The 55935-nt window shown below is 70.5% G+C and carries 54 protein-coding genes, 1 pseudogene and 1 riboswitch (1 of these 56 only partly in view); of the genes and pseudogenes, 16 read left to right on the top strand and 39 right to left on the bottom strand.

Annotation, left to right across the window (positions count from 1 at the left end; genetic code table 11):
- The 6 genes from ADK57_RS03785 to ADK57_RS03760 all read right to left on the bottom strand — a co-directional run.
- Positions 1 to 2707 carry the 5' portion of a helix-turn-helix transcriptional regulator gene (locus ADK57_RS03785; RefSeq protein ID WP_053747892.1) on the bottom strand. It extends 341 nt beyond the left edge of the window, so only the first 2707 of its 3048 coding nucleotides appear in the window; its start codon is at positions 2705 to 2707; its stop codon lies off the left edge, out of view.
- Between the two features lie 62 nt (positions 2708 to 2769).
- On the bottom strand, positions 2770 to 2955 hold the full coding sequence (locus ADK57_RS03780) for a hypothetical protein (protein ID WP_053747891.1): 186 nt from the start codon (positions 2953 to 2955) through the stop codon (positions 2770 to 2772).
- Between the two features lie 207 nt (positions 2956 to 3162).
- Entirely contained in the window at positions 3163 to 3753 is a 591-nt protein-coding gene (locus ADK57_RS03775; protein WP_053747890.1) for a hypothetical protein, read from the bottom strand.
- 35 nt (positions 3754 to 3788) lie between these two features.
- A complete protein-coding gene (locus ADK57_RS03770) occupies positions 3789 to 4364 on the bottom strand; it encodes a GNAT family N-acetyltransferase (protein ID WP_053747889.1) in 576 nt (191 codons plus the stop codon).
- Positions 4342 to 6588: an MMPL family transporter gene (locus tag ADK57_RS03765; RefSeq protein WP_053747888.1), complete on the bottom strand. Its 2247-nt coding sequence runs from the start codon at positions 6586 to 6588 to the stop codon at positions 4342 to 4344. The genes ADK57_RS03770 and ADK57_RS03765 overlap by 23 nt, the downstream gene beginning before the upstream one ends.
- 212 nt (positions 6589 to 6800) lie before the next feature.
- On the bottom strand, positions 6801 to 7094 hold the full coding sequence (locus ADK57_RS03760; protein ID WP_053747887.1) for a hypothetical protein: 294 nt from the start codon (positions 7092 to 7094) through the stop codon (positions 6801 to 6803).
- A 187-nt stretch (positions 7095 to 7281) separates the two neighbouring features.
- On the opposite strand from ADK57_RS03760, the gene ADK57_RS03755 reads away from it, so the two are divergent.
- Complete coding sequence (locus ADK57_RS03755; protein ID WP_053747886.1) at positions 7282 to 8085, top strand: SAM-dependent methyltransferase; 804 nt, start codon at positions 7282 to 7284, stop codon at positions 8083 to 8085.
- Between the two features lie 82 nt (positions 8086 to 8167).
- On the opposite strand, the gene gatB is transcribed toward ADK57_RS03755, so the two are convergent.
- From gatB to ADK57_RS03705, 10 genes and pseudogenes are all read right to left on the bottom strand, one after another.
- Positions 8168 to 9682, bottom strand: coding sequence for an Asp-tRNA(Asn)/Glu-tRNA(Gln) amidotransferase subunit GatB (gatB, locus tag ADK57_RS03750; RefSeq protein WP_053747885.1), 1515 nt, complete (start codon positions 9680 to 9682; stop codon positions 8168 to 8170).
- 15 nt (positions 9683 to 9697) lie between these two features.
- The gene (locus tag ADK57_RS03745; RefSeq protein ID WP_053747884.1) at positions 9698 to 9937 is read right to left on the bottom strand and encodes a hypothetical protein; all 240 of its coding nucleotides are present in this window, start codon (positions 9935 to 9937) and stop codon (positions 9698 to 9700) included.
- Entirely contained in the window at positions 9934 to 11427 is a 1494-nt protein-coding gene (gene gatA / locus ADK57_RS03740) for an Asp-tRNA(Asn)/Glu-tRNA(Gln) amidotransferase subunit GatA (RefSeq protein ID WP_053747883.1), read from the bottom strand. Before gatA ends, ADK57_RS03745 begins: the two co-directional genes overlap by 4 nt.
- 5 nt (positions 11428 to 11432) lie before the next feature.
- Positions 11433 to 11729, bottom strand: coding sequence for an Asp-tRNA(Asn)/Glu-tRNA(Gln) amidotransferase subunit GatC (gatC, locus tag ADK57_RS03735; protein ID WP_007384860.1), 297 nt, complete (start codon positions 11727 to 11729; stop codon positions 11433 to 11435).
- A 196-nt stretch (positions 11730 to 11925) separates the two neighbouring features.
- Positions 11926 to 12069, bottom strand: a pseudogene (locus ADK57_RS50830) (cupin); the annotation flags it as partial.
- Between the two features lie 214 nt (positions 12070 to 12283).
- Positions 12284 to 14539 (bottom strand): putative bifunctional diguanylate cyclase/phosphodiesterase, encoded by a 2256-nt coding sequence (locus ADK57_RS03725; RefSeq protein ID WP_053747881.1) that lies wholly within the window; start codon positions 14537 to 14539, stop codon positions 12284 to 12286.
- A gap of 279 nt (positions 14540 to 14818) precedes the next feature.
- Positions 14819 to 17011, bottom strand: a complete 2193-nt coding sequence (gene ligA, locus ADK57_RS03720) for an NAD-dependent DNA ligase LigA (protein ID WP_053747880.1) — start codon at positions 17009 to 17011, stop codon at positions 14819 to 14821.
- Between the two features lie 15 nt (positions 17012 to 17026).
- Complete coding sequence (locus ADK57_RS03715) at positions 17027 to 18028, bottom strand: methionine synthase (protein WP_053747879.1); 1002 nt, start codon at positions 18026 to 18028, stop codon at positions 17027 to 17029.
- 199 nt (positions 18029 to 18227) lie between these two features.
- On the bottom strand, positions 18228 to 18926 hold the full coding sequence (locus ADK57_RS03710; RefSeq protein ID WP_053747878.1) for an SDR family oxidoreductase: 699 nt from the start codon (positions 18924 to 18926) through the stop codon (positions 18228 to 18230).
- 18 nt (positions 18927 to 18944) lie between these two features.
- Positions 18945 to 19484 (bottom strand): TIGR00730 family Rossman fold protein, encoded by a 540-nt coding sequence (locus ADK57_RS03705; protein WP_053747877.1) that lies wholly within the window; start codon positions 19482 to 19484, stop codon positions 18945 to 18947.
- Positions 19485 to 19535: 51 nt separating this feature from the next.
- Between ADK57_RS03705 and ADK57_RS03700 the strand changes: the two genes are divergently transcribed.
- On the top strand, positions 19536 to 19859 hold the full coding sequence (locus ADK57_RS03700) for a DUF427 domain-containing protein (RefSeq protein WP_053747876.1): 324 nt from the start codon (positions 19536 to 19538) through the stop codon (positions 19857 to 19859).
- 56 nt (positions 19860 to 19915) lie between these two features.
- Entirely contained in the window at positions 19916 to 20695 is a 780-nt protein-coding gene (locus tag ADK57_RS03695) for an alpha/beta fold hydrolase (protein ID WP_053747875.1), read from the top strand.
- 13 nt (positions 20696 to 20708) lie between these two features.
- On the opposite strand, the gene mnmA is transcribed toward ADK57_RS03695, so the two are convergent.
- A complete protein-coding gene (gene mnmA / locus ADK57_RS03690) occupies positions 20709 to 21839 on the bottom strand; it encodes a tRNA 2-thiouridine(34) synthase MnmA (protein WP_053747874.1) in 1131 nt (376 codons plus the stop codon).
- Between the two features lie 60 nt (positions 21840 to 21899).
- Between mnmA and ADK57_RS03685 the strand changes: the two genes are divergently transcribed.
- Positions 21900 to 22583, top strand: coding sequence for an N-acetylmuramoyl-L-alanine amidase (locus ADK57_RS03685; protein ID WP_053747873.1), 684 nt, complete (start codon positions 21900 to 21902; stop codon positions 22581 to 22583).
- Between the two features lie 261 nt (positions 22584 to 22844).
- Entirely contained in the window at positions 22845 to 24344 is a 1500-nt protein-coding gene (locus tag ADK57_RS03680; protein ID WP_078972931.1) for a multicopper oxidase family protein, read from the top strand.
- A 6-nt stretch (positions 24345 to 24350) separates the two neighbouring features.
- Here ADK57_RS03680 and ADK57_RS03675 read toward each other — a convergent pair whose 3' ends face one another.
- The 3 genes from ADK57_RS03675 to ADK57_RS50375 all read right to left on the bottom strand — a co-directional run bounded on the left by ADK57_RS03675 (position 24351) and on the right by ADK57_RS50375 (position 26076).
- Positions 24351 to 25520: a cysteine desulfurase family protein gene (locus ADK57_RS03675; protein ID WP_053747872.1), complete on the bottom strand. Its 1170-nt coding sequence runs from the start codon at positions 25518 to 25520 to the stop codon at positions 24351 to 24353.
- A 77-nt stretch (positions 25521 to 25597) separates the two neighbouring features.
- Positions 25598 to 25864 carry a hypothetical protein gene (locus ADK57_RS03670; RefSeq protein ID WP_053747871.1) on the bottom strand — a complete coding sequence of 89 codons (267 nt, stop codon included), beginning with the start codon at positions 25862 to 25864 and terminating at the stop codon, positions 25598 to 25600.
- A 44-nt stretch (positions 25865 to 25908) separates the two neighbouring features.
- Complete coding sequence (locus tag ADK57_RS50375; RefSeq protein ID WP_199830470.1) at positions 25909 to 26076, bottom strand: hypothetical protein; 168 nt, start codon at positions 26074 to 26076, stop codon at positions 25909 to 25911.
- Between the two features lie 146 nt (positions 26077 to 26222).
- Between ADK57_RS50375 and ADK57_RS03665 the strand changes: the two genes are divergently transcribed.
- Complete coding sequence (locus ADK57_RS03665; RefSeq protein WP_053747870.1) at positions 26223 to 26849, top strand: TetR family transcriptional regulator; 627 nt, start codon at positions 26223 to 26225, stop codon at positions 26847 to 26849.
- A gap of 96 nt (positions 26850 to 26945) precedes the next feature.
- On the opposite strand, the gene ADK57_RS49770 is transcribed toward ADK57_RS03665, so the two are convergent.
- From ADK57_RS49770 to ADK57_RS03650, 3 genes are all read right to left on the bottom strand, one after another.
- Positions 26946 to 27341 carry a hypothetical protein gene (locus tag ADK57_RS49770; protein ID WP_053747869.1) on the bottom strand — a complete coding sequence of 132 codons (396 nt, stop codon included), beginning with the start codon at positions 27339 to 27341 and terminating at the stop codon, positions 26946 to 26948.
- Between the two features lie 113 nt (positions 27342 to 27454).
- On the bottom strand, positions 27455 to 28459 hold the full coding sequence (locus ADK57_RS03655; RefSeq protein ID WP_053747868.1) for a helix-turn-helix transcriptional regulator: 1005 nt from the start codon (positions 28457 to 28459) through the stop codon (positions 27455 to 27457).
- A 58-nt stretch (positions 28460 to 28517) separates the two neighbouring features.
- On the bottom strand, positions 28518 to 29369 hold the full coding sequence (locus ADK57_RS03650; RefSeq protein ID WP_053747867.1) for a thioesterase family protein: 852 nt from the start codon (positions 29367 to 29369) through the stop codon (positions 28518 to 28520).
- A 176-nt stretch (positions 29370 to 29545) separates the two neighbouring features.
- Between ADK57_RS03650 and ADK57_RS03645 the strand changes: the two genes are divergently transcribed.
- Positions 29546 to 30754: an alpha/beta hydrolase gene (locus tag ADK57_RS03645; protein ID WP_053747866.1), complete on the top strand. Its 1209-nt coding sequence runs from the start codon at positions 29546 to 29548 to the stop codon at positions 30752 to 30754.
- On the opposite strand, the gene ADK57_RS03640 is transcribed toward ADK57_RS03645, so the two are convergent.
- The 9 genes from ADK57_RS03640 to ADK57_RS03600 all read right to left on the bottom strand — a co-directional run bounded on the left by ADK57_RS03640 (position 30663) and on the right by ADK57_RS03600 (position 40613).
- A complete protein-coding gene (locus ADK57_RS03640; protein ID WP_053747865.1) occupies positions 30663 to 31319 on the bottom strand; it encodes a trimeric intracellular cation channel family protein in 657 nt (218 codons plus the stop codon). The genes ADK57_RS03645 and ADK57_RS03640 overlap by 92 nt on opposite strands.
- Before the next feature lie 84 nt (positions 31320 to 31403).
- Positions 31404 to 32624, bottom strand: coding sequence for an ABC transporter ATP-binding protein (locus ADK57_RS03635; protein ID WP_053747940.1), 1221 nt, complete (start codon positions 32622 to 32624; stop codon positions 31404 to 31406).
- A gap of 17 nt (positions 32625 to 32641) precedes the next feature.
- Positions 32642 to 33739, bottom strand: a complete 1098-nt coding sequence (locus ADK57_RS03630; protein WP_053747864.1) for an ABC transporter ATP-binding protein — start codon at positions 33737 to 33739, stop codon at positions 32642 to 32644.
- Complete coding sequence (locus ADK57_RS03625) at positions 33736 to 34734, bottom strand: ABC transporter permease (RefSeq protein ID WP_053747863.1); 999 nt, start codon at positions 34732 to 34734, stop codon at positions 33736 to 33738. The genes ADK57_RS03630 and ADK57_RS03625 overlap by 4 nt, the downstream gene beginning before the upstream one ends.
- A 110-nt stretch (positions 34735 to 34844) precedes the next feature.
- Positions 34845 to 36641, bottom strand: a complete 1797-nt coding sequence (locus tag ADK57_RS03620; RefSeq protein WP_053747862.1) for an ABC transporter substrate-binding protein — start codon at positions 36639 to 36641, stop codon at positions 34845 to 34847.
- 109 nt (positions 36642 to 36750) lie between these two features.
- A complete protein-coding gene (locus tag ADK57_RS03615; RefSeq protein ID WP_053747861.1) occupies positions 36751 to 37758 on the bottom strand; it encodes an ABC transporter permease in 1008 nt (335 codons plus the stop codon).
- Positions 37759 to 38067: 309 nt separating this feature from the next.
- Complete coding sequence (locus tag ADK57_RS03610) at positions 38068 to 38880, bottom strand: enhanced serine sensitivity protein SseB C-terminal domain-containing protein (RefSeq protein WP_053747860.1); 813 nt, start codon at positions 38878 to 38880, stop codon at positions 38068 to 38070.
- Between the two features lie 191 nt (positions 38881 to 39071).
- Complete coding sequence (locus ADK57_RS03605; protein WP_053747859.1) at positions 39072 to 39875, bottom strand: enhanced serine sensitivity protein SseB; 804 nt, start codon at positions 39873 to 39875, stop codon at positions 39072 to 39074.
- 69 nt (positions 39876 to 39944) lie between these two features.
- Positions 39945 to 40613, bottom strand: a complete 669-nt coding sequence (locus ADK57_RS03600) for an AAA family ATPase (RefSeq protein WP_053747858.1) — start codon at positions 40611 to 40613, stop codon at positions 39945 to 39947.
- Positions 40614 to 40792: 179 nt separating this feature from the next.
- A riboswitch (glycine riboswitch) is annotated at positions 40793 to 40892 on the top strand.
- A 189-nt stretch (positions 40893 to 41081) separates the two neighbouring features.
- Between ADK57_RS03600 and gcvT the strand changes: the two genes are divergently transcribed.
- The 6 genes from gcvT to ADK57_RS03570 all read left to right on the top strand — a co-directional run bounded on the left by gcvT (position 41082) and on the right by ADK57_RS03570 (position 46698).
- On the top strand, positions 41082 to 42215 hold the full coding sequence (gene gcvT, locus ADK57_RS03595; protein ID WP_053747857.1) for a glycine cleavage system aminomethyltransferase GcvT: 1134 nt from the start codon (positions 41082 to 41084) through the stop codon (positions 42213 to 42215).
- A gap of 110 nt (positions 42216 to 42325) precedes the next feature.
- Positions 42326 to 42703: a glycine cleavage system protein GcvH gene (gcvH, locus tag ADK57_RS03590; protein WP_053747856.1), complete on the top strand. Its 378-nt coding sequence runs from the start codon at positions 42326 to 42328 to the stop codon at positions 42701 to 42703.
- A 15-nt stretch (positions 42704 to 42718) separates the two neighbouring features.
- Entirely contained in the window at positions 42719 to 43996 is a 1278-nt protein-coding gene (gene glyA / locus ADK57_RS03585) for a serine hydroxymethyltransferase (RefSeq protein WP_053747855.1), read from the top strand.
- Positions 43997 to 44075: 79 nt separating this feature from the next.
- Positions 44076 to 45458, top strand: a complete 1383-nt coding sequence (locus ADK57_RS03580) for an L-serine ammonia-lyase (RefSeq protein ID WP_053747854.1) — start codon at positions 44076 to 44078, stop codon at positions 45456 to 45458.
- Between the two features lie 118 nt (positions 45459 to 45576).
- A complete protein-coding gene (locus ADK57_RS03575; protein ID WP_053747853.1) occupies positions 45577 to 46134 on the top strand; it encodes a glycoside hydrolase family 25 protein in 558 nt (185 codons plus the stop codon).
- Between the two features lie 21 nt (positions 46135 to 46155).
- The gene (locus tag ADK57_RS03570; RefSeq protein WP_053747852.1) at positions 46156 to 46698 is read left to right on the top strand and encodes an MOSC domain-containing protein; all 543 of its coding nucleotides are present in this window, start codon (positions 46156 to 46158) and stop codon (positions 46696 to 46698) included.
- A 1-nt stretch (position 46699) separates the two neighbouring features.
- Here ADK57_RS03570 and ADK57_RS03565 read toward each other — a convergent pair whose 3' ends face one another.
- Complete coding sequence (locus tag ADK57_RS03565) at positions 46700 to 47452, bottom strand: NADPH-dependent F420 reductase (protein WP_420711837.1); 753 nt, start codon at positions 47450 to 47452, stop codon at positions 46700 to 46702.
- Between the two features lie 33 nt (positions 47453 to 47485).
- Complete coding sequence (locus ADK57_RS03560; RefSeq protein WP_053747850.1) at positions 47486 to 48493, bottom strand: zinc-dependent alcohol dehydrogenase family protein; 1008 nt, start codon at positions 48491 to 48493, stop codon at positions 47486 to 47488.
- Positions 48494 to 48594: 101 nt separating this feature from the next.
- Between ADK57_RS03560 and ADK57_RS03555 the strand changes: the two genes are divergently transcribed.
- Entirely contained in the window at positions 48595 to 49515 is a 921-nt protein-coding gene (locus ADK57_RS03555) for an AraC family transcriptional regulator (RefSeq protein ID WP_053747939.1), read from the top strand.
- Between the two features lie 15 nt (positions 49516 to 49530).
- On the opposite strand, the gene ADK57_RS03550 is transcribed toward ADK57_RS03555, so the two are convergent.
- Entirely contained in the window at positions 49531 to 50208 is a 678-nt protein-coding gene (locus ADK57_RS03550) for a FadR/GntR family transcriptional regulator (protein ID WP_053747849.1), read from the bottom strand.
- A 244-nt stretch (positions 50209 to 50452) separates the two neighbouring features.
- On the opposite strand from ADK57_RS03550, the gene ADK57_RS03545 reads away from it, so the two are divergent.
- A complete protein-coding gene (locus ADK57_RS03545) occupies positions 50453 to 52171 on the top strand; it encodes a 2-isopropylmalate synthase (protein ID WP_053747848.1) in 1719 nt (572 codons plus the stop codon).
- 61 nt (positions 52172 to 52232) lie between these two features.
- Here ADK57_RS03545 and ADK57_RS03540 read toward each other — a convergent pair whose 3' ends face one another.
- Together ADK57_RS03540 and ADK57_RS03535 are read right to left on the bottom strand one after the other, a co-directional pair.
- Positions 52233 to 52445, bottom strand: coding sequence for an EF-hand domain-containing protein (locus ADK57_RS03540; protein WP_053747847.1), 213 nt, complete (start codon positions 52443 to 52445; stop codon positions 52233 to 52235).
- A gap of 50 nt (positions 52446 to 52495) precedes the next feature.
- Positions 52496 to 53413, bottom strand: a complete 918-nt coding sequence (locus ADK57_RS03535) for a MerR family transcriptional regulator (RefSeq protein ID WP_053747846.1) — start codon at positions 53411 to 53413, stop codon at positions 52496 to 52498.
- 46 nt (positions 53414 to 53459) lie between these two features.
- Here ADK57_RS03535 and ADK57_RS03530 point away from each other — a divergent pair, with 46 nt between their 5' ends.
- The gene (locus tag ADK57_RS03530) at positions 53460 to 54119 is read left to right on the top strand and encodes a GNAT family N-acetyltransferase (protein WP_053747845.1); all 660 of its coding nucleotides are present in this window, start codon (positions 53460 to 53462) and stop codon (positions 54117 to 54119) included.
- A 22-nt stretch (positions 54120 to 54141) separates the two neighbouring features.
- Here the strand turns inward: ADK57_RS03530 and ADK57_RS03525 are convergent, their stop codons facing one another.
- Entirely contained in the window at positions 54142 to 55323 is a 1182-nt protein-coding gene (locus ADK57_RS03525; protein WP_053747844.1) for a YncE family protein, read from the bottom strand.
- On the bottom strand, positions 55323 to 55935 hold a 613-nt coding region (locus ADK57_RS03520), incomplete at its 5' end, for a polysaccharide deacetylase family protein (protein WP_053747843.1). The genes ADK57_RS03520 and ADK57_RS03525, both read right to left, overlap by 1 nt.

Raw genomic sequence — 55935 nt, 5'->3', positions numbered from 1 at the left:
AGGCGACGGCGTGGGCGAGACGGAGCAGTTCCGTGGCGCGGTCGCGGTCGTCGTCGCCCTCCCCCGACAGCAGCAGGGCCTCGGCCAGGCGGTGGCGGACGCGGGCGAGCTCGTAGGGGCGTTCCAGTGCCTCGAAGGCGGTGACCACTTGCGTCCAGGTGTCCGCTCGGGCGCCGCCCTCGGCTCGCAGCAGTTCGGCGCTGACCCAGTGTTCGTAGGCCTGCCAGACGGGGACGTGGGTGGGCAGGGGCTTGGCCGTGGCGCGGATGCGTTCGAGGATCTCGGGGCGGCCGGGGCCGGCGACGGACAGGTCGCGTGCGTCGGCCTCCGCTGCTGCCGCGGTGAGCAGCATCCGCCAGACGTAGCGCTGGGTGCCTGGTGGGAAGCCGGCGTCCAGGGCGCGTTCGAGTTCGGCGCGGGCGTCCAGGAGGCGGCCCTCGCTCGCCGCGATGCCGATCGCGATGCGCACGAGGGGCAGCTCGTGCTGGGGTGCGCGGTTGTGATTGCCGAAGTGCCCGCGGGCAGCGGCCAGATGGCTGGTGGCAGCGGCGAGGTCCCCTCGGGCGAGGGCGAGTTGGGCGCGGAGGGTGGCGTGGAAGCCGCGGGGCTTGGCGCTCTGGCCGACGCGTTCGGCCTTGGTGCCCGCTTCGGCGGCACGGTCCCAGCGGCCCAGGGAGTAGAGGGTTTCGGCGAGGTTCCCCCAGATCCAGGCCTCGGAGTCCAGCAGGCCGAACTTCTGGGTGTAGGCGAGACCCTCCTCCAGGATCGGCACGGCCTCCTGCAGGCGGCCGACGGATTCGAGGGCGGAGGGCAGGTTCACATAGGCGCGGCCCGCGATGGCGGAGATGCCGTACTCGACCGTCCGCTGCTTCACCTCGAACATCTCGGCGAGCCCCGCCTCGACGTCGCCGGCTTCCACCATGAGACCGCCGAGCGTGAGGCGGGCGTTCATCTCGGTCTCGCGGACGCCGACCATGCGCGCGTACTCCACGGCACGTTCGGCGGCCGTGAAGGCGTCGGGTCCTGGGGCGTGCACCATGGACCAGTTGGCGACGTTGGCGAGGACCTCGGCGTGCACCTCCGAGGGCGGCAGGCCGCGTACGAGTTCCTGGGCGGTGGCCAGTTCGGCCCAGCCGTCGCCGCGGGCCTGCGACTGGACCAGTCGGGAGCGCTGGGTCCAGAACCAGGCGGCGCGCAGGGGGTCGTCCTCGTCCTCCAACAGGCGCAACGCGCGCTTGGTGATCTTCAGGGCGCGTTCCCGTTCCGAGCACAGCCGCCCGGCGACCGCGGCCTCGGCCATCAGGTCGAGGTAGCGCAGCGGGGTGGTGGCCGGGTCGCAGCCGCAGGGCGGATAGACCTCGGTGTAGTCGGCGGGGCGCAGTTCGGCGCGGACGTCCTCCGGGGCGGAGTCCCACAGCTCCATCGCGCGTTCCAGGAGCCGCAGTTGTTCGGAGTAGGCGTGTCGGCGGCGGGCCGTGACGGAGGCGCCCAGGACGGCGGGCAGGGCCTTGGCGGCGTCGTGGGCGTGGTACCAGTAGCTGGCCAGACGCATCACGCGTTCGCCGGCGGGGACGAGTGCGGGGTCGGCTTCCAGGGCTTGCGCGTAGCGCCGGTTGAGGCGGGAGCGTTCGCCGGGCAGCAGGTCGTCGGCGACGGCCTCGCGGACCAGGGAGTGGCGGAAGCGGTAGCCGTCGCCGTCGGGCGCGGCGAGCAGGATGTTGGCGTTGACGGCGGCCCTGAGCGCCTCGATGAGGTCGTCCTCGGCGAGCCGGGCGACGGCGGCGAGCAGCCGGTACTCGACGGTGGAGCCGCCCTCGGCGACGATCCGGGCGACCCGCTGGGCGCTCTCGGGCAGTCCCTCGACGCGGACCAGGAGCAGGTCTCGCAGGGTGTCGGTGAGGCCGGTGCGGCAGCCCTCGTGGGCGGCGACGGCGAGTTCCTCGACGAAGAAGGCGTTGCCGTCGGAGCGTTCGAAGATGTCGTCGACCTGGGCGGGGGCTGGTTCGTGGGCGAGGATGCCGGCGATCTGGCGGCCGACCTCGGCGCGGTTGAAGCGGCCGAGTTCGATACGGCGGACCGTGCGCAGCCGGTCGAGTTCGGCGAGCAGGGGGCGCAGCGGGTGGCGGCGGTGGATGTCGTCGGAGCGGTAGGTGGCGAGGACGACGAGGCGGCCGGTGCGCAGGGTGCGTAAGAGGTAGGCGAGGAGGTGGCGGGTGGAGGCGTCGGCCCAGTGCAGGTCCTCCAGGGCGACGACCACCGTGCGGTCGGCGGCGACGCGCTCCAGAAGGCGGGCGGTGAGTTCGAAGAGGCGGGCCATGCCCTCCTCGTCGTGCCGGCCGGGGGCGACCTCGCCGAGTTCGGGCAGCAGCCGGGCGAGCTCCTCCTCCTGGCCGGCGGCCGCGGCGGCGAGCTCGTCGGGCAGTTCGCGGCGCAGGGCGCGCAGGGCGGTGGAGAACGGGGCGAACGGCAGCCCGTCGGCGCCGATCTCGACACAGCCGCCCAGCGCGACGACGGCACCGCTTCGGCAGGCGGCGGTGGCGAACTCCTCGACGAGGCGGGTCTTGCCGACGCCGGCCTCGCCCCCGAGCAGCAACGCCTGCGGCTCGCCCGCGGCAGCGCGGGCGAGCGCGTCGTTCAGCGTGTCCAGCTCATCGATGCGACCGACGAACACCGGACTGACGGACCTGGTCTCCACGCGCCCGAGCATCGCACGCGGGTCTGACAGTGCGGCACCGGTTTTCGCGGGGACACCCTCCCCCGCCCCGGCGCTCACGCCGCACGCGGGAACCGGTGCCGACGGGGGCGGCCGGTATGCACCTCACCCTCGGCGGCGCGTGCGGCGGCCTCGCGGCGCGCGGCGCGGAGGCCGCGGACCGCCTCGCGGGCCTGGCGCTCGTGCTCGGCCTGGCGGATCAGTTCGGCGGAACGGAGCTGGGCGAGCTCGTACTCGTACATGGTGTGTCCCCTGTGTCCCTGGTGAGAGGTCGGTTTCGGCTTCGCTTGCTGCGATGTCTCAACCTTCGTCTCCCAGGTGGGGCCGCCACATCGGGAGAGTTCCGCATCTTCGTGAGGCCCTGCGGGGCCTTAGACGCGCGGGAGGGGTCTTAGGGCGTCCGTAAGGTGCTTACGGACGCCCTAAGACCCCTCAGGACCCGCCGTGATTCAGGGGGCGGAGGGCAGGCTGACCAGAACGTCGGTGTACTTGAGGACGGCGAGCAGCAGGCCGATGACGCCGAGCGCGACACCCGCCCAGGAGACCGACTTGATCCAGGCGGCCTGCGGCTTGCCGGGCGCCCCGAAGGCGGGCCGGATCAGGACCACGACACCGACGATCAGCGCGGCCAGCGCGAACATCCCGCCGTACAGCGCGGTGACGTTCCAGACGTCGCCGTAGCCCTCCTTCAGCAGCGTGGCCACACTCGAATTCTGTGAGGAGTTCTCCATCTGGCTCAGGAGGTTTTCCTTCTGGGCGGCCAGGTTGCCGATCCAGCCACCGGTGAGCGACACGACGCCGAGCGCGGCGGAGACGACGGCACCGGCGCCCTGTCCGACGCCCGTCGGGCCTTCCGCCTCGACCGGCACGAGCTCCTCGTCCAGGTCGTCGGCTTCGGTGTCGACCTCGACCTCGGCGTCGGCCTCGGTCTTCGTCGCCTCGTCGGTCTTGGTCAGCCCGGTGGTGCCCGTCTTCTCCTCGTCGGTCGTGGCCTCGGCACCCGTCTCGGCGCCGGTCTCGTCAACTGTCTTGGTTCCCATGTCCGGCACCGTACGGATCCTGTCTGAGAGGTTTCTTAATGATCGCTGTGAGCGGTACGCGCGCGTGCGTCCCGCCACTCGGGCGCGAGAATGGACCACACCTCGAGGTCGTGCCGCACCCCACCATAGGGGTGGGTCTCGCGACGCACTCCCTCCAGGGTCATCCCCAGTCGCCGGGCCACGTTCAGGCTGGGTGTGTTCCCCGAGGCGGCGATCCACTCGACCCGGTGGATACCGCGCTGCTCGACCGCGAAGTCGATGAGCACCCGCATCGCCCGGGTGACCAGACCACGCCCGGTAGCGGCGGGCTCCAGCCAGCAGCCGACCTCGCAGTTGCCGGTGTCCGCACGGAAGTTGGGGAAGAGAACGCCGCCCACGAGCTTTCCGTTCAGCCACAGGCCGTGCATGGATCCGGTGTCGGCGGCGCGCTTGTCCGCGTACCGCTGGAGCAGGGCCCGCGCGGACTCCACGTCCGTCTCCTTCGAGCCGAAGGCGATGAACTGGCCGATGAACTCGCGCCCCCGGTCCAGGTGCGACAGGAACTCCTCGGCGTGCCATGGCTCCAAGGGACGCAGTTCGGCTCCGTCGTCACCCAGAGATATCGCGTACATCCTCTTCTTCCCGCCCCTTCGCCAGTACGTCCGCCGCTTCGGCGTCCGTTGCGGCGGCCAGCCTTTCATGGGCGGCACGGCACTCGGGCGGCTCGATGCTGATGCGCGGCATACGGCGGTCCAGCCAGCGCGGCAGCCACCAGTTGGCGCCGCCGAGCAGGTGCATCAGGGCCGGCACCAGCAGCGTACGGAGCACGAAGGCGTCGAGGGCTACGGCGGCGGCGAGCGCGATGCCGAACATGGCGATCACGCGGTCGCCGCTGAGGACGAAGGCGAGGAAGACGGAGATCATGATGACCGCCGCGGAGTTGATGACCCGGCTGGTCTCGGCGAGGCCGACGCGGACGGCCCGCCGGTTGTCGCCGGTCTCCAGCCACTCCTCGTACATCCGGCTGACCAGGAAGACCTGGTAGTCCATGGAGAGCCCGAAGAGTACGGACACCATGATCACGGGGAGGAAGGGCTCGATCGGGCCCGCGCGGCCGAGCCCGAGCAGTTCGCTCCCCCAGCCCCACTGGAAGATCGCGACGACCACGCCGAAGGCGGCGGCGACCGCGGCGACGTTCATCACGGCGGCCTTCAGCGGTATTCCGACGGAGCGGAAAGCGAGCAGGAGCAGCAGACAGCCGAGGCCGATGACGACGCCGACGAACACGGGCAGCTTGCCGACGATGACATCGGCGAAGTCGTCGTAGCCCGCCGTCACGCCGCCGACCTGGACGTCGAGGCCGGTGCCGGTCTCGGCGCGCGGCAGGACCTCGGTGCGCAGCCGGTCGACGAGGTCGCTGGTCCGCTGGGACTGCGGCGACGACTCGGGGACGATCGTGAAGTACGCCGTGTCGCCGCCGGTGTCGTACGTCACCGGTGTCACCGACGCGACGCCCTCGGTGGTTCGGATGGTCGCGTCGAGGTTGTCGAGGGCGAGCTTGTCCTCGGCGCCGCCGACGTGGGTGACGAGGGTGAGGGGGCCGTTCACGCCGGGCCCGAAGCCGTCCGCGAGCAGGTCGTACGCCTCACGTGTGGTCGACGCCTGCGGGTTGTTTCCCTGATCGGAGGTGCCCAGGCGGAGCCCCAGGGTGGGCAGGGCGAGGACCGCGATCACGGCCAGCGCGAGCGCGCCGAGCAGCTTGGGGTGGCGCTCCACGAACGCCGACCAGCGGGCGGCGAGCCCGGTCGGCAGCTCCGGCTGCGGCCCGTGCTCGGCGAGGTGACGCCGCTCACGTCGGCTGAGGGCGCGCATGCCGATGAGGGACAGCAGGGCGGGCAGCAGGGTCACGGAGGCCGCGACCGTCAGGACGACGGTCAGCGAGGCGGCGATCGCGACGCCGTTGAGGAAGCCGAGCCGGAGGATCAGCATGCCCAGCAGGGCGATGCAAACGGTGGCACCAGCGAAGACCACCGCGCGTCCGGTGGTGGCGACGGCGCTTGTGACCGCCTCCGCCACGGACAGGCCGCGTTTGAGGCCGCGGCGGTGTCTGGTGACGATGAACAGCGCGTAGTCGATGCCTACGCCGAGCCCGATCAGCATCCCGAGCATGGGCGCGAAGTCGGCGACGGTCATGGCGTGCCCGAGCAGCACGATCCCTGCGTACGCGGTGCCCACGCCGACCAGCGCGGTGGCGATGGGCAGCAGGGAGGCGGCGAGCGAGCCGAAGGCGAGGAACAGGACGACCGCGGCGACGGCCACGCCGACCACCTCGGCGACGTGTCCGCCGGACGACTCGGTGAGCCCGATCGCGCTGCCGCCCAGCTCCACACGGAGCCCGTCGGTCTCGGCGTCCTTGGCCACGCCGACGACGGCCTGTGCCTCGCCCCGGTCGACGTTCTCGGCCGAATCGTCGAAGGTCACCGTGGCGTAGGCGGTGTGTCCGTCCGCGCTGATCCGGCCGATGCCCTGGTCGCCGTACGGGCCGGAGACGGCGGCCACGCCGGGCAGCGCCTCGATCCGCTCCAGGGTGCGGGTCATGGCCTGTTCGACGTCGGCGGTCCGGACCGTGCCGGAGGCGGTGTGCCAGACGACGGTGTCGCTGTCACCGCCGAGGTCCGGGAAGCCGTCGCGCAACAGCTGGGTGGCGCGGCCGGACTCGGTGCCGGGGACCTCGTAGTCGTTCGAGTAGGCGGAGCCCGTGATGGCGGCGGCCGTGGTCACTCCGCCGAGGGCGAGGAGCCACAGGAGAACGACGACGAGGCGTCGTTGGACACACCAGCGTGCGAGGGCTGCCACGAACGTGCTCCCGGGGGGCTATATGTGGATCTTTGACCGGGAACAGTCGTTCATAAGACGTCTTGGAAGGACAAGATGTGAACGGCCCGCAAAGAACGCATGAGCAATGTGAGGACCACTCTTACAAACGAAAGTGATCGTTTGCCGCGATCGTGCGTTTATTCACAGGAGTGGGAGACAGATCACAGGACAGTAACGGTGACTCTGTCACGTCAGTCGAACTGGTCGCCCAGCGCCATCACCATCACACCGGCGATCAGCAGCCACAGGGCCCGCCGGGTGCGCCCGCGGGACCCGAGGACCGACGCCAGCGCGCACACGACCGCGCCGAAGGCGTAGGCGGCCGGGACGAGCGTGGGTGCGGAACCGGTCAGGCGGAGCGTCGACGCGGCCAGGCCGGCGAGCGCCAGCAGCGCCCCGGTCCCGGTCGCCGTCCAGCGGGCCCGCCGGGCGTCCTCGGCCGGATCTCCGACGTCGCGAATCTCGGAATCACCGCGTCCACTCATGGCGGGCGAGCGTAGCGCGTCTCGCTGAGAAACCGGATGCGGGGGCGGGGACCGACTGTTAGCTTCCGAAGGTCCCTCGTCCTCGCGGCCCCTCGCCGCCGGCCTGAGCAGGTGCATTGTTTGAGCGTCCGACCGAGCTCCTCCGTATCCCTTTCCGCTTCCCCGGACTCAAGGAGCCCGTTCACCGATGCCAGACAACACCCCGAGGACCTCGAATGAGGACCTCACCAAGCGGCTGACCCACGCCCGCTACCCGCGCAGCAACAGCTACGACGTCCGCTGGACCATCGAGAACCAGATGGGCCCGCACGCGCTGTGGCTGCTGGAGTGGCTCGCGCCCGCCCTCGGCCTTGACACCCTGCGCCCCGGCGCCCGGGTCCTCGACCTGGGCTGCGGCCGGGCGATGACCTCGGTCTTCCTGGCCAGGGAGTACGACGCCCAGGTCACCGCTGCCGACCTCTGGGTCAAGCCCGACGAGAACGCCCGGCGGATCGCCGAGGCCGGTTTCGCCGACCGTGTGCTGCCCGTGCACGTCGAGGCACACGACCTGCCGTTCGCCGAGGGCAGCTTCGACGCCATCGTCAGCATCGACGCGTACCAGTACTTCGGCACCGACGACCTCTATCTGCCCACCCTGACGCGGCTGTTGAAGCCGGGCGGGCGGATCGGTGTCGTCGCGCCCGCGCTGCGGGAGGAGCCGGCGGGCGCCGAGCCGCCGGAGCACCTCAAGCCGTGGTGGGAGCCCGACTTCTGGTGCTTCCACACCCCCGACTGGTGGCGGCGCCACTGGACGCGCAGCGGGGCCGTCGAGGTCGAGGCGGCCGACTGGCAGCCGGACGGCTGGCGTGACTGGCTGCTGTGGTGCGACGTGGTCGCCGAGGAGAGCCCCGAGGAGTTCCATGTGCGGATGGCCCGCCGGTGCGCGGAGATGCTGCGGGTGGACGAGGGGCGTGCGCTGGGCTTCGTGCGGCTCGTGGGACGCCGTCTGTGAGCTCGTAGGACGCCGCCTCTGAAACGCGCCCAGGGGGATGCATCGCAACCGATGCATCCCCCTGGGGACTACTGCTTGAGTCTCAGCCCTCGCTGACGCCCAGCTTCTCCAGGATCAGTTCCTTGACGCGGGCCGCGTCCGCCTGACCGCGCGTGGCCTTCATGACCGCGCCGACCAGGGCGCCGGCCGCGGCCACCTTGCCGCCGCGGATCTTGTCCGCGACGCCCGGGTTGCCGGCGATGGCCTCCTCGACGGCGGTGGTGAGGGCGCCCTCGTCGGAGACGACCTTCAGACCACGCTTGTCGACGACCTCGTCCGGGGTGCCTTCGCCCGCGAGGACGCCTTCGATGACCTGGCGGGCCAGCTTGTCGTTCAGATCGCCGGAGCTCACGAGCGCGGTGACCCGGGCGACCTGCTCCGGCGTGATCGCCAGCTCGTCCAGCGCCTTGCCCGACTCGTTGGCGCTGCGGGCGAGTTCGCCCATCCACCACTTGCGGGCGGAGGCGGCGTCGGCACCGGCGTCGATCGTGGCGACGATCGGCTCCAGCGCACCGGCGTTGAGGATCGCCTGCATCTCGGTGCCGCTGACGCCCCACTCCTCGCGCAGGCGGTTGCGGCGGACCAGCGGCAGCTCCGGCAGCGCGGAACGGATCTCCTCGACCCACTCGCGCGACGGGGCCACCGGCACCAGGTCCGGCTCCGGGAAGTACCGGTAGTCCTCGGCCTCTTCCTTCACGCGGCCCGAGGTCGTCGACCCGGTGTCCTCGTGGAAGTGCCGGGTCTCCTGGATGATCGTCCCGCCGCTGTTCAGTACGGCCGCGTGCCGCTGGATCTCGAAGCGGGCCGCACGCTCCACCGACCGCAGCGAGTTCACGTTCTTCGTCTCGGAACGCGTGCCGAACTTCTCCCGGCCGTGCGGGCGCAGCGACAGGTTCACGTCGCAGCGCATCTGGCCCATCTCCATACGGGCCTCGGAGACACCGAGCGCCTTGATGACCTCACGCAGCTCACGGACGTACGCCTTCGCCACCTCGGGAGCGCGCTCGCCCGCGCCTTCGATCGGCTTGGTGACGATCTCGATGAGCGGGATGCCGGCGCGGTTGTAGTCGAGGAGCGAGTGCGAGGCGCCGTGGATACGGCCCGTCGCGCCACCGACGTGCATGGACTTGCCGGTGTCCTCCTCCATGTGGGCGCGCTCGATCTCCACGCGGAAGGTCTCGCCGTCCTCCAACTGCACGTCGAGGTAGCCGTTGAAGGCGATCGGCTCGTCGTACTGGGAGGTCTGGAAGTTCTTCGGCATGTCCGGATAGAAGTAGTTCTTCCGGGCGAAACGGCACCACTCGGCGATCTCGCAGTTCAGCGCGAGACCGATCTTGATCGCGGACTCGACGCCGGTCGCGTTGACGACCGGGAGCGAGCCGGGCATGCCGAGGCAGGTCGGGCAGGTCTGGGAGTTGGGCTCGGCGCCCAGCTCGGTCGAACACCCGCAGAACATCTTGGTCTTGGTGCCGAGTTCGACATGGACCTCAAGGCCCATGACGGGGTCGTACGACGCCAGCGCGTCCTCGTACGACACCAGGTCGGTCGTGGTGGTCACGGTGAAACTTCCCTCTCAGCCCAGCAGGACGTCGTCGTCGCCCAGCCGCTTCAGCTCGCGGTAGAGGATGGCGAGGCCGGTGACGATGGCGACGGCGGACACGGTGGCGTCGATCAGGACCAGGGTGTCCTTGTCGGCGCGGGCCTTCTTGAGCCGCTTGGCGACGCCGATCGCGCCGAACGCGGTCCCGGCGATGGACAGGTACGTACCGGACTTGGACTTCTTGAAGCCCTTGGCCTTGGTCAGTGCACTCACAGCGACGGAGCCTCCTCGATCAACGGGTGACCCCACCTTTCCACGAAGGCGGCCTCGACGGCGGCGCCGACCTTGTAAAGACGGTCGTCCTTCAGCGCCGGAGCGATGATCTGCAGGCCGACCGGGAGGTTGTCCTCCGGGGCGAGACCGCAGGGCAGCGACATGGCCGCGTTGCCCGCCAGGTTGGTCGGGATGGTGCACAGGTCCGCGAGGTACATCGCCATCGGGTCGTCGGCACGCTCGCCGATCGGGAAGGCGGTGGTGGGCGTGGTCGGGGAGACGATCACATCCACCTGCTCGAACGACTTCTCGAAGTCGCGCGTGATGAGCGTACGGACCTTCTGGGCGCTGCCGTAGTACGCGTCGTAGTAGCCGCTCGACAGGGCATAGGTACCGAGCATGATGCGGCGCTTGACCTCGGGGCCGAAGCCCGCCTCACGGGTGAGGGAGGTGACCTCCTCGGCCGAGTGGTCGCCGTCGTCGCCGGTACGCAGGCCGTAGCGCAGGCCGTCGAAACGGGCGAGGTTGGACGAACACTCGGACGGCGCGATCAGGTAGTACGCCGACAGGGCGAGGTCGAAGGACGGGCAGTCCAGCTCGACGATCTCGGCGCCCAGCTCCTTGAGGAGGGCGACCGACTCGTCGAAGCGCTGGATGACGCCGGCCTGGTAGCCCTCGCCGCGGAACTGCTTCACGACACCGACGCGCATGCCCTCGACGCTGCCGTTGCGGGCGGCCTCGACGACCGGCGGGACCGGGGCGTCGATGGACGTGGAGTCGAGCGGGTCGTGCCCGGCGATGACCTCGTGGAGAAGCGCCGCGTCCAGGACCGTACGGGCACAGGGGCCGCCCTGGTCGAGGGAGGACGAGAACGCCACCATGCCGTACCGGGAGACCGCGCCGTACGTCGGCTTCACGCCGACCGTGCCGGTGACGGCGGCCGGCTGACGGATGGAGCCGCCGGTGTCGGTACCGATGGCGAGGGGCGCCTGGAAGGAGGCGAGCGCGGCGGACGAACCGCCGCCGGAGCCGCCGGGGATCTTGGTGAGGTCCCAGGGGTTGCCGGTGGGCCCGTAGGCGCTGTTCTCGGTCGAGGACCCCATGGCGAACTCGTCCATGTTGGTCTTGCCGAGGATGACCACGTCGGCGGCCTTCAGCCGCTTGGTGAGCGTCGCGTCGTACGGCGGGATCCAGCCCTCGAGGATCTTCGAACCGACGGTCGTCGGGATGCCCTCGGTGGTGAAGATGTCCTTGAGCGCGAGGGGGACGCCGGCGAGAGGCCCGAGCTTCTCGCCCTTCGCCCGCTTCTCGTCGACGGCGCGAGCCTGCGCCAGGGCGCCCTCGCGGTCGACGTGCAGGAAGGCGTGCACCTTCTCGTCGACGGCCTCGATACGGGCCAGGTGGGCCTCGGTGACCTCGACGGCGGTGAGCTCGCCGGAGGCGATCTTCGCAGCGGTCTCGGCGGCCGTGAGCTTGATGATGTCCGTCATGGCGATTAGTCCTCCCCCAGGATCTGCGGCACCTTGAAACGCTGCTGCTCCTGGGCCGGGGCGCCGGAAAGCGCCTGCTCGGGGGTGAGCGACGGACGGACCTCGTCCGCCCGCATGACGTTCGTCAGCGGAAGCGGGTGCGAGGTCGGCGGTACGTCTTGGTCGGCGACCTCACTGACGCGGGCGACCGCGCCGATGATGTCGTCCAGCTGTCCCGCGAAGTGCTCGAGCTCTTCGGGCTTCAGCTCCAGACGCGCCAGCCGGGCGAGGTGGGCGACCTCCTCGCGCGTGATGCCAGGCATGCAGCGATCCTCTGGGGTGAGTGATGTGTGGTTTGGGGCTGGGCCTGTCGTCACCTTCCCGTCGTCCGCCCGAAGGGCGGGCCCCGCGGTGTCCGGTCCGTGCGTCGCGGGGCAGGCGGGAATGTGATGACAGGCCCTAATCCTATGGGGCGGCGCCCTGTGCCCGTGAAACGGTTTCGCGGGCGGCCCTCACACCTCAGTTCCGCTGCTCCCAGACCGCGCTCTGCAGGAAGTGGTCGTCGCACAGCTCCTGCACCTCGAGGAGGCTCTCCGGGCCGACCTCGCCGAGACGGATGCGCTGCAGGTGACGGAAGTAGTCGAAGCGTTCGACACCCGGGGTTTGGCGGGTCTGCGGTCCGCGGGTCTGCGGTCCGCGGGTCTGCGGGTTTGCGGGTTTGCGGGTCCGCGGGTCCGCGGCGGCTTCGCTGGGGCTGGGGCACGCGTAGGCCCGTTCGCCGCCGGAGCCCGGTAGCCGCCGACGGTGGTCAACCCCCGCGGGAGGGGTTCATGTGGCCGGGCTGAACGGGTGGGCGGGTGGGAAAGTCATCGGAAAATCACTCGGCGGCCGGCAGAGCCGCCCGCGGCCGTTGCCAGCCCCGCGACCCCCGCGCCCGCAGCCACGCCGTCGTCTCCTCCGGCGGCATCGCGGCCGCCACCAGCCAGCCCTGTACGGCGTCACAGCCCATGTCCCGCAGCCGCTCCCAGGTCTCGTCGTCCTCGACGCCCTCCGCGACGACGAGCAGGCCGAGGGAGTGTGCGAGGTCGAGGGTGCAGCGCACGATCTCCGCGTCCTCGGTGTCGACGGCCAGCCGGGCGACGAACGAGCGGTCGATCTTCAGCTCGCTGACGGGGAGCCTGCGCAGGTGCACCAGCGAGGAGTAGCCGGTGCCGAAGTCGTCCAGGGACATCTTGACGCCGTGGCCGGTCAGGGCGGCGAGGGTGTCGGCGGCGCGCTGGGGGTCCTCCAGGAGGACGTGTTCGGTTATCTCCAGTTGGAGCGCTCCCGCCGGGACGCCGTGGCGGGCCAGCCGGGCGGCCACCGAGCCCGCGAACCCGGGCGTGTGGACGTCGCGTGGGGAGACATTGACCGCCACCGGGACGAACAGCCCCTGGGAGCGCCACTGGGCGACCTGGGCGAGGGCCGTGTCCAGGACGTACTCGGTGAGATGGGGCATCAGGCCGGACGACTCGGCGATGGCGATGAACTCGTCCGGTGGGACCTTGCCGCGCTCGGGATGCACCCAGCGGACCAGGGCCTCGAGGCCGGCCACCTGTCCGTCGAAGCGGACCTTGGGCTGGTAGTGCAGCTGGACCTCGTGGGCGTCCAGGGCGCGGCGCAGATCGCCGAGCAGGCCGAGACGGTCCGGGGTGTTGGAGTCCCGCTTGGACTCGTAGACCTCGACGCCCGTACGGTCCCGCTTCGCCTGGTACATCGCCACGTCCGCCCGGCGCAGCAGCCCCTCGGCGTCGAGGGCGTGGTCGGGGAAGACGGCGACGCCCGCGCTGGCCTCCAGGACGAGGGTGAGGCCGTCGAGGTCGAGCGGGGAGCTGAGGGCGGCGACGAGGCCGCGGGCGACCCGGGTCGCGGAGGTGGTGGAGTCGGCGACCGGCAGTAAGACGGCGAACTCGTCGCCGCCGAGCCTGGCCGCCTCCGCACCGCGGGGCAGTGCCAGCCGGAGCCGGTCGGCGATCTGGAGGAGCAGCCGGTCACCGGCCAGGTGACCCAGCGTGTCGTTGACCGACCGGAAGCGGTCCAGGTCGATCAGCATCAGGGCGGAGCGGGCGCCGATGCGCTCGGCGTCGTCCAGGGCCGTCCAGATGCGCTCCAGGAGCCACTGGCGGTTCGGAAGCCCGGTCAGCGGATCGCGCAATTGCTCCTCGGCCCGGGCCCGGGCTATCCACAGGGTGGAGTCGAGGGCGATGAGGGGGATGGCGAACAGCGGCAGCAGGATGGGCTTGGCGGCGGCGACCACGCAGACCAGGGGTGCGATGCCGAGCAGTGCGACCGCGACCAAACCCTGTCTGACCAGGGCGGTGCGGGCGACGGTGGGAAGGCCGCCGGAGCGCGGGGCGTGCAGATACCAGCCCAGGGTGCGGGTGACCGCGAGGTAGGCGACAGCGACCAGCACCACCTCGGGGGCGGTGTAGACGGTCCAGGTGTCGGGGTTCCACGGGTGCTCGACGGACGGCACCCGGCCGAAGGCGCGCAGCAGCAGGGCTCCGGCACCGATGCCGAGGATGTCCACCGCGCCGTGCAGGACGCCCTGGCGCCAGCGGTGGCGGCGGGCCACGCCGACCAGCAGGACGACGGTGAGGCTGACCATGCCGGCGGACACCCAGCCGTAGAGCAGCAGGACGGCGAGGGTGAGGGCGGCGCCCGAGCCGGTGCCGCCCCACCAGCGGGCGCGGCCGAGTGCGACCAGGTGGCCGACGATGATGCCGGTCAGCACGGCCAGCGACCAGCCGACGGTGCCGGACGGGAAGAGCGCGTGGCCGCCGGTGAAGGCCCGGTAGAAGCCGGCGCCCAGGACGAACCCGGCCGCCGCGACGACCGCCGCGGGCAGCGCGGGCCAGGTCAGGTGCCGATCGGACTCGGCATCCGGCAGCCCGGACGCGGGCTCGGCCGTGCGCCGGGAGGCACCCGGACCGTCGGTCTGCGTGTAGGGTCCGGCCGGGTAGTGTCCGGCGGCCTGCCCCTCCGCGCCCGGACGTTCCGCGGGCCGCCCGGCCCGTCGGAGCTCCCGCCATGCGCCGACCCTTCGGCGCAGGGGCAGCCGTGAGTCCGGGGCGGCGCTCTCGCTCGGTTCCATTCCCGTCCCTCTCACAGCCGGCGGTGCCCACGCCACGCGGCCCGATGCCCGACAATCCTCGACGGTGCCGCGTTGGAAAACCCTTCCCGCTGCTCCTGAAGGCGCTTCAAGAGCAAAGGGATGCCCCGACCGCAGCTGGGCACGGCAGGCGCACATCTCAACAGTAGGCCGCAGAAGGCTTCCACGGGCCCCGGTCGTCGACGGTTGCCCGAATGCGCCCCGGCCACCCATATGCATCTGGTATGCGCCGATCGGGTGGCCTTCAACCGCTACTCCTCGCTACTCCTGAGCCGGAAGCGCGACTTCGGCCGCCGCTTCGGGGCCCTGTTCCAGCAGGACGTCGAAGCCGTCCTCGTTCAGAACGGGCACCTTGAGCTGCATCGCCTTGTCGTACTTCGAACCTGGATTGTCACCCACAACGACGAAAGACGTCTTCTTCGAAACAGAACCGGTCACTTTCGCGCCACGACTTTGCAATGCCTCTTTGGCGCCATCCCGGGTGAAGTGCTCGAGTGTGCCGGTCACGACGACGGTGAGCCCTTCGAGCGGACGCGGGCCCTCGTCCTCACCGGAGCCCTCCTCCTCCATCCGGACGCCGGCGGCCTTCCACTTGCGGAGGATCTCCTGGTGCCACTCCTCGGAGAACCACTCTTTGAGTGATTTCGCGATGATCGGTCCGACGCCGTCGGTGTTCGCCAGCTCCTCCTCGGAGGCCTGCTCGATGCGGTCGACGGAGCGGAACTCACGGGCCAGCGCCTCGGCGGCGACCGGGCCGACGTGACGGATCGACAGGCCGGTGAGGATGCGGGCGAGCGGGCGCTCCTTCGCAGCCGCGATGTTCTCCAGCATGGCGAGCGCGTTCTTCTTCGCCTCGCCCTGCTGGTTGGCGAAGACGGTGGCGACCTTCTCCTCGCCGGTCTTCGGGTCGCGCTTGGGCAGGCCGCTGTCCTGGTCGAGGACGTACGCCTTGATGGGCAGCAGCTGCTCGATGGTGAGGTCGAACAGGTCGCCCTCGTCCGTCAGCGGCGGCTCCTCGGGCTCCAGCGGCTTGGTGAGGGCGGCCGCGGCGACGTACCCGAAGTGCTCGATGTCCAGCGACTTGCGGCCCGCGAGATAGAACAGGCGTTCACGCAACTGGGCGGGGCAGGTGCGGGCGTTCGGGCAGCGCAGGTCGACGTCACCCTCCTTCATCGGCCGCAGCGCGGTACCGCACTCGGGGCACTCGCCCGGCATCACGAACTCGCGCTCGCTGCCGTCGCGCAGGTCGACGACCGGGCCGAGGATCTCCGGGATGACGTCACCGGCCTTGCGCAGCACCACGGTGTCCCCGATGAGGACGCCCTTGGCCTTCACCACGTCCTGGTTGTGCAGGGTCGCGAACTCGACCTCGGAGCCCGCGACGGTGACCGGTTCGACCTGGGCGTACGGAGTGACCCGGCCCGTACGGCCCACGCCCACGCGGATGTTGATGAGCTTGGTGTTCACTTCTTCGGGCGCGTATTTGTATGCGATCGCCCAGCGCGGCGCGCGCGAGGTGGAGCCGAGGCGCCCCTGGAGGGGGATCTCGTCGAGCTTGACCACGACTCCGTCGATCTCGTGCTCCACGGAGTGCCGGTTCTCGCCGTAGTACGCGATGAACTCCCGTACGCCGTCGAGGCCGTCGACCGCCTTGTTGTGCCGGGAGGTGGGCAGGCCCCAGGTCTTCAGCAGGTCGTACGCCTGGGAGAGGCGGGTCATGCCGTCGAAGCCCTCCAGGGCTCCGATGCCGTGGACGACCATGTGGAGGGGGCGGGTGGCGGTGACGCGCGGGTCCTTCTGGCGCAGTGAACCGGCCGCCGCGTTGCGCGGGTTGGCGAAGGGCTTGTCGCCGGCCTCGACCAGGCGGGCGTTGAGCTCCTCGAACTTCTCCATCGGGAAGTAGACCTCGCCGCGGATCTCCACGAGGTCCGGAATGCGGTCGCCGGTCAGCCGGTCCGGGATCTCCGCGATCGTACGGACGTTGGGCGTGATGTCCTCGCCGGTGCGGCCGTCGCCGCGGGTCGCCGCGCGCGTGAGCCTGCCGTGCTCATACGTCAGGTTGACGGCGAGGCCGTCGACCTTGAGCTCGCACAGCAGGTGGTAGTCGGGGGCGCCGACGTCCTTGGCGACCCGCTCGGCCCAGGCGGCGAGCTCCTCGTCACTGAAGGCGTTGTCGAGCGAGAGCATGCGGGAGCGGTGCTGGACGGCCGTGAACTCCGTCTCGTAGGCCCCCGCGACCTTCTGTGTCGGCGAGTCCGGTGTGCGCAGCTCCGGGTACTCCTCCTCCAGCGCCTCCAGGGTGCGCAGGAGCTTGTCGAACTCCGCGTCGCTGACGACCGGAGCGTCCTTCACGTAGTACCGGAACCGGTGCTCCTCGATCTGCTCAGCGAGCTGCGCGTGCTGCTCCCGTGCCTCGGCGGGCACCGTCGTCTCCGCTTGCTTTTCGCCGGCCACCGTGTTGTCCTCCCGTTACTCTGGGTTGTCCGCGAGGGATCTCGCCGCCCGGACGCAGTGGGCGAGGGCCTCGCGCGCATGCGCGGGGGACGCCCCCGCGAGTCCGCACGACGGCGTGACGGTGACCGCCTCCCCGAGAAGCCCCGGATGCAGCCCCAGCCTGCGCCACAGCGTTCTGACACCCATGACGCTACCGGCAGGGTCTGACAATGGGCCGTCCGTGCCCGGCACCACACCAACGAAGAGCCGGGTGCCGCCTTCCACCGCCTCGCCGATCACGTCGTCGTCACGCTCGGTGAGGAGCGAGAAGTCGAAGGAGACCGCTGCCGCGCCCGCTCGGCGCAGCAGGGCGAACGGGACGTCCGGTGCGCACGAGTGGACCACGACGGGGCCGCCGCCGTGAACTCCGACGACGTCCCGGAGCGTGGCCTCGACGACCTGGCGGTCGGGGGCGCGGTGGGTTCGGTAACCGCTGGCGGTCTTCACCTGGCCGCGCAGTACGGCGACGAGGGAGGGTTCGTCGAGCTGCAGCACGATCTGGGCGGCGGGTACCCGGCGTTGTACTTCCGCGAGATGCTCCCGCAGGCCCTCGGTGAGCGAGCCGGCGAGGTCACGGCAGGCGCCGGGGTCGGAGAGGGCGGCCTGGCCGTTCCTCAACTCCAGGGCGGCGGCGAGGGTCCAGGGGCCGACGGCCTGCACCTTCAGCTGTCCCTCGTAGCCCTGCGTGAACTCCTCCAGCGCGTCGAGGTCCTCGCCCAGCCATGACCGGGCCCGCTTGGTGTCCCGCCCCGGCCGGTCGCCGATCCGCCAGCCGCTGGGCTCCACGCGCGCGTACAGCTCGACGAGCATCCCGGCGGTCCGGCCGATCATGTCGGCGCCGGGGCCGCGGGCGGGGAGCTCGGGCAGGAACGGGAAGTCCTCGAAGGAGCCGGTGGCTGTCCTGGCGGCCTCCCTGGCGTCGCCTCCGGGGAGGGAGCCGATGCCGGTGGCGGAGGCGAAGCTGAAGTTTGCGGTCACGTGGGGAAGCCTACGTAGGTCGTGGGGGTGCGGGGTGTCTGTGGTGCGGGCCTCTGGTTCCTCGCCCCCGCCGCCCCTTCCCGTCCCGTCCCTGGGGGCTGCGCCCCCAGACCCCCCTTCGGCCCTGAACGGGCCTCGTCCTCAAACGCCGGACGGGCTGAAAGTGCATAGGTCCGGGGGTCCCCAGGGACGGCAACCCTCAGCGGCCCGGGCGTACCGTCAGGTCGTTGATCTCCGCGTCCCTCGGGAGGTCCAGAGACAGCAGGATCGTCGCCGCCACCGACTCCGGGTCGATCCACCGCGACGGGTCGTACTCCTTGCCCTCCTGCTGGTGGACCTTCGCCTGCATGGGGCTGGTCGTGCGGCCGGGATACACCGAGGTGACGCGGACGCCGTTCGCGTGCTCCTCGTGGCGCAACGAATCCGCCAGGGCCTTCAGGCCGTGCTTCGACGCCGCGTACGCGGACCAGTCGGCGTGGGCGTTCAGGCCCGCCCCGGAGTTCACGAACACCACGTGACCGCGGGCGGCGCGGAGTTGGGGCAGGAAGTGGCGGGTGAGCTCGGCGGGGGCGATGAGGTTGACGTTGAGCTGGTGGCGCCAGGACTTGGGGGTCAGCTCGCTCACCGGTCCGAGGTCGACGACTCCGGCGATGTGGAGCAGGGAGTCGACTCGGTCCGGGAGCGACTGGTGCGAGAACGCCCAGCTCAGCTTGTCGGGGTCCGCCAGGTCGCCGACCAGTGTCTTCGCGCCGGGGAACTCCGCCGCCAGCTCCTTCGCGCGGCCCGCGTCGCGCGCGTGCAGCACGAGATCGTCCCCGCGCGCGTGCAGACGGCGGGCCACGGCCGCGCCGATGCCGGATCCGGCTCCGGTGATCACATGAGTAGCCATGCCCGCCATGCTCGCATCAACCCCACCTCACTCGACGCCCTGGCTCTCCTCCAGATACGCCAGCGCCCCCACCGGCTCCTCCGCGAAGAACACCAGGTCGGTGAGCGGACGCGGCAGAAAACCCTCGTCCTCCATGCGGCGGAACTGCTCCTTGAGGCCGTCGTAGAAGCCCTCGGTGTTGAGGAGCACCACCGGCTTGTCGGTGTGGCCGTGCTTCTTCAGTTCCAGGATCTCGGTCGCCTCGTCGAGCGTGCCGGTGCCGCCCACCATGACGACGACGGCGTCGGCGTTCTCCAGGAGGAGCTTCTTCCGCTCGGCCAGGTCACGCGCCACGACCATCTCGTCGGCCCCGTGACGCGCCTTGGCCGCGAGGAAGTCCACGGAGACGCCCAGCAGTCGGCCGCCCGCCTCCTGCACGCCGTCGGCGACCACTTTCATCAGCCCGACGTCGGAACCGCCCCACACCAGCGTGTGCCCGCCCTTGCCGATCAGCTTCGCGAACTCCCGCGCGGGGCGGGTGTACCGCTCGTCGAGGTCGGCCGCCGAGAGGAAGACGCAGATTCGCATGAAGCCACCGTACGCGGGAAGAACCGGCGGCCCGCGAGCGCTGTTCCGGTTATGGCCGAAGGACACACGATCACCATCGAGCAGGGCACACGGCGCGTACGGGTCGTCCATGGCGACCAGGTGCTGGCGGAGACCGAACGGCCCCTCCTCCTGCGGGAGACGGGCTGTCCGGTGCGGTACTACATCCCTCCGGAGGACGTACGGCTCGACCTTCTGACGCCCTCCGAGACGCACACCTACTGCCCGTTCAAGGGCACCGCCTCGTACTGGTCGCTGCCGGACGCGGCCGACCTGGTCTGGTCCTATCCCGACCCGAAGCCGGACGTGGCCGGCATCAAGGACCACCTCTGCTTCTACGAAGTGGAAGTGAAGTAGCTCGACAGAAGTGTCGTGACCGATTAGACCCGTGCCGTCCGGCAGTCTTCACAGGCATGGACAAGAAGACGACTTCGCGCGACGGCACCTCCCTCGCGTACGAGAGCACCGGCGATGGCCCCGCGGTCATCCTCGTCAGCGGGGCCATGTCTACGGGGGCCACTGTGGCGCCGCTGGCCGGGCCCCTGTCCGACCGGTTCAAAGTGGTCTCCTACGACCGCCGGGGCCGCGGCGCGAGCGGCGACACGGCCCCGTACGCGGTGGACCGTGAGGTCGAGGACCTCGCGGCGCTGATCGGGGCGGTGGGCGGCGAGGCGTCGCTGTACGGCATCTCCTCGGGCGGCGCGCTCGTGCTGCACGCGGCGGCGAGCGGGCTGCCGGTGCGTCGGGTGGCGGTGTACGAGACCCCGTTCGCCGTGAACGAGGGCGGTGTGCAGGAGCGCGCCGAGTACACCCGGGGTCTGACCGAGGCGCTCGAGCAGGGCCGGCGCGGGGACGCGGTCGAGCTGTTCCTGCGGCTCACCGGGCTGGCCGAGGAGATGATCCAGGGCGCCCGCCAGTCCCCCATGTGGCCCGGCATGGAGGCCATCGCGCCGAGCCTCGCCCACGACGACGCCGTGATGGGCGACGGCCGGGTCCCCCGCGCCCTGCTGGCCTCGATCACCGTCCCCGTCCTGGCCGTCGCCGGCGACGCGAGCCCCGCGTGGATGCGTGAGGCCGCGCAGGCGGTCGCGGAGGCGGCGCCAGAGGGCACGTACCGGACGCTGGAGGGACAGACCCACATGGTGGACCCGAACGTCCTCGCACCGGTGCTGGCGGAGTTCTTCGCCGGGTGACGCCTCCGGGTGGTTACGCCACGCCCGCCGTCGCCCGCACCGTGGACGCGATCGTCGCCGAGCCCACCACGCGCGTGCCGTCGTACAGCACGATCGCCTGGCCGGGGGCCACGCCCCGGACGGGCTCCACGAACGTGACTTCCAGGGAGCCGTCGATCAGCTCGGCCGATACCTCGGTCTCACCGCCGTGGGCGCGGAGCTGGGCGGTGTAGGTGCCGGGGCCGGTCGGGGCGGTGCCGCACCAGCGCGGCTTGACGGCGGTGAGCGCGCTCACGTCCAGGGCGTCGGCCGGGCCGACCGTCACCGTGTTGTTCACCGGGGAGATGTCGAGGACGTAGCGCGGCTTGCCGTCGGCGGCCGGGGTGCCGATGCGCAGGCCCTTGCGCTGGCCGATGGTGAAGCCGTACGCGCCCTCATGGGTGCCGAGCTTCGCTCCCGACTCGTCGACGATGTCGCCCTCCGCCTTGCCGAGACGGGAGGCGAGGAAGCCCTGGGTGTCGCCGTCGGCGATGAAGCAGATGTCGTGCGAGTCGGGCTTCTTGGCCACCGCGAGGCCCCGGCGCTCGGCCTCCGTGCGGATCTCGTCCTTCGTCGTCACCGTGTCGCCGAGCGGGAACATCGCGTGGGCGAGCTGCCGGTCGTCCAGGACGCCGAGGACGTACGACTGGTCCTTGGCCATGTCGGAGGCGCGGTGCAGTTCGCGCGTGCCGTCGTCACGCACGATCACCTGGGCGTAGTGGCCCGTGCAGACCGCGTCGAAGCCCAGGGCGAGCGCCTTGTCGAGCAGGGCGGCGAACTTGATCTTCTCGTTGCAGCGCAGGCAGGGGTTCGGGGTGCGGCCGGCCTCGTACTCGGCGACGAAGTCCTCGACGACGTCCTCGCGGAAGCGGTCGGCGAGGTCCCACACGTAGAACGGGATACCGATGACGTCGGCGGCGCGGCGCGCGTCGCGCGAGTCCTCGATGGTGCAACAGCCACGCGCGCCCGTGCGGAACGATTGCGGGTTCGCCGAGAGGGCGAGGTGGACGCCGGTCACGTCGTGTCCCGCCTCGGCCGCGCGGGCGGCGGCGACGGCGGAGTCGACCCCGCCCGACATGGCGGCGAGGACGCGAAGAGGACGGTTGGGCTGCGTGGTGTCAGTCATAACCCTTCAAGAGTAAGGGGGCTCGGGAACCGGAGCCCCCGAGTATCCGTTCACGCTCACATGGGGGCGAGACGAGCAGGCAAGGACAAGGCCACCGGTGCGGACACGGACCGGCGCATCGGGCGGCGGGCCCTGCTGATCGGCGGTACCGCGGCCGCGGCGGGCACGGCCGTGCTGGCCCGTGACGAGCTGGCGCGCCTGTGGTGGCGCGCGCCGGGCGTGGAGAAGCCGCGCAAGGAAGGCGAGGTCGACTACACGGGCGCGCGCTGGCTGGCGGCCTCGGACGCGAACTGGCGGCGCGCGGACCGGCCCGACGACTACGGCATAGACATGGTGGTCGTCCATGTCACCCAGGGCAGCTTCGACAGTGCGGTGAAGGTCTTCCAGGACCCGGGGCACGGCGCGGCCGCGCACTACATCGTGGGCAAGGACGGCACCATCGCGCAGATGATCCGCGAGCTGGACGTGGCGTACCACGCGGGCAACCGGGACTACAACGAGCGCAGTGTCGGCATCGAGCACGAGGGCTTCGTCGACCGGCCGCAGGACTTCACGGCCGAGATGTACAAGTCCTCGGCCCGGCTCACGGCCCGGATATGCGCGCGCTACGACATACCGGTGGACCGCGAGCACATCATCGGCCATGTGGAGGTGCCGGGCACGGACCACACCGACCCGGGCGAGCACTGGGACTGGGACCGGTACATGCAGCTGGTGCGGCAGGCGCGCACCACCTCCGCCTGACACCTGACACCTGACCGCCCATCAACTCCCTTCGGGCAACGGAAGTGACGCAGATCACATGATGCGCGCGTTGTGAGCGGCCTGCGCGTGGCGTGTGTCCGATGCGTCCCACGTCGCCGACATGACCTGCGGCGCACCAACTTGGCTTTTTTTCAAGGAAGTTGGCGGGCGTATGCGGTCACGGCGTCTCCACAGCGTCCCCACGCGGCTCCTAATTCCGCCCCAGTCTTTACATAGCCCTTAGGCCCAGGCTCCCCGGCCATGACACACACCACAGAACCCGCCTCCGGCGCGGGCAGAGGCGGCAAGGGCCTGCACCGGCGGAAGTTCCTCGGCGGGCTGACCGGCGTCGGCCTGGCCGCCGTGGGGGCGGCCGGGGCGACCTTCTCCCTGCTGACCGAGGGCAACAGCAACAAGGCGGCCGCGGCGGACGGCACGCTGACCGTCCCGGACCTGCTGGAGGGCACCACCTCCGACGGCACCACCACCTTCACCCTTCAGGCACAGACCGGCACCGGAGAGGTGGTCAGCGGCGTCACCAGCACCACGGCCGGCTACAACCAGTCGTTCCTCGGCCCGACCATGAAGTGGACCAGCGGCAGCACGGTCCTGCTGAACATCACCAACAGCCTGGGCGACGACACCAGCGTCCACTTCCACGGCGCCCACATCCCGCCCGAGATGGACGGCGGCCCGCAGAACGCCTTCGCCGACGGCGAGACCTGGTCGCCCACCTTCACCGTCATGGACGAGGCGAAGACCCTCTGGTACCACCCGCACGCCCTGGGCACCACGGCCGAGCAGGTCGTGCACGGACTGGCCGGGTTGATCATCGTGGAGGACGACTCGGACGCCTCCGCGGCCCTGCCCAGCGAGTACGGCGTCGACGACATCCCGATCATCCTGCAGTGCCTGGCCTCCGACAGCAGCGGCGACATCAAGTACGACCTGACCGGCTACCTCTCGAGCAGCCTGAGCTACCCGCTGCTGTGCAACGGCACCAATGTCGACGCCACCACGCTCGGCTTCACCGCCACGAAGACCCGCACCCGCTTCCGTCTCCTCAACGCCTCCCCCTCCGACATCATCACCGTCCAGCGCGGCGACGGCGGCACGCTCACCCAGATCGCCACCGATCAGGGCTACCTCACCGCCCCCACCGAGGTGACGTCCATCCGGCTGGTGGCCGGCGCCCGCGCCGAGTTCGTCCTCGACCTCGCCGACGCGGTCACCCTCCAGGCCGTCGTCACCACCGGCTGGGTGCGCGGCGGCAGCGGCACCTACGACTTCCTGACCGTGACGCCGGACGCCTCCGACACCCCCGACGACCTGCCGAGCACGCTCAACACGATCACCCGGTACGACACGAGCGACTTCGCCGCCCGCACGATCACGCTCGGGCAGACCGGCCTGAACATGAACATCAACGGCTCGGTCGGTACGACCATGTCCGCGATGGCGACGATCATGACCACCCTGGACGCCGAGGAGGTCTGGACGATCTCCAACACCACGCAGCTGGAACACTCCTTCCACCTGCACGACGTGCCGTTCCAGCTGATCGAGATCAACGGCGAGGAGCCCACGGGCGTCGACCTCGGCTGGTTCGACACCTACGAGGTGGTCGGCGGCGGCTCCATCAAGATCGCGATGAAGTTCACGGACTTCGCCGACGACACGTACATGTACATGCTCCACTGCCATCTGCTGCAGCACGAGGACGAGGGCATGATGGCCGCCCTCATGGTCATGGAGAGCTAGCCCGGATCACGTCAGGCCCGCGGCACGCGCCCGTTCCACCGCCGGGCCGATCGCCTTCGCCACCGCCTCCACGTCGGCCTCCGTGGAGGTGTGCCCGAGGGAGAAGCGGAGGGTGCCGCGGGCCAGGTCCGGGTCGGTGCCGGTGGCGAGGAGGACGTGGCTGGGCTGGGCGACGCCCGCGGTGCAGGCGGAGCCGGTGGAGCACTCGATGCCCTGGGCGTCCAGCAGGAGGAGCAGGGAGTCGCCCTCGCAGCCCGGGAAGGTGAAGTGGGCGTTGGCCGGGAGGCGGCCGCCGGGTGCCGGGTCGCCGCCGAGGATCGCGTCGGGGACGGCCTTGAGGACCTCTTCGACCAGGCTGTCGCGCAGGGTGCCGATCTCCCGCTCGAACCACTCGCGCTGCTCGGCGGCCAGCCGGCCGGCGACCGCGAAGGAGGCGACGGCGGGCACGTCGAGGGTGCCGGAGCGCACGTGCCGCTCCTGGCCGCCGCCGTGCAGGACGGGGACGGGGGTGTGCTCACGGCCAAGGAGCAGGGCGCCGATGCCGTACGGGCCGCCGATCTTGTGGCCCGAGACCGTCATCGCGGCGAGGCCGGAGGCGGCGAAGTCGACGGGGACCTGACCGAAGGCCTGGACGGCGTCGGCGTGCAGGGGGACGCCGAACTCGGCGGCGGTTTCGGCGAGTTCACGGACCGGCAGGACCGTGCCGATCTCGTTGTTCGCCCACATGATCGTGGCCAGGGCGACGTCGTCGGGGTTGCGGGCGATGGCCTCGCGCAGCGCGTCGGGGTGGACCCTGCCGTAGGTGTCGACCGGGAGGTACTCGACCGTGGCGCCCTCGTGTTCGCCCAGCCAGTGGACGGCGTCCAGGACGGCGTGGTGCTCGACGGGGCTGGCGAGGACCCGGGTGCGGGCCGGGTCGGCGGCGCGGCGGGACCAGTACAGGCCCTTGACGGCGAGGTTGTCGGCCTCGGTGCCGCCGGAGGTGAAGACGACCTCGCTGGGGCGGGCGCCGAGTGATTCGGCGAGCGTTTCGCGGGCCTCCTCGACGGTTCGCCTCGCTCGGCGGCCGGATGCGTGAAGGGAGGAGGCGTTGCCGGTGATGCCCAGGTGCGCGGTGAGTGCCTCGACTGCCTCGGGGAGCATCGGGGTGGTCGCGGCGTGGTCGAGGTATGCCATGGTGACGCCGATTCTACGGGGCACTGCAGCGGCCTCGGCGGGGGCACCTCGCGGTGGCCGGCCGGCCACCGCTGCGGTCAGAAGCTCCAGGACACCGAGTTGTCCATCTGCATGAACGACAGCAGGATCACCAGGTCGGCGACACCCAGCCCCAGGCCCAGGTAGGCGCGGCCCTTGCGGGTCGTGCCGCGCCACAGGGACGCGGCTGCCAGGACGATGGCGGTCGGGCCGAGGACGACGTTCAGAACGAGGAGGCCGAGGAGGCCGAGGACGAAGGACGCGACGGCCATGCCGTCGGCGTCGCGGATGCCGGTGCGGCGGGTGGCCGGTGCGGTGAGTTGCATGACGGGTCAGCTCCTGGGAGTCGCGAGAGTCGTAAGGACGGTGGTCAGTGGGTGATGGTTTCGCGGCGACGGCCGTGACGCTCGCGGATCGCGAAGATGCCGAGCCAGACGGCGATCACGACGGCGGCGACGGCGGTGAAGCCGAACGGAGCGTGGGCGACGGTGCCGAGGACGACACCGAGCAGCAGGAGTGCGGCGACAAGGAACAGCATGGGTGGGATCCCCCTCCGACGAGATGGCCCTGGATGGCTCTCGTTACGTTTCGGTGAACGGTTGTAGTTACAGTTGTTCACTGACTTCCCAGTCTAGCGCGTCCTACGACTTTCCAATTCCAGAGAACAGTTGTTAACTGCATGGCATGAGTCACACCCTCGGCATCCGGCAGGCACAGAAGCAGAAGACCCGACAGGCGCTCCTCGACGCCGCGTTGGGGCTGCTGGAGGAGCAGAGCCTGAGCAGTCTCGGCCTGCGCGAGGTCACCCGTGCCGTCGGCGTCGCCCCCACGGCCTTCTACCGGCACTTCCGTTCCACCGCGGATCTCGGGGTGGCCCTGGTCGAGGAGGCGCTGGGCAGCCTGCACCCGATGATCCGGACGACGGTGTCCGGGGCGGACGACCACGACCAACGCATCGCACGCGCCGTCGAGTTGATCGCCGGCCATGTGGACGCGTACCCGGCGCACGTCCGCTTCATCGCCCGTGAGCGACACGGCGGGGTCCAGCCGGTGCGCGAGGCGATACGCGACCAACTGGCGCGGTTCGGCCAGGAGGTGAGGACCGAGCTGGCCAAGGACCCCCAGTCCGCCGGCTGGAGCGAGGACGACCTCCTGATGCTGGCCAACCTGTACGTCGACCAGATGCTGATCACCGCCTCGCTGTTCCTGGAGGCCCTGGAGGCCTCTCAGGAGGAGCGCGAGCGGGTCGTCCAGGTGGCCACGCGGCGGCTGCGGCTGATCAGCATCGGCCGCGACCACTGGCTGGACTGAGGCCGGGCGGCACGGCCGGGCAGCACAAAGGGGCGACACAAAGGGGCGGCACACCCGTCGGCCGGGAGTGCCGCCCCTGTCGTACGGCCTGCGAGGTCAGCTCTTCGTCGCCGATGCCGTCGCCTGCTGGCTCGGCGCACCGCTGGGCTGGGCACCGCCCCCGCCCGGGCCGCCGCCGCAGCCACCGCCCTGGCCTCCGCCGGGACCGCCCTGGCCGCCGCCCGGCCCACCGGAGGGCGCGCCGCTCGGCATGTCCGAGGGCACACCGGACGGCTGGGCGGTCGCGTTGCCGGTGGGGGCGCCCGACGGGGCACCGCTCGGCATCCCCGACGGGTTGCCGCTCGGCGCACCGGACGGCGGCGAACAGGTCTGGCTCTGGCCGGAGTTGCCGGTGTTCGAGGACGACGACGAGTCGCCCGAGCCGCAGGCCACGAGGGCGAGGGGCGAGAGCGCCAGCAGGGCCACTGCGGGGACGAGACGCACACGCTTCATGAGAAACAACTCCAAGGAGGATGAGGGGGTCCTGAGGCGGGCACTCAACCAACGTCCCTTGAGGGTTCCTTGGGCCCGCCCTGTCCCCCACCTGTGCGCAAGGCAAAGCGTGACTAAAGCGACCCGTCTGACCTGGGGTTCTCCTCGGCCTCTGCACTTACTCGCTGGTACAAGTCCGTGACAGAAGCGGCCGCCCGGGCCAGTTCCTCGCGCACTTCCGGCGGGGAGAGCACCTCCACCCGGTCGGAGAACTGCAGCAGTTGACGGGCCTCGCCGAGCACGCCGTACGCCAGACGGGCCGTCACCCACGTGCTCTCGCCGTCGTCGTCGGGGAGTTCGACCAGCGACGAGGCGTTGATGCGCAGGAACCGGTCGAGGCGGTCGCGGCGGACGCGGACGGTGACGTCGAGTCCGCCGGGGCGTTCCTCGACCTGCCTGCGCAACAGTTCCCAGACGTCGGCGAGTTCGACGCCGGGGCGCCGCCTGACCGGGTCGGCGAGGACGGTCGCCGACCGCACCCGGTCGGCGCGGAAGAGCCGCGGTCTCGTGCGCCGGTCGGCGACCAGGTACCAGACGCCCGCCTTGGCGACCAGGCCGTACGGGTCCACGGTGTACGTCCGCACCTCCCGCTCACCGCTGTGCCGGTAGCGCAGCCGCAGCCTGCGGTCGGCGAACACCGCGTCCTGCAACGCCTCCAGGTCCACCGCCTGCCGCGGACCGCCCTTCCAGCGCGTGGCGTCGACGAGGATGCGGCGGGAGGCCACCTCGGCGGCCGGGCGGTGCGGGGCGGGCAGCGCGGCCATCACCTTGCGCAGGGCCGAGCCCAGCGCCGCGTCCAGGCCGAGCGCGGCGTGCGCGCCCTGGGCGGCCAGGATGAACAACGCGCGGGACTCGTCGGCGGTCAGCCCCGTGACGTCCGTACGGAACCCGGCGAGCAGCTCGATGCCGCCGTGCCGGCCTCGTTCGGCGTAGACCGGGACGCCGGAGGCGGACAGGGCCTCGACGTCCCGGTAGATGGTGCGCACGGACACCTCGAGGCGGTCGGCGAGTTCGGGCGCCGGGACGCGGCCGCGGGTCTGGAGGAGCAGCAGGATCGACAGCAGACGGTCGGACTTCACCGCACCAGGATCCAGGGCAGGGCCGGGACCGGGGCCGCCAGGGCCCCGGTACGGCCGCTCAGCCCAGCCTGGCCCTGGCCAGCTGTCGCGACTGCGCGACCAGCCGGTCCGCGCTGTCCCACACCTCGGCGTCCTCCTCCAGGAAGCCGCCGGCGAGGTTGCGGGTGGTGATCGAGACGCGCAGCGGGCCCGGGGCCGGGCGGCTGCGGACGTGGACCGTCAGCTCGACCGTGGGCACCCAGCCGGACAGGCCGATCTCGAAGGCGGTCGGCGGCAGCGCGTCGACCGCGAGGAGCAGCGAGAAGGGGTCGGGGTCGCGGCCGTCGGCGAGGCCGAACCAGGACCGCATCTCGCCCTTGCCGGACGGCGCTCCGAGCGCCCAGCCCAGCGTCGACGGGTCCAGCTTCAGCATCAGCCGGTCGGCGATCGCCGAGCTGCCGGACACCGGCGCCGGACCGTCCTGCGGCCCGAAGCACTGTTCCATGGGCGGGATCGCGGGCGGCTCGGCCGTCGTACGGACGTCGTCCGGCAGCGAGTCCAGGTCTCCGTAGGAGGCGAGGACGCGGATGCGTTCGACCTCGCGGCCCTGGTCGTCGTACTGGAAGAGGGAGGCCTGGCCGGTCGACAGGGTGCGGCCGGTGCGGACGACGTCCGTGCGGACGACCGCCGGGCCGGGCTCGGACGCGGTCAGGTAGTGCGCCGAGATGGTGAACGGGTCGGCGTGCGGCAGAGCGTCCGCGAGGGCGCGGCCCAGGACGGCCAGCAGATAGCCGCCGTTGACGGCGCTGATGATCGTCCAGCCGGCGGAGAGGTCGATGTCGTAGACGCCGGGTTCGCGCAGGGTGACCGCGGTGTCCCGGTCGAACTCGCTGTCGCCGATGACGGCGCGCACGGTAGCTGCTTCTGGCATGCCTGAACGGTACAACAGGTGATTACTAAGCGGTAGCTTTTATCGTTACGGCGGCATGAACGTCGATCGCGCTCGCTCAGTCGATCGCGTTCACCCAGGTGAGGCGCGGGCAATTTTTCGGTAAGTGTCCCCACTCGTCCGTAAACCCGAAGGCCCGGCCTTCCCTCTCCGGATACATGAGCCTCACCGGGACTTCGTTCCTCTGCACCCTGATCGCGCTGGCCGTCGTCGCCCTCGCGCTGCCGTTCGCGCTGTGGTCGCGGCTGCGGGGACCCCGGGCCCTGCGCGCCGCGGCCCGGGTGCTGATGCTGCTGTTCGCCCAGGGCACGGCGGTCGCCCTGGTCTTCGTGCTGGTCAACAACTCCAACAACCTCTACGACGACTGGGCCGACCTCCTCGGCACCGGCGACCACGTCCAGCAGGCCGCCGACCTGGGCGCCGACGGCACCGGCGGGATCGCGCTGGAGCGGTTGCCCAAGGTCCGGCAGACCTTCACGGAGGCCTCAGGGGTGCGCGTCACCCAGCTCAAGGGCCGGGTGTCGGGCGTGAACGCCGAGGTCTACGTCTGGCTGCCACCGCAGTACGACGAACCCGCCTACCGGCACCACAGGTTCCCGGTCGTCGAGCTGCTGTCGGGCTATCCCGGCTCGGCGAAGGCCTGGTTCGGGTCCCTCCACGCCGACGAACAGCTGCTGCCGCTGATGCGCCACAGCGAGGTCGCGCCGTTCATCCTGGTCGCCCCGCGCACCAACCTGCTGGCCGGCGTGGACCCGGGCTGCGCCAACATCCCGGGCACGGTGAACGCCGACAGCTGGCTCAGCGTGGACGTGCCGAGAATGGTCATGGCCAACTTCCGCGCCGAGTCCGCCCCGGCAGGCTGGGCGGTGGCCGGTTACTCGGCGGGCGCGCACTGCGCGGCGAAGCTCGCCGTCGCGCACCCCGACCGCTACCGGGCCGCGGTCGCCCTGTCCGGGTACAACGACCCGATCGGCGAACGCAGTTCGCTCGCCGCGCAGAACCCCGTCCTGCGCAACGCGAACAACCCCTACGTGCTGCTGCGCGAGGCCCGCACCCCGCCCCGGATCGCGCTCTACCTCTCCGGCCAGCCGGACGACGGCTACCAGGATGCCGTGGCCCTCGAACAGATCGCGAAGGCGCCGACGACCGTGCACGTGGTCTACATCCCGAAGAGCGCGGGCGGGCACACCATGGCGCTGTGGCGGCCCCAGGTGGTGCCCGCCTTCCGCTGGCTGACCGAACAACTGGGCCTCGGCGCCACCACTCCTCCCGCCACTACTCCTCCCGTACGGTCGACCGGCGGTTCCACGCACGCGGCGCTCGCCAGTGGAACCTCATGGCGAGCAGCCGCAGGACGAAGGCGGTGACGACCGCGAGGGCGCTGGTGAGCGGGTTGAGGACGTCGTAGTGGATGCACAGGACCACCATGGTGGCGCCGACCATCGCCGGGACCGCGTACAGGTCGCGGTCCCAGCGCAGCAGCGAGGGCACCTCGTTGGCCAGCACGTCCCGCAGCACACCGCCGCCGACCGCGGTGGCGAGGCCGAGGGCCGCCGACTGGGTCAGGCCGAGCCCGTACTCGTACGCCTTCGTCGTGCCGGCGACGCAGAACAGGCCGAGGCCGGCGGCGTCGAAGACGTTCACGCCGGCCTGGATGCGCTCCACGTGCGGGTGCAGGAAGAAGACCAGGAGGGCGGCGAGCAGCGGGGTGACGAAGTACCCGAGGTCGGTGAAGGCGGCGGGCGGTACGGCCCCGATGATCAGGTCGCGGAACAGCCCGCCGCCCAGCGCGGTCACCTCGGCGAGCACGGCGATGCCGAAGACGTCGAAGTTCTTGCGGACGGCCAGCAGGGCGCCGGAGATGGCGAAGACGAAGATGCCGACCAGGTCGAGCGTGTGCTGGACGGACGGGCTGAAAAGTTGCTGAAGCACTCGAACATTCTTACCCGACAGCGAGCCCCCGCCTTTCAAACGAAGGCGGGGGCTCGATCGTCGTGCGGGGTCGCCGCTCCGGAACTACTTCTCCTTGGACGGGGTTTCGCCCTGCGTGGACTCCCCCGAAGTGGCCTCGACCTCCGCCGCCACCGCCGCCGAGGTCTCCGCCGACTCCGCCAGCACCTCGTCCGCGACCAGCTCGGCCGCCTCCTTGGCGACGGACAGCAGCACCGTGTCCTGCGGGGCCTGGTCCTCGAAGTTCTCCGGGTGGTGGCAGGCGACCTGCTGACCGGGCTTCAGCTCGACGAGCGGCGGCTCGGTCGTCCTGCAGATCTCCGTCGCCTTCCAGCACCGGGTGTGGAAGCGGCAGCCGCTCGGCGGGGAGATCGGCGAGGGCACGTCGCCCTTGAGCAGGATGCGCTCGCTCTTGGCGTTCTTGCGCCTGGGGTCCGGGATCGGCACCGCCGACATCAGCGCCTTGGTGTACGGGTGCATCGGCGCCCTGTACAGCGCGTCGCGGTCGGCGAGCTCCACGATCTTGCCGAGGTACATCACCGCGATGCGGTCCGAGACGTGCCGGACGACCGAGAGGTCGTGCGCGATGATCACGTACGTCAGGCCCAGCTCCTGCTGGAGGTCGTCCAGCAGGTTCACGACCTGCGCCTGGATCGACACGTCCAGAGCCGAGACCGGCTCGTCCGCCACGACCAGCTTCGGGTTGAGCGCGAGCGCGCGGGCGATGCCGATGCGCTGGCGCTGACCGCCGGAGAACTCGTGCGGGTAGCGGTTGTAGTGCTCCGGGTTGAGGCCCACGACCGACAGCAGCCGCTGCACTTCCTTCTTGATGCCGCCCTCGGGCTCGACGCCCTGCAGCTTGAAGGGAGCGCCGACGATCGTGCCGATGGTGTGGCGCGGGTTCAGCGACGAGTACGGGTCCTGGAAGATCATCTGCACGTCGCGGCGCAGCGGACGCATGCCGCCCACGCCGAGGTGCGTGATGTCCCTGCCCTCGAACTCGACCTTTCCGGCGGTCGGTTCGAGCAGCCGGGTGATCAGCCGGCCCATCGTGGACTTGCCGCAGCCGGACTCGCCCACGACGCCGAGCGTCTCGCCGGAGCGGACCTCGAAGTCGATGCCGTCGACCGCGTGCACCGCGCCGACCTGGCGCTGGAGCAGCCCCTTCTTGATCGGGAAGTGCTTCTTCAGCCCGGTCACCTTCAGCAGGACCTCGCCGGGGGCGGCGTCCTTCGTGAGGGTGGCGCGCTCCTGCTGAGGAGCCTCGCCCTGCGCGGGAATGCTCACCGCTTTCTCGTCGTCACTCACAGCTTCGGCGCAATCTCTTCGGTCCAGATACGCTCCCGCTGCTCCTTGCCCAGGTGGCAGGCGGCCCAGTGCCGGCTGCCCACTTCGGCGAGCTCGGGGCGGACGGTGCGGGTGACGTTGTCCTTCGGGAGGTCCGCGTACGGGCAGCGCGGGTTGAAGGCGCAGCCGGACGGGATGTTGATCAGCGAGGGCGGGGAGCCCTTGACCGGGATCAGGCGCTCCTGCTGCTCGCGGTCCAGGCGCGGCATCGAGCCGAGCAGGCCCCAGGTGTAGGGGTGCCGGGGCTCGTAGAACACCTTGTCGGCCGGGCCCCGCTCGACGCAGCGGCCGCCGTACATCACCAGGATGTCGTCGGCGAGTTCGGCGACGACGCCCAGGTCGTGGGTGATGACGATGACCGCGGAGCCGAACTCCTTCTGCAGGTCGCGGATCAGGTCGAGGATCTGCGCCTGGACGGTCACGTCCAGGGCGGTCGTCGGCTCGTCCGCGATCAGCAGCTCGGGGTTGTTGACCAGCGACATCGCGATCATCGCGCGCTGGCGCATGCCGCCGGAGAACTCGTGCGGGTAGCTGTCGACCCGCTTGTCCGGCTGCGGGATGCCGACCCGGTCGAGCATCTCGACCGCGCGGCGCTTGGCGGTCTTCTTGTCGACGTCGTGGTGGATCCGGTACGCCTCCACGATCTGCTGGCCGATCGTGTAGTACGGGTGCAGCGCCGACAGCGGATCCTGGAAGATCATCGCCATCTCACGGCCGCGCAGCTTGCGCACGTAGTCCGGGTCGGCGGACAGGAGCTCGGTCCCGTCCAGCCAGATCTCGCCGGAGATCTGTGCCTTGCGCTTGCCGTACTGGCCGGCGGTGTGCAGGCCCATGATGCCGAGCGAGGTCACCGACTTGCCGGAGCCGGACTCGCCCACGATGCCGAGGGTCTTGCCCTTCTCCAGCTGGAAGCTGAGCCCGTCGACGGACTTGACCAGGCCGTCGTCGGTCGGGAAGTGCACCTTCAGGTCGCGCACTTCCAGGAAGGAGGTCGGGGCGGGCGAGGAACCGGTGGGCTCGCCCACGGCCGCTCCGCTCTTGCTGAGTTCGGTCATGTGAGCCTCACTCGGGGGTCGATCACGGCGTACAGGATGTCCACCACGAGGTTGGCGACGAGCACCGCGAGGGATGTGATCAGGGTGACGCCCACGATGATGGGCAGGTCCTGGTTGCGGATGGCGTCCAGTACGGCCCGGCCGAGGCCGGGCAGGTTGAACGTGGACTCGGTCAGGATCGCGCCACCGATCAGGGCCCCGAGGTCCATGCCGAGCATGGTCAGGATCGGCGTCATCGTCGAGCGCATGGCGTGCTTGCCGATGACGGTCTGTTCCTTGAGGCCCTTGGCGCGGGCGGTGCGGATGTAGTCCTCGCCGAGGATCTCCATCATGGTGGCGCGGGTGATCCGGGCGTACATCGCCGCGTACAGGAAGGCGAGGGTGATCCACGGCAGGATCATGCCGCCGAACCAGCCTCCGACGCTGTCCTCCAGGGGCACGTACTGCGCGTCGATCCATTTCAGCCCGAAGGCGAAGATCGCCAGGCTGAGCATGCCGGTGAAGTAGATGGGGAGGGAGACACCCGCGAGGGCGACGACCATCGCGCCGCGGTCCCACAGGGTGCCCCGCTTGAGCGCGGAGAGCACACCCGCCGCGACACCGAAGACCAGCCACAGCACGGCGGCGCCGAGCGCGAGACCCAGGGTCACCGGGAAGCGGTCGGTCAGCACCGGCCAGACGGCCTGCTCACTGCGGAAGGAGTAGCCGAAGCACGGTGCGGCGCAGTGGATGCTGTCGCCGCCGCCCGAGTAGGTGCGGCCGGCGAAGATGCCCTTGAAGAACTCCCAGACCTGGGCGTAGATCGGGTCGCCCAGGCCGAGCTTCTGGCGCACGCCCTCGACGGCCGCCGGGTCGGCCTGCTTGCCCACGAAGCTCGTGGCGATGTCCACGCCCGCCCACTTGGGGACGAGGAAGAAGATGCCGAAGACCACCATGATGATGACCACGAGCATCACTGCGGCGGCGAACAACCGCCTGATGAGGTAAGCGAGCACAGCTCTCGGCCCGCCGCGGACCGTGGGCCACCGGAGGTCGTCCGATGGCCCACGATCACGCTGCGCCGGCCTTCACCTGCCTTTCGTGCCGTGTGGCGGGTGTGCCGGGATTACTTGGCGGACTTCAGACCGAGGTTGACGAAGTCGTACATACCGCTGTAGCCGTCGGTGGTGTACACGTTCGCCAGGTTGTCCGAGCGCCAGTTGATGAACTTCTCGAAGACGAAGGGCAGGTAGTACGCGCCCTCCATCACCTTGTGGTTGATCTCCGTGGCGATCTTTTCCTTGCCCGCGTCGTCCAGCGTGGTGACGTAGGAGTCGAACAGGCCGTCGATCGTCTTGTCCTTGATCAGCGCGTAGTTGGAGTTACCGCTGTCCAGGATGTACTTGCTGTCCCACAGCGGCAGACCGAAGCCCTGCACGGACGGGAAGTCCGGACCCCAGCCCATGATGATGATGCCGAAGCCCTTCTTCTTCACGTTGGCGGGGCTGCCGATGATGCCGGTGGTCTGCGAACCGTCGTACTGCTCGATCTCGGCGGTGATGCCGATCTTCTTCAGCGACGCCTGCAGGGACTGGGCGGTGGCCACCTCGACCGGCTTGTTGTTGCGGACCGCGATGGTGGTGGAGAAGCCGCTCGGCTTGCCGCAGGCCTTCAGGGCCTCCTTGGCCTTGGCCTCGTTGCCGGTCTTGTTGGCACCCGCGAGCTCGTACGGGTCGTACTTCTGGCCCTCGGCGCCCGGGATCGACGGCGGCAGCATGTTGGTGCCGATGTCACCACCGGCGACCGGGCCGCCGCGCGCGGTCTGCAGCGACACGTGGTCGGCGCCGTAGATCACGGCCTTGCGGCACTCGACGTTGTCGAACGGCTTCACGCTCTGCGGGAAGACCGCGTAACGGATGTAGCCGGAGACCGGGTTGTCCAGGTTGGCCTTGTGCTGCTTCAGGGCGGTGGTGCGGCCCTGCGGCGACATGCCGGTCTGGTTGATGTCGAGGTCCAGGTCACCGTTGAGCAGACGCTGGTCGAGCTGGTTGGCGTCCGAGAAGAACTGGACGGTGATCTTGTCCGGGTAGGCCTTGCGGATCGGGTCCGAGGCCTGCTTCCACTCGGGGTTGCGGACCAGCGTGAGGTCCTTGCCCGGGCTGTACGACTGGAACTTGTACGGGCCGGAGGAGAACGGGTGCAGACCGTACTTGGACTTGGTGTCCTTGTCCTGGCGGACCGGGGAGGCCGAGACCAGGGCCAGCATCTCCTCGAAGTCCGAGTTGGCCTGCGGCAGGTGGAAGACGATGGTCTTGTCGTCGGGCGTGTCGATCGCCTTCAGACCCAGCTTGTCCGCGGAGGTGTCCTTGTACGGGCCCTTGTACTCGCCCTTGGGGTCGAGGACGTCCTTCAGGTAGACGGGGCCGCCGGACAGCACGTCCTGCGCCCACACGCGCTCGATGCCGTACTTGACGTCCTTGGACGTGATCGGCTTGCCGTCCTCCCATGTCACACCGTCGCGCAGCGTGTACGTGTAGGTCTTGCCGTCGTCCGTGATCTTGGCGGTCGAGGTCGCGAGGTCCGGGGTGATCTCGGCACCGGCCGCACCCGGCTCGGCCTTGCCCGTGACGAGCTGGCGGCTGTAGTAGCGCGCGAAGTTCCACATGAAGCCGTAGTAACCGCGCGTGGTGTCCCACGAGTCGGCATCCTGGGCGCCACCGAACTTCAGCGTGCCGCCCTTCTTGGCGGCAGAGGCCTGGGCGACCTTGTTGTTCGCGGCGTCGAAGCCGGCGGCACCGGTGCTCGAGCCGTTGTCGCCGTCGTCTCCACCGCCGCCGCACGCCGCCGTGGTCAGCAGCGCGGCGACCGCGGCGACAGCGGCAAACGCCTGCTTCCGCCGCCCTGAGGTGCGTTGGGTAGTCACGATCTCGGATCCTCCGGATTTGATGAGAGACCCCGTGTGAGTGCCACGGGACAGTTGGGGTGCTGAGCTTCAGCGGTTCAGCGGTTCAGCGGTTCAGCGGTTCGGCGGTTCAACGGGAAGCCTTCGGGTCCAGCGCGTCCCGGACGCCGTCGCCGAAGAGGTTGAAGGCCAGCACGGTGATGAAGATCGCCACTCCCGGGACCACCATGTACATGGGGTCCGACTCGTAGTAGTCGATCGCACTCGAGAGCATCTGCCCCCACGAGGCCGTGGGCGGCTTGACGCCCACGCCCAGGAAGCTGAGCGCCGCCTCGGTGAGGATGTTGGTGGGGATCATCATCGTCGTGTACACGACGATCGGGGCGACGAGGTTGGGCAGCAGTTCCTTGAACAGGATGTACAGCCGCCCCGCGCCCAGCGATCGGGCGGCCTCGACGTACTCGCGCTCACGCAGCGAGAGCGTCTGGCCGCGCACCACGCGCCCGATGTAGGGCCAACCGAAGAATCCGATGACCAGGATCATCACGAAGACACGCACACTCGACCCGGTCAGACCCAGCATCTCGTTCGGCATGACGGAGACCAGCGCGATGATGAACAGCAGCTGCGGGAACGCGAGCAGACCGTCCATCACCCGGCTGATCACGGAGTCGATCCAGCCGCCGAAGAACCCCGCGAGGATGCCCAGCACCGTTCCGAGGATCACGGCGACCACGGCGGACAGGAAGCCGACCAGCAGGGAGATCCGGGCGCCGTAGAGGATGCGGGCGAAGATGTCGCGGCCGTTGACCGGCTCGACGCCGAGCAGGTGGTCGCCGCTGATGCCGCCCAGGGAGCCCGTCGGGGTGCCGAAGAGCGGGTCGATGAGGCTCTCGTGATACTCGTTCGGGTCCTGCCCGAGGAGACTCGTGATGACCGGGGCGAGCAGCGCGATCACGACGAGGAAGAGCACCACGACGCCACCCGTGAGGGCGAGCTTGTCCCGCTTCAGGCGCTCCCAGGCGATCCGGCCCAGGGAACGCCCCTGTACGGCCTTCGCATCGGCGCTGGCCAGCGCCGCTTCTTCGGCCGCGCTCGGGGCCGCTTCCGCGGTCGGCTCGTGCAATGGTGCCGTCATCTGGCAGGGACCCCTCTCAACCGGCGGTAGCCGGCCCGCACTTGCCGCTGTGGCGGCGTTATCAGTCCGTCATACACAGGGACGAAAGGCCCCTGGTGCGGGAGTCTTCAACGCTTTGGCGATCTGTTGCCAGACTTGGCGGTGAAAGGATGCATAAACGTGATGCGAGCCGGAGGGTTCCGTTATCCGGACGGCGGGTAACGCGGGGCGGACGCAGACCAATGGGGACATTGGGGGGCGGGCAGGGATGATCCACCCAGTTCTACGCGCGAAGACGGAGCCGGCCTCCGGAGCCGGAGGATCGTCCGGTCAGTAACCGCCGTGGGCCGGCGGATAGCCGTAACCGGCCACCGGAGCCTGGGCCGAGGAGGGGGCCGGGGCGGGCGCGGCGTGGGCCTCGCGGTCGTAGAACGGGCGGGCGCCCGCCCGCATCCACAGCGCGACCGGGTCGTACTCGTCGGACATCGCCACGGTCGACACCGGCAGCCCCTCCGGGACCGCCCCGATCGACTGCTGCATCATCGCGCGCACCGAGTCGACGGCCGGCGGGCTGGTGTCGTACACGTCGAGACCGATGGCGAGATACGGCGCCCCGAGCGCGGGCTGCACCCAGGCGCGGCGCAACGCGCGGACGGCCGGGGTGCGGTGGGCGTTCTGCGCGAGCAGGGCGTAGAACTGCGGGATCTCGATGCCGGGCTCGGACAGCCGGAGCGGACCGGCCGGCTGACGCTCCAGGCCGGTGGCGATGCGGCGCAGGTCGAGCCAGGGGATGCCGACGCCGCCGCCGGGGGCGTGCGGGTTCAGCCAGAGGCCGTAGTGGTCGGGGTAGAGGGTGCGGGCGACGTCGACTCCGTCGACGACTTCGTAGGAGCGGTTCCAGCCGCTGGCCGAGAGTTCCTGAGCCGAGGTCACGCACGGGGCATAGCCGTAGCCGTCGACCTCCATGTTTCCGTACTGGGCGTCGGGGGAGCCTGCCTGGCCGTGCCAGAGGAGCATCCATACCTGGCCGGAGGAGGGGGTCGCGAGCGCGCGCAGGAGTGCCTCGTAGGCGTCGTAGCGCCCGGGCGTCACCTGGCGCAGCATGTGCTCGACCTGCCCGGCCGCGATGCCGCTGGCGCTCACCTGTACCGCCCCTTCGTGAAGTTGCATCGATATGAAACTCGATATGAAACCAGCTTATGTGGAGCAGCCGACAGCAACCGCCCAAGAGCTCGGGGCTTTCTGTCCTACGGCGGGTGCGGGTTCGTGCGGGTCGGTCGCGCCCCCGCGACGCAGCCGGATATCGATACCGCCCCGCGCCCCTGGGGGCGTTGCTAGTAGCCCTGCTGGTAGAAGGGCCGGACCTGCTCGCGCATCCAGTGGCCCACCGGGTCGTCCGCCACGTCCAGGAGGACCAGGTTGACCGGCCAGGGGGCCGGAGCCCGGCCCAGGGCCCTGGCCAGGGCGTCCATGGGGGCTGTACGCAGGTCGGGAGCCTCCCACTGGGAGAGTTCCACGCCTACGAACATCACCGGGTCGGCCGTCTCGATGGCGGCCAGGCAGCGGCGGGCCGTGAGGATGACGCCGGTCGCGGCGAACTCGGCCGAGGCCGCGGCGAGGAAGTCGACGGGGTCGTCCTGCCAGTCGGGTTCGTAGAGCTTGACCCGGCCGCCGCTCGCGGGGCCGTCCAGCGGGGTGCGGCCGGTGCGGCAGAGGTCGGCCACGGCGGGCGGGGGCAGCGGGACGCCGACCGTGCCGTCCGGGTTCACGGCGATGCCGACCTGCGGGGGCAGCCCGCGGGCGAACTCCACCGCCGGCGCGATGGTGTACGACAGGTGCGAGCCGACGACCTGGCGGAACTGCTCCTCGGAGCTGAACACCGGCACATAGGCCTGGCCGTCGATCTCCAGTGTGGGCAGGTCGAGCGGGCCGCTGTGCGGGCCGCCGCCGCCGGGCAGCGGGATCCACACGAAGCTGCGGCCGAGCACCTCGATGATGCGCCCGCCGGCCCCGGGTATGCCGAGGGAGGCGGAGAGCACCTCCTCCAGTTCGTTGCCGGGCCATCCGCCGTGCGGATGAGGGTGCGCCTGTGCCGGGAACTCCGAGAAGCCCGCTGGGAGATCCGCCGGGAAGTCCATCTGCTGCCTACCGCCTGCCGAGTACCGCTGCTGTGGCTGAAAGGCTAGCGGGTGCGGACCGCTCGGTGGTCAGCCCGTGAAGCCGATCCGGGTCAGTACGTTCGCCGCGTCCCGGTCGATCAGGACCGCCGAGGTGCAGCCCTGGGGCAGGTCGCCCTTCTCCACGCTGCTGATCAGGCGGGAGGCCGCGCCGCGGTGGCGCAGGAACGCGTACCGCGAGACTCCCCGGCCGCGTTCGCGCTGACCGGCCAGGGCCGTGTCGGCAGTGACGTCGAGGAGCAGCAGGTGCAGGGTGCCGCCCCGGCGGCGGGCCTCACGGGCCAGCCAGCCGCGCACCCAGGCCTGCGTACCGCAGTCGTGCACGACGACGCCCTTGCCGGAGCGCAGGGCGCGGCGCAGTCCGGCGTAGTGGGCGAGTCGCACGAGCGGGCGGTAGACCGCGTACGGCAGGAGGCGGGACAGCCTGCCGTCCCAGCGGTCGCGGGTGTCCTGGGAGTCGATCCGCAGGCCCTTGACCGTGCGCCGCATCAGCGTGGACTTGCCGCTGCCGGGCAGGCCGGTGATCACGACGAGGTCGCGGGGTCCGAAGAGCAGTGCGTGCGGGCTGTGACCCTCGCGCTCGCGCAGGTCGCGGAGGACGGGTGCCGGGCGCGCCCCGCACGCCTGGCGGGCCGGGGCCGCGGGCTGCTCGGGCAGCGCGACGGCCGAGGTCGTGGCGTACGCCGTGGTCCTGTTCACCGTGATCGTCCTCCCCTGGGGTGGGTCACGAGTTCCCCTCCCCGTCGAGTGTAAAGAGAAGGTAATACGCGGTGTCTCGCGTTTTCATGCGCTTACTGCCACAGGCCGGTTACAGATGCGGCCTGCCGCGCGCCGGGGATGCGTGCAATGATGTGCGCGCCAACTGCATACCGGCCGTTTGAATCCGCGCGGGAGAGTCCCCAGTCGTACGTCGCTGGGGCGCCGAAGGAGCAAGTCCCTCCCTTGAATCTCTCAGGCCCCAGTTACCGCGCGGGCGAGGCACATCTGAAAAGCGGGCCGCTGCGACAGCGGCTCCACCCAAGGTGCAAGTCGTGACCACCGTTTCGCGGGGTCACGTCGAACCTCTCAGGTTCCGATGACAGATGGGGAGGAACGACCTCACCCTCCCCCACGCTCGAATGCGCTCGCGCGGGAGGTGCCCCCATCGCCTTGGGAGACGACCGTCCGATGAGCAGCACCGCACCCCGTCACACCGCGCTCGATGCCCTGCATCGTGTCCTCGGCGCGACGATGACCGACTTCGCCGGCTGGGACATGCCCCTGCGCTACGGCTCCGAGCGCGACGAGCACAACGCCGTGCGCACGAGGGCCGGCCTCTTCGACCTCTCGCACATGGGCGAGATCACGGTCACCGGCCCGCAGGCCGCGCAGCTCCTGAACCACGCGCTCGTGGGCGACATCGCGTCCGTCGGTGTCGGCCGCGCCCGCTACACCATGATCTGCCGCGAAGACGGCGGCATCCTCGACGACCTGATCGTCTACCGGCTCGCCGAGACCGAGGCCGGGTCCTCTCACTACATGGTCGTCGCCAACGCCTCCAACGCCCAGGTGGTGCTGGACGCGCTCGTGGAGCGTTCGTCCGGCTTCGACGCCGAGGTACGCGACGACCGGGACGCGTACGCGCTGATCGCCTTGCAGGGTCCCGAGTCGCCGGGGGTTCTGAAGTCCCTCACCGACGCCGGCCTCGACGGTCTGAAGTACTACGCCGGCCTCCCCGGCACGGTCGCCGGTGTTCCGGCGCTCATCGCCCGCACCGGCTACACCGGCGAGGACGGCTTCGAGCTGTTCGTGAAGCCGGAGCACGCCGTCGAGCTGTGGCAGGCCCTGACCAAGGCGGGCGAGGGCGTCGGCCTGGTCCCCTGCGGGCTGTCGTGCCGCGACACGCTGCGCCTGGAGGCGGGCATGCCGCTGTACGGGCACGAGCTCTCCACGTCGTTGACCCCCTTCGACGCCGGGCTCGGGCGGGTCGTGAAGTTCGAGAAGGAGGGCGACTTCGTGGGGCGCGAGGCGCTCGCCGAGGCCGCTTCGCGCGCCGAGGCGAACCCCCCGCGCGTCCTCGTCGGCCTGGTCGCCGAGGGGCGTCGCGTGCCGCGAGCCGGGTACGCGGTCGTCGCCGACGGCGAGGTGATCGGCGAGGTCACCTCCGGCGCGCCCTCCCCCACGCTGGGCAAGCCGATCGCGATGGCGTACGTCGACGCCGCGCACGCGGCGCCGGGCACGCCGGGTGTCGGTGTGGACATCCGGGGCAGCCACGAGCCGTACGAGGTCGTGGCGCTGCCGTTCTACAAGCGCCAGAAGTAGACACTTGAGCGGTCCGTGCGCGTGACCCTGCGCACATTTCCGCTGCTCACGTGCGTTTCCAACAGTCCCTCACTCACCAGCACTCCCCCGCGTACAGGAGAATTCAGGCCATGAGCAACCCCCAAGAGCTGCGCTACAGCAAGGAGCACGAGTGGCTGTCGGCCGCCGCGGACGGCGTCTCGACGGTCGGCATCACGGAGCATGCGGCCAACGCGCTCGGCGATGTCGTCTTCGTCCAGCTCCCGGAGGTCGGTGCCACGGTGACCGCGGGCGAGACCTGCGGCGAACTGGAGTCGACCAAGTCGGTCAGCGACCTGTACTCCCCGGTCAACGGTGAGGTCACCGAGGTCAACGAGGACGTGGTCAACGATCCGTCGCTGGTGAACTCCGCCCCCTTCGAGGGCGGGTGGCTGTTCAAGGTACGCGTGGCGGAGGAGCCGGCCGACCTGCTCTCCGCCGACGAGTACACCGCCTTTTCCGCCGGCTGAGGAGTCGTACACCTGATGTCCGTTCTGAACACGCCCCTGCACGAACTCGACCCCGAGGTCGCCGCCGCCGTCGACGCCGAGCTGGTCCGCCAGCAGTCCACCCTCGAGATGATCGCCTCCGAGAACTTCGCGCCCCTCGCGGTCATGGAGGCTCAGGGCTCGGTCCTCACCAACAAGTACGCCGAGGGCTACCCCGGCCGCCGCTACTACGGCGGCTGCGAGCACGTCGACGTCGCCGAGCAGATCGCGATCGACCGGGTCAAGGAGCTGTTCGGCGCCGAGTACGCCAACGTGCAGCCCCACTCGGGCGCCTCCGCCAACCAGGCCGCGCTGTTCGCGCTGGCCCAGCCCGGCGACACCATCCTCGGACTGGACCTCGCCCACGGCGGTCACCTGACCCACGGGATGCGGCTGAACTTCTCCGGCAAGCAGTTCAACGTGGTCGCGTACCACGTGGACGACGCCGGTCTCGTCGACATGGCCGAGGTCGAGCGGCTCGCCAAGGAGCACCGCCCGAAGGTGATCATCGCGGGCTGGTCGGCGTACCCGCGGCAGCTGGACTTCGCCGAGTTCCGCCGCATCGCGGACGAGGTCGAGGCCTTCCTGTGGGTCGACATGGCGCACTTCGCGGGTCTGGTCGCGGCCGGTCTCCACCCCAACCCGGTGGAGTACGCCGACGTGGTCACCTCCACCACCCACAAGACGCTGGGCGGCCCGCGCGGCGGCATCATCCTGGCCAGGAAGGACTTCGCCAAGAAGCTCAACTCGTCCGTCTTCCCGGGCTTCCAGGGCGGTCCCCTGGAGCACGTGATCGCGGCCAAGGCGGTCTCCTTCAAGGTCGCCGCGTCGGAGGACTTCAAGGAGCGCCAGCGCCGTACGGTCGAGGGCGCGCGGATCCTCGCCGAGCGCCTCACCGCGCCGGACGCCCGCGAGGCCGGCGTCAACGTCCTGTCCGGCGGCACCGACGTGCACCTGATCCTGGTCGACCTGCGCGAGTCCGAGCTGGACGGGCAGCAGGCCGAGGACCGCCTCCACGAGGTCGGCATCACGGTCAACCGCAACGCCGTCCCGAACGACCCGCGTCCCCCGATGGTCACCTCGGGCCTGCGGATCGGTACGCCCGCCCTCGCCACCCGCGGCTTCACGGCCGACGACTTCGCCGAGGTCGCGGACGTCATCGCCGAGGCGCTGAAGGCGCCCTCTCCCTTCGAGGGGGGCGACGTGGAGGCGCTGAAGGCCCGGGTCGAGGCGCTGGCCGACAAGCACCCGCTGTACCCCGGTCTGAACAAGTAGTTCCTTTTTGTGGTGCGCCCCGCACACTCATCAGTGCGGGGCGCACATCCCCTGCGCCACCCTGTATTGAGGAGTCACCGTGGCCATCTCGGTCTTCGACCTGTTCTCGATCGGCATCGGCCCGTCCAGCTCCCACACCGTCGGCCCGATGCGCGCGGCCCGCATGTTCGCCCGCCGCCTGCGCAACGAGGCCCTGCTCGACTCCGTCGTGTCCATACGGACCGAGCTGTACGGCTCGCTCGGCGCGACCGGCCACGGCCACGGCACACCCAAGGCGGTGCTGCTCGGCCTGGAGGGCGACTCGCCGCGGACGGTGGACGTGGAGAAGGCCGACCAGCGGGTGGAGGACATCAAGGAGGCGGGCCGGCTGCGGCTCCTCGGCGAACACGAGATCGCCTTCGCCTTCGACAAGGACCTCGTCCTCCACCGTCGTAAGACCCTCCCCTACCACGCGAACGGCATGACCCTGTGGGCGTACGACGCCTCGGGGACGGAGCTGCTCACGAAGACGTACTACTCGGTGGGCGGCGGCTTCGTCGTCGACGAGGACGCGGTGGGCGCGGACCGCATCAAGCTCGACGACACGGTGCTCAAGTACCCCTTCCGCACGGGCGACGAGCTGCTGCGCCTGACGCAGGAGACCGGCCTGTCGATCTCCTCGCTGATGCTGGAGAACGAGCGGGCCTGGCGCACGGAAGACGAGATCCGCGCGGGTCTGCTGGAGATCTGGCGGGTGATGCAGGCGTGCGTCTCGCGCGGCATGTCCCGCGAGGGCATCCTGCCGGGCGGGCTGAAGGTCCGCCGCCGGGCGGCCATGTCGGCTCGCCAACTCCGGGCGGAGGGCGACCCCTTGGCGCATGCGATGGAGTGGATCACGCTCTACGCGATGGCGGTGAACGAGGAGAACGCGGCGGGCGGCCGCGTGGTGACGGCCCCGACCAACGGAGCGGCGGGCATCATCCCGGCGGTCCTGCACTACTACATCAACTTCGTGGCGGGCGCGGCCTCCGAGGGAGAAAAAGAGGACGGGGTGGTCCGCTTCATGCTCGCCGCCGGCGCCATCGGCATGCTCTTCAAGGAGAACGCCTCCATCTCCGGCGCCGAGGTCGGCTGTCAGGGCGAGGTCGGCTCGGCCTGCTCCATGGCGGCGGGCGCACTCGCGGAGGTACTGGGCGGCTCCCCCGAACAGGTCGAGAACGCCGCCGAGATCGGCATGGAACACAACCTCGGCCTCACCTGCGACCCGGTCGGCGGCCTGGTCCAGATCCCGTGCATCGAGCGCAACGGCATGGCAGCGGTGAAGGCGGTCACGGCCGCACGGATGGCGATGCGCGGGGACGGCTCGCACAAGGTGTCCCTGGACAAGGTCATCAAGACGATGAAGGAGACCGGGGCCGACATGTCCGTGAAGTACAAGGAGACGGCTCGGGGCGGGCTGGCGGTGAACATCATCGAGTGCTGACGCCTGTCGGCGACGGCCACAGGTTGACGTTTCCACGTCACGCGCGGATCACTCGTGCCAGGGTAGGACGGCAGTCACCGACCAACTCCTGTCCCCCCAGGCACTCAGGGAGTCCCCCATGCTGCGCGGCATCGATGTGAGCGCGTACCAGTCCTCCTCCTACGACACGGACGGTCTCTCCTTCGTCTTCATCAAGGCGACCGAGGGCCGTTCGTACGTCAACTCGAAACTCGCGGCCCAGACGAAGCAGGGCCGCGACGCCGGTCTGGTCGTCGGCTTCTACCACTTCCTCTGGCCGGGCAACCTCACGGCCCAGGCGGAGTACTTCGTGAAGCACGCCCCTGAGAAGGCGGGCGACATCCTGGCCGTCGACTGGGAGACCACCGGCGACGGCACGCACGCCACCAACGCGGAGAAGGACAGCTTCATCCGCAAGGTGAAAGCACTGCGGCCGAACAACAGGGTGATCTTGTACTGTAATCGCAATTACTGGCTGAACATCGACACCACGTCGTACGCGGGTGACGGCCTCTGGATCGCCGATTACGTCACGGCCGGCAAGCCCCGCATCAAGGCGAAGTGGCGCTTCCACCAGTACACCGACGATCCGCTGGACAAGAACGTGGCGGACTTCGCCGACAAGGCGGCGCTGCGCGAGTGGGCCCAGGGCGCCTGACATTTTGGAGGGTTTCGGGTCATGGGTGGGACGGTCGGCGCGGTCAGCAGCAGCGGCACGTACTCCTTCACCAAGCCGAACCGGGAGAGCATCACGCTGATCGCCGGGCTCGGGGTGGAGGGGGACGTGCATGCCGGTGCGACGGTGAAGCATCGGTTCAGGATGGAGAACGATCCCTCGCAGCCGAATCTGCGGCAGGTGCACCTCATCCACGAGGAGTTGTTCGACGAGGTACGCGGGGCCGGGTTCGAGGTGACGGCCGGGGAGCTCGGGGAGAACGTGACCACGCGGGGGATCGATCTGCTGGGGTTGCCGGTCGGGACCCTGCTGCACCTCGGGGAGGCGGCAGTCGTCGAGGTGACCGGGCTGCGCAATCCCTGCAAGCAGATCGACAACTTCCGGAAGGGGCTGATGAAGCAGGTCGTGGGGCGGGACGCGCAGGGAACCGTGAGGTTCAAGTCCGGGATCATGAGTGTCGTCGTCGCGGGAGGTGTGGTGCGGCCCGGGGACCCTGTGAAGGTCGTGCTTCCGGACGGGCCGCACCTGCCCCTCGAGATCGTGTGACCTATCCGCGACGCTCCGGCTTTCGTTCCGGGCTCGCCTCCGCCAGCGCCTTCGTGACCCCGTCGGTGTCGGCCCGCAGCCCGTACACCGGGGTGTCGGGCTGCTGGCGCCAGGAGTCGTCGAGGCCGCCCGCGTCGACCGTGTCGAAGCCGAGTTCGTCGATGAGGGCCCGCACCTTGCGCTTCGCCGCCTCGTCGTCGCCCGCGACCGGCAGTGCCATGCGGTCGGGGGCGCCGGCCGGGCGCGGGCGGTCCAGGAGGTCCTGGGCGTAGGTGCCGTTGAAGGCCTTGATCACGGGGTGGCCGAGTTGCCGCTGTGTCCACCGGCTCTCCGTGAGCCCCTCGTCGTCGATCTCCACGATCTTGCCGTCGCGCTGCCGGGGGTAGTAGTTGCCGGTGTCGACCACCGCGGCGCCGTCCGCCGCCTCGTCGAGCAGGCCGGCGGGCAGGTCCGGTACCGCCTTCATGGGGATCGTGACGATGACGATCTCAGCACCACGGGCCGCCTCCTCCACCGGTACGGGGGTCGCGCCCGTCTCCTCGGCCAGTGCGGTGAGCGTGTGCGGGCCGCGGGAGTTGGCCACGGAGACGTCGTGACCGAGGGCGGTGAGCCTTCGGGTGAGGTTGCCGCCGATGTTGCCCGCGCCGATGATGCCGATCTTCATGTCGGGTCTCGCCCTTCGGAGGTGTGCCGCGGAGCCTTCGGCTCCTGGTCCGCCGACACCAACCTCCGGGAAGGGCGGGCTGTTCCGCACCCGCGCCGAACGCGTGACGCATGGCGGGTGACCTCAGACCCGTACGACGATCTTGCCCGTGTGCCGGTTCGACTCCATCAGCCGGTGGGCGTCCTGGATCCGGTCGAGGCCGTCGAAGACCTCGGCGACGACCGGGCGGAAGCCGCCGTCGGCCAGTCCGGCGTTGAGAAAGGCGGTGGAGCGGCGGCGGCCGCCGGGTGTGGTGGTGAGGGTCATGTTCGCGTACGTGTGGATGGTGAAGGGCCAGTTCCAGGGGATCTCGGCGGGGCGGCGGTCCAGCCAGCCGTAGACCAGCACGGATCCGCCCTCGGCGAGTGCGTCGGCGAGCGGACGGAAGGCGGGGCCGCCGATCGCGTCGAAGATCACCTGGGCGCCGTGGCCACCGGTGAGCCGTCGGACCTCCTTCGCGACGACCTCCGAGCCGCCGTCCGGCTCTCCCGAGACGATCACTTCCGCCGCACCCAGGTCGAGCAGTTGCCGCCGCTTCCCCTCGGTGCGCGTCGTGGCGAGCGGGATCGCGCCGATGCGGCGGGCCACCTGGATCGCCGCGGTGCCGACCCCGCTGGATGCGCCGGTGATGAGGACGTGGTCGCCGGGCTTCAGACCCGCGGTCTCCAACAGTGCGCCGTACGCCGTCGTGTACGTCAGCCAGGCTGCGGCCCCGGTGACCGCGTCCACGGACGCGGGCCGTCGTACGACCGCGGTCTCGGGGAGGACAACCCGTTCCGCGTACACGCCCTGCGCGCTCATCTCGATCCCGGGGCCCGTCATCACGGGGTCGCCGACGGCGAGTTCGGTGACCCCCTCGCCGACGGCCTCGACGATGCCGGAGGCCTCGTAGCCGAGGCGGGAGGCGGGGAGCGCGGGCTGGTAGTAGTAAGTCCCGGCGCGGAAGAGGGCTTCGGCCCGATTCAGCCCCAACGCCTCTACGCGTAACGCCACTTGGCGGGGCCCGGGCTCGGGGACGGTCAGGTCCTCGATCTTCAGTACCCCGGGTCCGCCGATCTCATGAAAAAGCACGGTGCGTGCGGTAGTTGGCATACCGAAAACGCTATGACCCGAGGGCGAGACGATCCATGTCCATCGGTCTCGCCTTCCTGTCCGTACGTCTTCCTGACCGGCCCGGCGCCTACGGTGGAGACATGGACGTACTCAGCGACGCCGTCGCCACGATGCGCACCGGGCGGCCGCACTCCTCGCGCCGGGACAAGCACGCGCCCTGGGGCATGCGCTTCGAGGCCTCGGACGGGGCCGGGTTCCACGTGGTGCTGCGGGGGTCCGCGTGGCTGATCCCGGCAAAGGGCGAGCCGGTCGCGCTCGCGCCGGGTGACGTGGCGTTCCTGGCGCACGGGCGCGGGCACGCGCTGGCCAGTGGTCCGGACGTGGAGCCGGACGTCGTACGGCTGGGTCCGGACGGCAGGTGGCCCGAACCGCCGTCTCCCGAAGGGCAATCGGCTCCGGACACGGTCATGCTCTGCGGCGCCTACCTGCTCGACCGCAGCCGCGCCCACCCCCTGCTCACCGGCCTCCCGGAGGTCGTCCACCTGCCCGCCCGGGTCGGCGCCCATCGCTCGCTGCGGGCCGCGGTGGAGCTGCTGGGCGCGGAGCTGGAGGGGTCCCGGCCGGGTGCGGACACGGTGGTCACCTCGCTGCTGGACACCCTGCTGATCTACATCCTGCGGGCGTGGTGGCAGGACGAACGACACGGCTCGGGGCACCCGACCGGCTGGGCGGCCGCGCTCGCCGACCCGGCCGTCGCGGCGGCACTGCGCGCGATCCACGGCGACCCGGCCCACCTCTGGACGGTCGAGGAACTCGGCGCCCGCGGCGGCCTGTCCCGTGCGGCCTTCGCGCGCCGGTTCGCCGCGCTGGTGGGCGAACCGCCGCTGGCGTACCTCACCTGGTGGCGCATGACGACGGCCGGCCGGCTGCTGCGCACGGACGACCTCCCGCTCCGCCAGGTCGCCCGACGCACCGGCTACACCTCGGAGTTCGCCTTCGCCAAGGCGTTCAAGCGGGAGTACGGGGTGGCGCCGGGGCAGTATCGCCGAAGGGCCTCCTAGCCGCCGAAGGGCCTTCTAGCCGCCGAAGGGATCCTCCAGCTCCTTCCGAAGGATCTCCGCCGCGGCCTCCGCATCCCCGTCCGCGACCGCCCGGACCAACGCCGCGTGCGCGTCATCCGCGGTGTTCGGGTCATGGGCCCGCAGGCCGGTCAGGGTCAGCAACTCGACCAGCCCTTCCCGCAGGACCGGCGTGAACTGGGTGAACAGGTCGGCGAGTACGGGATTGTGCGCGGCGGCCACCACCGCCGCGTGGAAGACGATGTCGGCGTCGATGAAGGTCACGTCGTCGCCCGCCGAGGCCGCCCGGCGGCCCTCCAGAGCGAGCTCCATCGCCGTGACGTCCTCGGGCCTACGGCGGCGCGCGGCGAGCCGCGCCGCGTGGACCTCGACGGCCATGCGGACCTCGTACACATCGGTCACCGCGGCCCGGCGCAGCCGGGTGGGCCAGTCCTCGACGGGCTCGGTGGCGATGACGAAGACGCCGGCGCCCTGCCTCGGCTGCACCAGCCCGGCACCGGCGAGCGCGCGCAGGGCCTCGCGGACGGTGGAACGGCCGACGCCGAGTTCCTTGGCGAGAGTGGTCTCGCCGGGCAGCCGGGTGCCGACCGGCCAGTCACCGCCGGCGATCTGCTCGCGCAGACGCTCCGCGGCCTGTTCGACCAGGGGGCTGGGGCGGACGGCACCTGGCGGCACGGGGTTCACCAATCTGTCGGGCCCGTCGGGTATGTCGGGTCCGTCGGGCGACCGGGTCAACTTGTCTGAGGAGCTGAGTGATTTCACTTGTCTGAGGACCTGAGCAGTGGATAGCGTAATCGGCATGACGCTTCGCGGTCTCCTTCTTCTCGGCTGCCGCGGCGGGGCCTGACGCGACCGGCACCCCGCCGCGGGACGCCGTGCTGCCGGTCTCGTCCGACCGAGCCGAAGGCAACAGCAGACGATGACTGCGACTCCGTACGCCCGACCGCTGTGGAATCCCCAGCAGCCCAGCCCCATGCCGCACCACCGCTACCTCCCCTTCGACCAGCGCGTCCACGTGCCCGCCACCGACCGGCGCTGGCCCTCCGCCCGTATCGAGCGGGCCCCGCTCTGGGTCCCCGTGGACCTGCGCGACGGCAACCAGGCCCTCGCGGAGCCGATGGACACCACGCGCAAGCGCCGCTTCTTCGACCTGCTGGTGGCGACCGGCTTCAAGGAGATCGAGGTCGGCTATCCCTCGGCGAGCCGTGCGGACTTCGACTTCGTACGGCACCTGGTGACCGGCGACGCGGTGCCCGACGACGTCACGCCGGTCGTGTTCACCCCGGCCCGGCGGGACCTCATCGACCGGACCTTCGAGTCGATCGAGGGACTGCCCAGGGCGGTCGTGCACCTGTACATCGCGACCTCGCCGGTGTGGCGGGACGTCGTCCTGGGCCGGGACCGCGGCGAGGTGTGGCGGACGGTGCGCGAGGCTGCCGAGCACATGGCGCGGCGTGCGGAAGGCACGTCCGTGCGGTTCCAGTTCTCGCCGGAGACCTACAACCTCACCGAGCCGGACTTCGTCCTCGAACTGTGCGACGGGCTGACGGAGTTGTGGGACGCGAGCCCCGACCGCCCGGTCACGCACAACCTGCCCGCGACGGTCGAGATCGCGACACCGAACGTCTACGCCGACCAGATCGAGTACGTCCACCGCCATCTGTCCCGCCGCGACTCGGTGATCCTCTCCGTCCATCCGCACAACGACCGCGGCACCGGCGTCGCCTGCGCCGAACTCGCCGTCCTGGCCGGGGCGCAGCGCGTCGAGGGCTGTCTGTTCGGCAACGGGGAGCGCACCGGCAACGTCGACCTGGTGACCCTCGCGCTCAACCTGTACGCCCAAGGGGTCGACCCGATGGTCGACTTCGGCGACATCGACGCGGTGAGGGAGACGGTGGAGCACTGCAACCGGCTGCCGGTGCACCCACGCCACCCCTACGCCGGCGACCTCGTCCACACCGCGTTCTCCGGCACCCACCAGGACGCGATCAGCAAGGGCCTGGCCCATCACGCGCGCAGCGCGGCGGAGTCGGGGGTGCCGGAGGAGGAGGCGCCGTGGGCCGTGCCGTACCTGCCGATCGACCCGGCGGACGTGGGACGTTCGTACGAGGCGATCATCCGCGTCAACTCCCAGTCGGGGAAGGGCGGAGCGGCGTACCTGCTGCGCACGCACCACGGTGTGGACCTGCCGGAGCGCATGCGGCCGGACTTCTCGCGGGTGGTCCAGCGGGCCACCGACGACACCGGCCGGGAGATCACGGCCAAGGAGCTGTACGACCTGTTCCTCTCGACGTACGTCGTCGAGGACGGCGAGGTGGCCCTGGACGCCTGGTCCGTCCACCGCGACGCCTGCGGCGCCCACCGCTTCGTCTGCACCCTGCGCACCGGCGACCGTACCGGCGACTACGAGGGCACCGGCCCGGGCCCGGTCTCCGCGTTCGTCGACGCCCTGACCGGCGCGGGCCACTCCGTGACCGTCCTCGACCACGCCGAACACACGACCCCGGACGGCGAGACCACGGCCTACGCCGAGTGCCGCGTCGACGGCACCGGGCACTGGGGCGCCGCCCGGGCCACGTCGGCCGTCGCGGCGTCGGTGCAGGCGGTGCTGTCGGCGGTGAACCGGGGGGTGCGGTGAGGGAGGTATGAGGGAAGGGGGAAGGGGGGCACCCCATGGGCGCCCCCCCTCACCACCCGCGTCACTTGTCCAGGTAGGCCCAGAACTCGTCGAACGACAGCACCTTGTCCCCGTTGAGGTCGCGGGACTTGATGATGACCTCGGCGACCGAATCGGTGACGTTCCAGTCGCCTTCCTGGGCCAGGGCGGTCTTGAACTCGGCGGCGGTGATGAAGCCGTCACCGTCAGTGTCGATCCGCTGGAAATGTTTGCGTGCTTCTTCGATGTCCGCCACCGATCCGCCCCTTTTTCTCGTACCTTGCAGTCCTACTGACGCAGGTCAGATTAACGGCCCGCCCTGGCCCGCAGCGCAGCGACCACCCAGCCGAACTCCTCCGCGTGCCGCAGCCCCGGCTCGTGACCGTTCACGAGAGCGATCAGCTCGCGGTAGCGGTTGGCCTGCGTGTGGAACCCGGCCTCCAGGCGTTCCAGGACGGCGGCCTGGTCTGCGCCCGGGCCGAGCAGCTCGTCCAGGACCGCGTCCGCCTCGGGCGCCTCGGGCGCGATGCCCTGCTCGCGAGCCTGCCCGGCCAGCTCCACCAGCCGCTTGAAGAACCACATCGAGGCGCCGGACGGTGTGTCGGGGCCGCGGTCCTGGGCGTTGAACTCGACCATCCGCCGCATCCGGACCCGGAACTTTGGGTCCTGCACCATTTCCGCCAGCTCCACCCAGGCGTCCACCTGCTGCGGGGTCGGCTCGTCGGGCAGGTCGACGGCGGTGTGCCGCAGCCGATGCCTGATGTCCGGGTCGGCGTTGTCGAGCCCGTGGAACACCTCCTCCACGAACTCCTCCATGATCCGCCTGCGTTCCGCGGCCGACAGCCGCGCCAGCTTGTTCATCAACGTCATCTCCTCCGCGGTCGAACCGCGTCGCGCCACGGTCGACAGCACCGCACGGGTCACCTTCAGGGAGCGGATCTGCGCGTCCAGCGCCACCACGTGCGCCGCCGCGACCTGCGCGACCGTCGTCTCACCGGCCAGCACCCGGCGTACGTCCTGCAGGCCGAGGCCCAGCTCGCGCAGGGTGCGGACCAGTTCCAGGCGGGCGACGGACGCGGCGGCGTACAGCCGGTAACCGCCCGTCGACCTGGTCACCGGGGGCAGGGCGCCCTCGTCGGACCAGTAGCGGATGGTGCGTACGGTCAGCCCGGTCGCCCGGGCCAGTTCTCCGATGGTGAGGAGTCCGGTGCCGTCGTCGATCATGTCTGCGAGTGTGGGCCTTCCAGTGGGTGGAGACTCAAGGAGCGCGATGGGGGCGGTCGTGGCGGAGACCTTGCGGAGCATTCTCGACGCGGCGGCGCGGGGCGTCTTCCCGGCCGCGGACGGCCGTACGACCGTCGTGCCCCAGCCCTCCCACCGCGACGCCGGGGTCTTCGCGTTCACCGCGCACTCCGTCGTCTTCACGGACGAGGATCCGCGGTGGGTGCACGAGGCTCTGCGCGCCGTCGACTGCGACGCCCTCGCCGCGAGCATGAACGCGCGGTTCCTCGCGGCCTTCATGGAGCGTACGGGGCGCGGGAGCGACACGATCGACGTGATGACGGTCGGTGCTCCACTGCCGGGTGAGCCGCCGCTCGCGCTGACAAAGATCGACGACCCCGATCACCCGAGGGTGGTGAGTTCCCGCAAGCGGCGCGATGACGTGCGGGTATGGGCCGCGGACGGCGGCGTGCTCGTGCTGGGGCGCGGGGTCGCCGGGCGGCTGGAGGTCGCGGTCGAGGTGGACGAGGACGTACGGCATCGGGGGCTCGGGCGTGCGCTGGCGCACGCGGCGCGGCAGCTGGGCGGGGATGAGCCGGTGTGGGCCCAGGTCTCGCCGGGGAACGCCCGCAGTCTGCGGGCGTTCCAGGCGGCCGGCTATCTGCCGGTGGGGTCGGAGGTGCTGCTCAGCGCCCGCCGCGTCAGCTGACCACACGTCAACTGGTCGTGGTTCAGCGGAAGATGCCCGTGTGGCCGAGCGAGTAGCGGCCCGGCTGCGGATAGACCGCGAGGCCGTGCGGGCCGCTGCCGACGGGGATGCGGGCGAGCTGGGTGCCGGTGCGGGTGTCGATGGCGTACACCTCCGCGTCGTAACGCCCGGACAGCCACAGGACCTTGCCGTCGGCGGAGACGCCGCCCATGTCGGGGCTGCCGCCCTCGGGCAGGTGCCACTTCTTGGTGAGCTTGTTCTGCGTGAAGTCGAAGACGGAGACGGTGCCTTCGCCACGGTTGGAGACGTACATCTCGCGGGAGTCGCGGCTGACGTAGAGGCCGTGGGTGCCCTTGCCGGTGGGCAGGAGGGTCGGCTTGGTGAACTTGTCGCCGTCCAGGACCCACATGCCGTCGGCCATCATGTCGGCGACGTAGAACCGCTTCCCGTCGGGCGAGATCTTCACGTCCTGCGGCATGGCGCCGTCGAACGGGAGCTTCTGCTGTCCGACGACCTTCATCTTCTCCGTGTCGACCTTGAGCAGCTCGCCGCTGAACTCGCAGGAGACGATGAAGTACTTGCCGTCGAGGGAGAAGTCGGCGTGGTTGACTCCGTAGCAGGTGACCGGCTCGGTCTTGATCCGCTTCATGGTGTGCGGGTCGAGGAAGGCGAGTTCGCGGTCGAGGGAAGCCATCACGACGGCGTACTTGCCGTTGGGCGTGAAGTAGAGGTTGTACGGGTCGTGCACCTCGACCGGCTTGCCCGCCTTCCCGGTCCTCGGGTCGATCGGGGTGAGCGTGTGGCCGCGGTTGTTGTTGACCCACAGGGTTTTCAAGTCCCAAGAAGGCACGACGTGTTGGGGTTGCCTTCCGACGGGGATCGTCTCGATGATCTCGTACGTCTTCGGGTCGATCACCGAGACGGTGTCGGACTCGCTGTTGGGCACGTAGACCCGGGACGGGAAGTCCTTGACCACCGGGGAGAGCTTGCCGGGGCGGTCGGCCGCGTACACGTCCTCGGGGTCGAGGACGGGCGGCATCCCGGGCAGGCCCTGCACCTTCCTCTGCTTCGGCGGCGCGGGTACGGGGGCCTTGGTGACCCGGGTCTCGCCTGCGCGGTCCTTGGTGGTCTCGGTGCCGCAGGCGGCCAGCGCGGTGAGGGCGGCCAAGACGGCGAGGGCGCTCTTGGTGAGGGTGCGGTGCATCAGCTCAGCAGCTCCGTGGTGGTGACCGCGCGCAGTCCGCGGCGGTCGAGTTCTTCCAGTACGGCGGGGAGCGCGGCGAGGGTGCCCGCGTACCCGAAGTGCAGGCTCACCACGGATCCGTTGCGGATCTCGCCGAGGACCTTGCGGGTGACGGCTCCGGCGCCGGGCGAGGTGGAGTCGAGGGAGTCGACGTCGTAGGAGAGGACGTGCGGGTAGCCCGCGTCGTACGCCAGGCGTTCGACGAGGGGGGAGGCGCGGGCGGCGCGGGACGGGCGGAACCAGGTGCCGATGGAGCCGGTGAGGCTGTTCAGGCGCTGGGCGCAGCCGGTGATCTCTGCACGGGCCTCGGTCTCGGACATCGCGTTGATGTCGAGGTGGTGGAGGGTGTGGTTGCCGAGGTCGTGGCCGCCGTCGAGGATGCGGCGGGCCAGGTCGGGATGTTCGTCGAGCCAGGCGCCGACGGCGAGGACGGTGACCCGGGCGCCGTGCCTTTCGGCTTCGGTGAGAAGGGCCCGGGCGATGGCGGGGTCGCCGCCGCCGTGGAAGGTGAGGGGGAGGCGGGGGTGGGTGCGGGGGCCGTGGGCGAGCTGGGTGGGGTGCGCGGGGTAGTGG

It is taken from the genome of Streptomyces sp. MMG1533, from assembly GCF_001279775.1.
In the GTDB taxonomy this organism is placed as follows: domain Bacteria; phylum Actinomycetota; class Actinomycetes; order Streptomycetales; family Streptomycetaceae; genus Streptomyces.
This window is presented reverse-complemented; position numbering and strand designations above follow the sequence as displayed.

Coding starts and splice junctions, on each gene's coding strand:
- ADK57_RS03575 (WP_053747853.1), top strand. CDS start 45,577: ATGCTGCGCGGCATCGATGTGAGCGCGTACCAGTCCTCCTCCTACGAC.
- gcvH (WP_053747856.1), top strand. CDS start 42,326: ATGAGCAACCCCCAAGAGCTGCGCTACAGCAAGGAGCACGAGTGGCTG.
- ADK57_RS03525 (WP_053747844.1), bottom strand. CDS start 55,323: ATGCACCGCACCCTCACCAAGAGCGCCCTCGCCGTCTTGGCCGCCCTC.
- ADK57_RS03710 (WP_053747878.1), bottom strand. CDS start 18,926: ATGGCGGGCATGGCTACTCATGTGATCACCGGAGCCGGATCCGGCATC.
- glyA (WP_053747855.1), top strand. CDS start 42,719: ATGTCCGTTCTGAACACGCCCCTGCACGAACTCGACCCCGAGGTCGCC.
- ADK57_RS03680 (WP_078972931.1), top strand. CDS start 22,845: ATGACACACACCACAGAACCCGCCTCCGGCGCGGGCAGAGGCGGCAAG.
- ADK57_RS03775 (WP_053747890.1), bottom strand. CDS start 3,753: ATGGGAACCAAGACAGTTGACGAGACCGGCGCCGAGACGGGTGCCGAG.
- ADK57_RS03545 (WP_053747848.1), top strand. CDS start 50,453: ATGACTGCGACTCCGTACGCCCGACCGCTGTGGAATCCCCAGCAGCCC.
- ADK57_RS03700 (WP_053747876.1), top strand. CDS start 19,536: ATGGCCGAAGGACACACGATCACCATCGAGCAGGGCACACGGCGCGTA.
- ADK57_RS03675 (WP_053747872.1), bottom strand. CDS start 25,520: ATGGCATACCTCGACCACGCCGCGACCACCCCGATGCTCCCCGAGGCA.
- ADK57_RS03770 (WP_053747889.1), bottom strand. CDS start 4,364: ATGTACGCGATATCTCTGGGTGACGACGGAGCCGAACTGCGTCCCTTG.
- ADK57_RS03560 (WP_053747850.1), bottom strand. CDS start 48,493: ATGCCAACTACCGCACGCACCGTGCTTTTTCATGAGATCGGCGGACCC.
- ADK57_RS03725 (WP_053747881.1), bottom strand. CDS start 14,539: ATGGAACCGAGCGAGAGCGCCGCCCCGGACTCACGGCTGCCCCTGCGC.
- ADK57_RS03650 (WP_053747867.1), bottom strand. CDS start 29,369: ATGCCAGAAGCAGCTACCGTGCGCGCCGTCATCGGCGACAGCGAGTTC.
- ADK57_RS03530 (WP_053747845.1), top strand. CDS start 53,460: ATGGGGGCGGTCGTGGCGGAGACCTTGCGGAGCATTCTCGACGCGGCG.
- ADK57_RS03615 (WP_053747861.1), bottom strand. CDS start 37,758: ATGACGGCACCATTGCACGAGCCGACCGCGGAAGCGGCCCCGAGCGCG.
- ADK57_RS03780 (WP_053747891.1), bottom strand. CDS start 2,955: ATGTACGAGTACGAGCTCGCCCAGCTCCGTTCCGCCGAACTGATCCGC.
- ADK57_RS03760 (WP_053747887.1), bottom strand. CDS start 7,094: ATGAGTGGACGCGGTGATTCCGAGATTCGCGACGTCGGAGATCCGGCC.
- ADK57_RS03665 (WP_053747870.1), top strand. CDS start 26,223: ATGAGTCACACCCTCGGCATCCGGCAGGCACAGAAGCAGAAGACCCGA.
- gatA (WP_053747883.1), bottom strand. CDS start 11,427: ATGACGGACATCATCAAGCTCACGGCCGCCGAGACCGCTGCGAAGATC.
- ADK57_RS03555 (WP_053747939.1), top strand. CDS start 48,595: ATGGACGTACTCAGCGACGCCGTCGCCACGATGCGCACCGGGCGGCCG.
- ADK57_RS03605 (WP_053747859.1), bottom strand. CDS start 39,875: ATGGACTTCCCGGCGGATCTCCCAGCGGGCTTCTCGGAGTTCCCGGCA.
- ADK57_RS03705 (WP_053747877.1), bottom strand. CDS start 19,484: ATGCGAATCTGCGTCTTCCTCTCGGCGGCCGACCTCGACGAGCGGTAC.
- ADK57_RS03570 (WP_053747852.1), top strand. CDS start 46,156: ATGGGTGGGACGGTCGGCGCGGTCAGCAGCAGCGGCACGTACTCCTTC.
- ADK57_RS49770 (WP_053747869.1), bottom strand. CDS start 27,341: ATGAAGCGTGTGCGTCTCGTCCCCGCAGTGGCCCTGCTGGCGCTCTCG.
- ADK57_RS03630 (WP_053747864.1), bottom strand. CDS start 33,739: ATGACCGAACTCAGCAAGAGCGGAGCGGCCGTGGGCGAGCCCACCGGT.
- mnmA (WP_053747874.1), bottom strand. CDS start 21,839: ATGACTGACACCACGCAGCCCAACCGTCCTCTTCGCGTCCTCGCCGCC.
- gcvT (WP_053747857.1), top strand. CDS start 41,082: ATGAGCAGCACCGCACCCCGTCACACCGCGCTCGATGCCCTGCATCGT.
- ADK57_RS03670 (WP_053747871.1), bottom strand. CDS start 25,864: ATGCAACTCACCGCACCGGCCACCCGCCGCACCGGCATCCGCGACGCC.
- ADK57_RS03535 (WP_053747846.1), bottom strand. CDS start 53,413: ATGATCGACGACGGCACCGGACTCCTCACCATCGGAGAACTGGCCCGG.
- ADK57_RS50375 (WP_199830470.1), bottom strand. CDS start 26,076: ATGCTGTTCCTTGTCGCCGCACTCCTGCTGCTCGGTGTCGTCCTCGGC.
- ADK57_RS03645 (WP_053747866.1), top strand. CDS start 29,546: ATGAGCCTCACCGGGACTTCGTTCCTCTGCACCCTGATCGCGCTGGCC.
- ADK57_RS03685 (WP_053747873.1), top strand. CDS start 21,900: ATGGGGGCGAGACGAGCAGGCAAGGACAAGGCCACCGGTGCGGACACG.
- gatC (WP_007384860.1), bottom strand. CDS start 11,729: ATGCCTGGCATCACGCGCGAGGAGGTCGCCCACCTCGCCCGGCTGGCG.
- ADK57_RS03755 (WP_053747886.1), top strand. CDS start 7,282: ATGCCAGACAACACCCCGAGGACCTCGAATGAGGACCTCACCAAGCGG.
- ADK57_RS03695 (WP_053747875.1), top strand. CDS start 19,916: ATGGACAAGAAGACGACTTCGCGCGACGGCACCTCCCTCGCGTACGAG.